This is a genomic window from Yersinia hibernica, assembly GCF_004124235.1.
In the GTDB taxonomy this organism is placed as follows: domain Bacteria; phylum Pseudomonadota; class Gammaproteobacteria; order Enterobacterales; family Enterobacteriaceae; genus Yersinia; species Yersinia hibernica.
The window spans coordinates 2,476,255-2,533,925 of the sequence record NZ_CP032487.1; the positions used below are offsets into that span (position 1 = coordinate 2,476,255).

Genomic DNA, 57,671 nt, shown 5'->3' on the forward strand with positions numbered 1-57,671 from the left:
CAGTCGATATTATTTTATTCTTTTTCTCTGCTATTCTAGGTAAATCATCATTAATATCTGTAGCAACATAGTATATGTCTAAAAGAGATATTTTATCGCTAATTATCTCAGGTCCAGCGATAATAAACTCGATGGGTAATCGATTAGTATTAGCTTCACATATACTTAATATAAGATTAACTACAGTATCATTCTTTTTTCCATTAGAAAGAATTCCAATGGACCAACTTTTTTCACTATATAGATGGTTTTTCTCTTTTATCACATCAAATATACTAATAGTGAAACCATCATCCAATTTAATTTGTTTTAATAATTTTATTGAGATATTTTTTTTCCTAAATAGCTGTGATTTTAGTTCAAAAAGAGTACCACTGCTACTATCCTTACTTCGTATAATTAATTGACCGTGAATTTTTAGTGTTCTAATAGACTCATCTAAAATAATTTTCCAAGAGTCAAAATATTCAAATATACTACGCGAATATATAAACACTCTCCCATATCTATTATGATGAATCGGATCTGCTCTCATATTAGTTGCGAGATTGAGAATTAACTGGTTGCTATTAATTGGTGAAAGTGACTCACCTATCCATGCAGTCTCACCCGTATTTTTTTCATCAAGATATTCTTTAATGACGTCAAAAGTTATTGATTTATTTACTGCCATGAAATAGTTCCATATCTAAATTAAGATGGTTGTTTTGATAGAGTTATATCAGGTTATTCATATGGTTTTTCAAAAAAAATTACTTTACACTATTTTTATCTCTGGGTTGATATTAGCTATACCAGCCCATTTGTGTAAATTTGGGTTTTCAATTACCTGAAATACCATTACTCTTTCTGTTAATGCAATTACCTGTTCGAATAGTCCATCACCATAACCTCCAGCCTCTACACCTATTCCTAATGTATATTCTCCAGGTGCGAGTATATTATCAAAACTTAATATAACTTTTGAGTAGTTTTTATTTTCTACATCTGTGTGTTGGCAATGAGTATTTGTCTCATATATAACTTGCCCTAGCCTATCCTGAATGCGAAACCCAATATGTGGTTTGTTATATTGTTCAAGCCCTGTTAATTCGAATTCGAAAATGTACTTATTACCACTCTCTAGACAATTAACCGGTTTTCTATTGTTATTAAGAATAAGATAGCTTTTAACAAACTTATCAATTTTTATAAATCTGTCACTAATTTCTTTCTCTTCTTGTATGATAGCTTTATTAACATTGAGATATCCAAAATATCTTTCAACGGCCTCAATTGTTTTCCCAATATATTGGCAACGCCCATTTGCCAATAAAATAGCCCGATCACACACAGTATGTAAAGTTGAGAAATCATGAGTCACAAAAAGGATACTAGTACCTGCATTCTTGAATTCTTCAATTCGCGCAATACACTTCTGTTGGAAATATATATCACCTACAGACATAGCTTCATCAACAATTAATAAATCAGGGCGAACAGCTGTTGCTACGCTAAAAGCTAATCTAACTTGCATTCCACTAGAATAAACACGTACAGGTTGATCGATGTAATCCCCTATTTCAGCAAACTCTTCTATCCTAGGCATCAGCCTTGATATGTCATTAACATTCATCCCTAATAACTGCCCAGCCATAAATACATTTTGACGACCTGTGAATTCTGGATGAAACCCCATTCCTAGCTCAAGTAAGGCAGCAACTCGGCCATTTACTTCAATGCTGCCAGTAGTCGGTTGTGTCGTCCCCGTAACCATTTTCAGTAAAGTGCTTTTTCCTGCACCATTAACACCTATTATGCCTACTGATTCTCCAGCCCTAACTGAAAAGTTAATATCTTGTAAAACCCAGTTTGTTTTATGTCTATTTCTGGAGAAAGGGATAAACCATTCAGCTAACCGTCCCCATTGGCTATTATATTGCTTATACGCCTTACCTAGACCTGTAACTTTGATACGTTCAATCATAACTCATCTACCATTTCACCTGAATATTTTCTGAAAAACCTAATACTTATTAAGCAGAGGATTGATCCAATAATAAGTCCCGGTAATAATCCTTGCCATGACGGAACCATCTTATTTACTAAAATAGTTTGACATGCAGTTATTATTCCATAAAGCGGGTTAAGTGATATGATTCTCTGAATACGTTCCGGCAATGTATGGATAGAGTAGACTATTGGTGTAAACCAGAACCAAAATTGTAAAAAGATCCCAAAAAAATGACCTACATCACGAAAGAACACATTCATTATGCCAAGAAGAACTCCAAGACCAATAGCAAAAATGATTAAGACTAGTAAAACAGGAATAATACAAAAATAAACCATCCCAGGAAATTCATTGCTCACTATCAGAAAGATAGTAAATAATGAAAATACGATTGCAAAATTAACTAACGCATTAGAAATAATAATTACTGGTAGGCACATTCTTGGAAAATTTATTTTCTTTATGACATTAGCTTGCTCAATAAATATCCCCTGGCCTCTAGAAACTATCTCAGAAAAAAGCCCCCAGGTGAGAATACCAGCACATAGATAGATACTGTAGGAAAATGTATCATTTACACCGGGTAAGCGCGCCTTCATTAATTGTGAGAATATGACGGTGTAAACTACTATCATAGCTAGTGGGTTTAATATATTCCATATAGCCCCTAGCGCTGAGTTTCTATATTTAGCTTGGAATTCTCTTTTTACATTTCCTATAATGAATCCACGATAACTCCATAATGTTTTACTTAACATCACAACCATAAGATATAGTCTCACTTTTCTTTTCGGCTTAAGTCATTCAAGAAAAAACGTTATTGCATATTGATATGCGTATTCCGCAATACATGAGTAAAAACTCGTTCGAAATAAATCTGAATCCACGATTAAATTTATATTATTACCATCTGGTATACTCTGTATTTTCATTATCTCTGCCAATTCATTGTAAAATTTAATCAATCGCTGTTTACCAGCCCTACTTGATATTTATATTATCAGCCTAAATAATTATTTATAAATCATAGATATAGCTAAGGAGCTCTTTTGTTTTACTATTCATTAAGGCTTGGTCTCCTTTCGACTCAACGTTCAAACGAACAACGGGTTCTGTATTTGATGTTCTGAGATTAAACCGCCAGTCACTGTATTCAATACTGATACCATCAGTTAAATCAACATTAACTGCGTCAGGTTCATAAATAGCACGAATCTTAGCAATGCAAGTCTTAGCATTTTTTAACTTACGGTTAATTTCACCAGAAGCCGGGAATGCCCGCATACGGGCACCAACCAATTGACTTAATGACATATTCTTGACACATAATAACTCAGCCACCAGCAGCCACGGGATCATGCCACTATCACAATAGGCAAACTCGCGGAAATAGTGATGAGCACTCATTTCACCGCCATATACTGCATCTTCTTTACGCATTCTTTCTTTAATAAAAGCATGCCCTGTTTTAGACATCACAGGAATACCACCTGCTTTAGAAATGATGTCAATTGTGTTCCAAGTTAACCGTGGGTCATGAATGATTTTAGCGCCTTTCTCTTTTTGCAAGAAAGCTTCACCTAAAAGACCGACAATATAATATCCTTCGATAAACTGGGCATTCTCATCAAATAGGAAGCAACGATCAAAATCTCCATCAAATGCAATTCCCATATCTGCACCAGACTCAGTGACAGATCTTGCGGTATCTGCACGACATTCAGGCAGTAACGGATTAGGAATACCATTGGGGAAATTACCATCAGGCTGATGGTGAACTTTTATAAACTCGACAGGAATATGTGCAGCAGTAAAACGTTTTTCTATTTCGTCTATAACATGACCGGCAGCACCATTGCCAGAATTAATAACCAGTTTTAGTGGTCGGGTGAAGTTTTTGAAATCAATATAGCCCATTAAATGGTCAACGTACTCTTTGAGCACTGAAATCTTTTTGTAGCGGCCTCTATTATTCTTATCAACTACTTTAAAATCATTCTGCTCAGCAAGTCTTTGGATATCACGTAGGCCAGTATCACCACTAATAGGCTTAGCATCTTCACGTACCAGTTTCATACCATTATAATCCATTGGATTATGGCTGGCTGTCACTTCAATCCCACCATCGACACCTAAGTGGAAAGTTGCGAAATAAACTTCCTCTGTCCCACTTAAGCCAATATCTAAAACATCACTACCAGCATCCATCAGCCCTTCGGCCAGCGCCATTTTTAATGCTTCACTGGTTAAACGGACATCACCGCCGATAACAATAGTTTTGGGCTTCAAATATTCACCAAAAGCTCGGCCAATACGGTAAGCGATATCCTCATTCAATTCTGTACCTAATTGACCACGGATATCATACGCTTTAAAGCACGTTAAGGTATTCATTGTTTCCTCTAAATCAGCAGCGGCCATAATGGTCTTTAATTCTGATAATATCGTCATCACCCAGATAAGAACCTGACTGAACTTCTATAAGCTCAAGTGGTATTTTCCCGGGATTTTCTAACATATGAAGTGAACCAATAGGAATAAAAGTAGACTGATTTTCAGTGATTAAGAATGTTTTTTCCCCAATCGTGACTTTGGCTGTTCCGGATAACACAATCCAATGCTCTGCCCGGTGATGATGCATTTGCATAGAAAACGAACCGCCCGGTTTAACCGTAATACGGTTGACGTTAAAACGTTGTTCATTTACAACAATATCACACCGGCCCCACGGGCGATAAGTTTCCCGATGGCGACGATATTCACTTCGTTTCGTTAGTTTAAGATGCTCAACAATCTTTTTAACATCTTGCACCTTAGATTTATCAACAACCAACACAGCATCTTTGGTACTAACAATAACTAAATTATCCACCCCAACTGCCGCGACTAATTTTTCATCGGTGTTGATATAACAATTCTGGGTGTCATGTAAGAACGTATCCCCGGTAATAGCATTACCTGATTTATCTTTGTTACTCACATCCCACAGTGCAGACCATGAACCAACATCGCTCCACCCCGCATCCAGCGGTACAACTACCGCGTTACTGGTTTGCTCCATCACCGCATAATCGATAGATTCATCCGGGCAAGCACTGAATTTATCTTTATCGATAGTAATAAAGTCTTTGTCGGAGTCAGAGTCTTTCATTGCGGCTTTACATGCGTCAAGAATATCTGGCCTGAACTTTTCTAACTCTTGAATATATCGTTTGGCGCGGAACATAAACATGCCACTATTCCAATAATACTCACCTGAACGAATATATTGTTCTGCTGTTTCTAGGCTAGGTTTCTCAACAAAGCGCCCAACTTTAAAAGCTTCTGAAATATCATTAACGATCGCGTCGCCACGTTGTATATAACCATAGCCTGTTTCCGGGCCAGTAGGCACAATCCCGAATGTAACTAGGCTGTCTTTTTTCGCAAATGGAATAGCACTGGTGATTGCCTGATGGAAAGCATCGCGATTATTAATGATATGGTCGGCAGCTAACACCAACATAACTGGATCATCGCCTTGGGATACGGCGTTTAAGGCAGCCAATGCAATGGCTGGCGCGGTGTTACGACCTACGGGTTCTAATATTATATTGTGTGACAACTTATTGATCTGCCGCAACTGTTCGGCAACTAAGAACCGGTGCTCTTCATTACAAATAACCACCGGTTCTCTAACAGAAATTCCCTCTAAACGATTTACAGTCTCCTGCAGCATCGAATTTACCCCATGTAACCGCAAGAACTGCTTAGGGTAAAGCTCTCTTGACATCGGCCACAGACGACTACCTGTTCCGCCAGCCATAATCACCGGAAGTAACATCATATATCCTTAAACATTATAAAGTTGCGGACTAAAAGTGCCACACTAAAAATGAGAACAATAATCATTTCTATTGAAATAATAACCAGCATAATTAATAGATTTAACAACGCTACCGCCCTTGGCTTTACAGCTACCAATAGCTATTTGGTCATATTTCCAGCATTTGTGTGTGTTGCTAAATTATAGACGCATGATTCTGCTGAGCAAATTATACCCATATAATGATTTCTACTGATTATGCATTATATAACATTAATTTTAACTAGGAAATGTCTGTTAGTTTTCGTGACCTATCTCTAGGGCCTTTTTTTACATTATAGAATAGTTTCAATAATTTACATTTTTTCTTTCTTTTTTTTCCCCATATTCTTTATGATGAATATCATCTATTTCTTATATTTAAATTTGAAAATTTGATGCTATAGGCTCATTATTCGCTTCAGTGGCATTGGCCGTAGAAATAAAAGGTGAAGTTAGCTATATGGAATGGATCGCGGATCCTACTATTTGGGCCGGGCTAGCAACGCTGGTGGTGCTCGAAATTGTGTTAGGTATCGACAACCTAATATTTATTGCCATTTTGGCCGAAAAACTACCCCGTCATTTACGAGATAAAGCCAGAGTAACAGGGTTGCTCTGCGCATTACTCATGCGTTTGCTGCTATTGGCGTGTATTTCATGGTTAGCAACATTAACTGCGCCATTCGTCACACTTTCTGGGCATCCGTTCAGTGCGCGCGACTTAATTATGTTGGTCGGGGGGATATTCCTGCTATTCAAAGCCACAATGGAGCTCAATGAGCGGCTTGAGGGCAAGGATCATCAACAAAATCAGCAACGTAAAGGGGCCCGTTTCTGGCCCGTCGTAGCACAAATTGTGGTGCTAGATGCTATTTTCTCCCTCGATTCCGTGATTACTGCCGTTGGTATGGTAGACCACCTCGCGGTAATGATGGCGGCAGTCTGTATTGCCATTGGGTTGATGTTATTGGCCAGTAAGCCATTGACTCGCTTTGTAAATGCACATCCGACTATCGTCATTTTATGCTTAAGTTTCTTGCTGATGATAGGCTTTAGCTTAGTGGCTGAGGGCTTTGGCTACCATATTCCGAAAGGCTACTTGTATGCTGCAATTGGTTTCTCCGTAATTATTGAGTCGCTGAATCAGTTTGCACAATTCAACCGCCGCCGCTTTCTGTCGACTGTCCGCCCATTACGCGAAAGGACTGCAGAAGCCGTGCTGCGAATGCTCAGTGGCAAACATGAAGAGGCTGAGTTAGATAACCATACCGCTAATCTGATTGCTGATAACACCAGCACCGGTCAAGAGGTGTTCAATGAGCAGGAACGCCGCATGATAGAACGGGTGTTGGGGCTAGCACAGCGGACAGTCAGCAGCATCATGACCTCACGCCATGATGTTGAATATCTTGATTTAAATGATCCGCCTGAAAAACTAACTCAGTTGCTGACCAAAAATCTGCATACCCGAATTGTGGTCACGGAAGATAGCTCAACAGATGAACCGCTGGGTGTGATTCATGTGATTGATTTGTTGAAGCAGCAATTAGCCAATGAAAAACTCGACTTGCGGGCGCTGATTCGCCAGCCTTTAATTTTCCCCGAACAAGTTTCTTTGCTAATGGCCCTTGAGCAATTCCGTCAGGCACAAACGCACTTTGCCTTTGTGGTCGATGAGTTTGGCTCTATCGAAGGGGTGGTGACCCTGACGGATGTCATGGAGACTATCGCGGGTAATCTGCCCGTCGCAGGTGAAGAATTAGATGCCCGTCATGATATTCAGCAAACCGATGATGGCTGCTGGATAGCCAACGGCTATATGCCGTTGGAGGATTTGGTGCTTTATCTACCACTGCCAATAGATGATAAACGTGAATACCATACATTGGCTGGATTATTGATGGAGTACACCCAGCGAATACCTAAAGTGGGTGAGCAACTGAAAATTGGCGACTATCTCTTTGAGCCCATTGAAGTTAGCAGCCACCGTATCTTAAAAGTGAAGATAACCCCGCTGAAGGCCCCTGACCCTGATTATGAAGTGTGACCGGCGACAGAATAAAATGCTGAGCCGCAGCAATTTATTGAGAAAATAGTGAAGGATAAAGCCGGGCAGCTTCTTGTCGCCCGGCTTTTTTATTGCACTTTGCCACCGCTACAAATGCACCGGAACCAGAATTTCTGTCGCCACAATCACCACCACCAGCCCAACCAAGACCGGAACTGAGGTGCGTTTCACCACTTCAAAAGGTGAGATTTTCGCCATCCCCGCGACAGCCACCACCACCCCTGAAACCGGGGATAGTGTGCGGCCTAGATTGGAAGCTTGCAGCATTGGAATAACCAGATAAGCCGGATTAATCCCCATTTGCGCGGCAAGTTTTGGAATCAATTCAACAAAGGCATAAAACGGCGCATTACCAGAGCCGGTCGTCATCGCCGCCAACATGGTGATGGTGACCAATACCAGCATCATGATGATGCCGCCAGTACCGAAAGATTGTGCTAACCCAATCAGCCCGCTGATAAAGCCAACAGTGCTTAATCCCTGGGCAAATATCCCAGCGGCCACTAACAGCATCACCACCGTGGCGAATGCATCCGCCATCCCCCGATAAGCGACCTCCAAGCCAGCGAAAACAGTTTTAGCATTAAAACAGCGCAGGAACTCAATCACCGCGGCAATCAACATGCAGATGACCAATACTGAGATGATATGCAGTTCTGGGCCCCATTTGCCATCAAATATCAGCACACCAATGATGGGGGTGAAGGGTAAAATGGCATAAAAACCAGGAGCATGGGTTGTAATATCATTGACATCCATCATCTCATGCTTTTCCTGGCTTTTATTGTCCAGATAACGTTGCCAAAAAAAGTGGGCGATAGCCATACAGACAATCGCGGCAATGGAGATAGGTAATGTGGTTTTAAACGCAAAATCGACCAGCGGCATTTCAGAAGCTTTCGCCGCCAGCACCACATCGCCGGACGTGGGGGCCAAAATAATAGCCGCCGGCGACGCGCAAATGGCAGCAGCTGCGCCGCGGCTGATGCCAACATTGACCATCACCGGGAACAGTGTTGCCATCAGTAATACCCCTAGGCCGGTGGCGGATGACACAGCCAAAGACATTAAGCAGGCTACAATATAGGCCGCCACCATCAATAAATACGGTGAATTGATCATTTGTAGTGGTTTGGATGCTAGCTTCACCACCACATCATTGGCACCAATGTGCGTCATATAGGCGGCAAATCCGCATAACATCATGATCATCATGCCGAGGTCGCCACCACGGCTCATCAGCAAAATTTTGACATACTCGACAATATCTGTCGCCCGCCAACCGGTTGGCGTTGCACTGGCGGGTAATATGTTTTTCCCCATCAAGGCGCTGATAATTAATAACAATAAACCGCCGACCATCAGTACGCCGGTGGCTGAGTAGCCTTTAATAATGTACCGGCCGACACCGATGGCAACCACAATCCCAATCAAAAGATCTAACATACACCCTCTCTCACCGAATACTCGCCTGTGGCTAAATACCCCTCGCTTTCGACACCACAACGCGGCTCGTGGTGTGCAAATTACATGGGTATAAATCATTATTGTTGTTAAAACGCAGAAATCGCTCTGCACTCTGCCCAAAGTCTGGCGGTGAGTTTATGACATCTATCAATGATTCACAGAGATTTTAGAAACAAATATTAGTTTGTGAGTAAGAGAGAGGATTTTATATTTAGAAAAGCGAGATTGGCGATCAATGCAGCAACAAAAAGACAACAAATAAAGTCATAACCCAATATCGATAAGTTAATCGCCCTACCGATATTGGGGGATACGTAAGTTAAAGTTTATCAATCAGTTTTTTAAGATCCTGACGTGCGCGGCTCTCTGGATTACGTTCAACCCAGTCATTAAGGGATTGTTTAGCCCGCTGTTGTAATTCATTACGCAAGAGTTGCTCAACATTCAGTTGATAACTCAGTTGGGCCCATGGGCCATAAATGCGCAATGGGATATCGGTGTTTTGCAAAAACTTAACCAGCCTATCCTCACCACTCCAGCCCTGCATTACCCGCACGGACAAATTCATGTCACACTGCTGTAGAGGTAAATTGAGCTCGCCATCGCCTTTAATGGCAATAAATGCCGAATCAGCACTGAGGCTTTTCACACTCATGCGCCCTTTGTTCAAGGCCAGATTAGCGTGTAACTGTTTAACCTCAGTGTAGCGCTCATAGTGCTCCTGGCCTTTAACATCATTGGAGCTGCGGCTGACGGCCTGCTGAATAAGCTGCTGAATATTCAGCCCCTGCAACTGCGCGCCATTCATACTAAACTGCGCATCACCTTTCCAGCGGTGACTGAATGCATCAACATTGAGGCCATCGCCAGTTAACTGTGCGGTCATGGAGAATTTACCGGTCATCATCTGCGGTAAACCTGCGGCCAATAACACCGGCCCCAGTTCCATATTATTGACCACGGGTTTTACCGCGGTAAGCACCTTTTTGCCAGTAACATCCAGTGAGCCTGGCAGTGAAAAATCCCCGCCCAGTGCCTTGCCGGTTAAACGGCTAATCTGCACATCACCTTGTTGATTAGATGCTTGTAAACTCAGCTGCGTTACGTTTATTGCGCGATAAACCAAATTATTCGCCGTGAGGGTCATTTGCGCCGTAAAGTCACGTAATGGCTGTAGGTCCTGCCCGACATCATCATCCGCCTGAATAGCAATGACCGGCGCGGTCACGGTCGGCTGTTTGGCCTGATTTTCAGTATTGGCGGTATTTTTCGGCTCCCAACCAAAAATCGCATCCAGGTTGAGATTATCAGCAGCCAGATTAATAACATACTCAGGAACAGGGCCGAGCGTCGCTTTAGCACTCCCCGTAAGCTGGTTATTATTGGCCGTAAAGCTCAGTTGATTAAGCAGCAACTGCTGAAGGTCGCGTTGATAACTAGCCTGTAATGTCCCCTCGCCGCTCACCCCGCCCACAGGAATATCCGCCCCTTCCAATTTATAGGTAAATTGGCTGATATTGGCGCTGAACTGCTGTGGGTAATGGCTCATATCGGCGTCGGCAACCATCGAAAAAGTGACATCCCGCTGATTACGATTAACACGGCTGGCAAGGGTAATGTGAACTTGGCGCTGGGCATCTTGGCTAAGCTCAAGATTAATATCGCGGACATTGACTTGATCATTATCTGTCCGTTGCCAAATTAGCAAGCTATCTGCTACCTGCACTCTATTGATATCAAGCTTCCAAGCACGATGTTCATCCAGCGGCGCATTACCTGCCGGGGCCACCGGCCCCCCTGGTTGTTGCTGAGCTTCACTGTCAGGTGTTAGGCGGATAACCGCCCCTTTTAGCATCACTTGCTTGACATCAAGCTGGTGCGACAGCAGTGGCCAAAGTTTGACATCAAGACGCATATTTTCGGCACTGACCACTGGAGTTGCGGCTCCGGGGGCTGTTAGCGCCGTCCTGCCGGCGATAATGCTAAGTTGCGGCCAAACATGCCAACGCAAATCCCCTTCCAGTTGCAGATGATAGCCACTTTTTCTTTCGACCTGTTTGACCATATAAGCACGAAAGTCATTAGGATTTACTAGCAATACCAATGCGCTCATTCCTGCAACCAATACCACTAGCAGAATAATTAACGTTGTTAGTAATCGTCTCATGACATCCTCTTGTCTCATCGGGCTAAAAAGTCCAAACAGGCTAAAATCTCAGTGCGAGAAGTGGCTAGTCTTTATCAATTCGACTGGCTACAGCGCCTTGTTGGCCACGATATTTGGCATCCTGACGGCTATTATAAGGGCGGGCCGCCGGGCCGGAGAGTGGCTCAAAACTGAGCGCACCAATTAACATTCCAGGGCGCAGTGCCAATGGCAGCTTACCTGAATTATAGAACTCCAGCACAATCCTGCCTTGCCAACCGGGATCTATCCGGTGGGCGGTCACATGCACCATCAAGCCCAGGCGAGCCAGTGAAGAGCGGCCATCAAGCCAGCCGACCAAATCATTCGGAATAGTCACTGATTCCAGTGTGACCGCCAGCGCCAACTCACCAGGATGCAGGAAGAATGCCTCCCCTTCCGGCAGAATGATTTCATCACTCATCACCCGTTCCAGCGCCGCGCTAACTTCATCTTTCGGGCCGCTTAAGTCAATAAATGCGGCGGTGTGCCCACGGAAAACACGAAATTGATTCCCTAAACGGACATCGACTGTGGCACCATTGATACGTTCTACTGGCGGGCGAGGGTCAATCCCCAGTTTACCGCTGTCCAGCCAAGCTTCTATGTCACGATCGCACAGTCTCATTGCTAAAATCCCCATCAAAATTCGCATGTTACAGCTTACATACTATGAAAGCTGCCATATTAAGAAGCAAAGATCCAGACGAACATTACTCAAAGAACTGACTGATTTTTGCTTTTAGAATATCGATCGCAATTCGGTTTTTGCCGCCGCGTGGAACGATAATGTCAGCATATTGCTTGGAAGGCTCGATAAATTGCAGGAACATTGGACGCACCGTTTTCTGGTATTGAGCCATCACGGAGTCCATTGAACGGCCGCGTTCATTGACATCGCGCTTCATACGGCGCATTAAACAGATATCCAGCGGGGTATCGACAAAGATAGAGAAGTTCATCTCTTGGCGCAGGCGGATATCAGTCAACAGCAAGATACCCTCTAGAATAATGACTTTTTTCGGCTCTAAATGGACCGTTTCTTTTTTGCGCGTATGCTCAGTGTAACTATAAAGCGGCAGCTCAATCGACTTACCCGCCTTCAGCGCTTGCAAATGCTCCAGCAGTAAATTGTGGTCCATGGCGCTGGGATGGTCATAGTTAGTTTTGACCCGCTCTTCCATGGACAGGTGACTCTGGTCTTTGTAATAACCATCCTCAGGAATGACACCAATATGTTGGTCACCAACTTGTTCACGTAATTCACGATACAGCGTACTGGCGATAAGACTTTTTCCGGAAGCAGAGGCACCCGCTATCCCGATAATGACGCACTGGTGTGCTTTGTCAGTCATAAAATTAAAGACCTGATTACTAAGTGTGAAGGGAGACAAAGCACACAAGGTGCTTCGAGCGCGCTAATTATAAGGAGTTAACGAGTTTGATGCCAGCACTAACCCCCGGCATCTGCACGACACGCGGGGGTTACAGATGATTATACCGCGCGGAATGAGATTTCCGTCGGAATGGCTTCACCCTGCCAATACATCTCAGCTGCCACATTGGATGCCAGTTGGCGATAGATATCAGCAAATTCGCTATCCGGATGGCTGACAACGGTTGGTTCGCCGCGGTCGAGGTCTTCACGCAGTGAGATATGCAGCGGAATTTGCCCCAGTAGCTTGCAATGGTATTTCTGTGCCAGTTTTTCTGCGCCACCAGTACCAAAAATAGGCTCCAGATGGCCGCAATTACTGCAAATATGCATGCTCATATTTTCAATAATACCCAGCACCGGCACATGAACTTTCTCGAACATCACAATGCCTTTCATGGCATCAATCAGAGCAATGTCCTGCGGCGTAGTGACCACCAGCGCGCCCGTGACCGGGATATTCTGTGACAGTGTCAGTTGGATATCGCCCGTTCCCGGCGGCATATCAATGACTAAATAATCCAAATCCGGCCATAAGGTATCTTGCAGCATCTGCATCAAAGCCTTGCTGGCCATAGGCCCGCGCCACACCATGGCGTTTTCATCGGTGACCAAATACCCAATCGAGTTAGTGGCAATTCCATGGGCCATAATGGGTGCCATATGCTTGCCATCCGGGGAAGTTGGCCGCTGATTCATCGTCCCCAGCATATTGGGGATCGAAGGGCCATAAATATCAGCATCCAGAATGCCGACTTTGGCCCCCTCCTCCGCCAATGCTAGGGCGAGATTCACGGCGGTACTGGATTTCCCCACCCCACCTTTACCGGAGCTAACGGCCACAATATTGCGCACGCCTTTAACCCCGGGCTGATCATTGGCACGTTTTAGTGTGGTGATATTATGAGAAAGCTTCCAGTCAATAGCCTTGGCACCGGTCAGCGCCAGCAACTCTGCGCTGACTGACTCTTTTAAGATGTCAAAACCAAATTGCCAGGCAAAAGGCATCACCAGTTCGATATGCAGCACATTGTCCAATAAAGCACAGTGATGAACAGCGCGCAGCTCAGTGAGGCTCTTTTGCAGGGTTGGGTGTTTAAAGGCCGCAAGAACCTTGGAAATTTGTGATTGCAGCAGGTCAGGTTTGGTCTGCTCGGGGGATTTTTGGCTCATCCCGGCTCCTTGAATTTATCGTTATTAACCAACAATAGTGTACCAGAACTCCACCATACCTGTGTGGGCCTAATAGAGAGAAAACGGAATTAGCCCACATAACCTGCAGTGTTAATAACCAAATATGCTGAAAATAGGCTAAAACAGCATTGTTATGACTTAAGGCAAGGTGTGGGTTGCCTTACCCTAGCGACAAACCAGCATATCGGTTAACATCAAAGACCCTTTAATCGACATAAAGAAAGCAATTTCCCACTATGGCTCAAGTCGCGAAAAAAATATTGGTGACGTGCGCGCTACCATACGCTAACGGTTCTATTCATCTCGGCCACATGCTCGAGCACATCCAGGCAGACATCTGGGTCCGTTTCCAGCGAATGCGCGGCAACCAGGTTCATTTTATCTGTGCAGATGATGCCCACGGCACCGCTATCATGCTGAAAGCTCAGCAACTGGGTATCGAACCGGAGCAGATGATTGCCGAAATGAGCCAGGAGCACCAACAGGATTTCGCCGGTTTCGCTATCAGTTATGATAACTATCACTCAACTCACAGTGATGAAAACCGTGAACTGTCGAGCCTAATATACCGCCGCCTGAAAGCAAACGGTTATATCAAGAACCGCACTATTTCTCAGCTTTATGATCCTGAGAAAGGTATGTTCCTGCCCGATCGCTTTGTAAAAGGCACCTGTCCGAAGTGTAAATCAGCGGATCAATATGGCGATAACTGTGAAGTCTGTGGCGCGACCTACAGCCCGACTGAACTTATTGACCCCAAATCTGCGGTTTCCGGCGCGACACCAGTAATGCGCGAATCTGAGCATTTCTTCTTCGACCTGCCGGCTTTCAGCGATATGTTGCAAGCTTGGACACGTTCTGGCGCGCTGCAAGAACAAGTTGCGAACAAAATTCAGGAATGGTTTGAATCTGGTCTGCAGCAGTGGGATATCTCCCGCGATGCCCCCTATTTTGGTTTTGAAATACCTGATGCGCCCGGTAAATATTTCTATGTCTGGCTTGATGCGCCAATCGGCTATATGGGCGCATTCAAAAACCTGTGCGATAAGCGCAGTGATTTGGATTTTGATGAGTTCTGGCGTAAAGATTCCACAACCGACCTGTATCATTTTATCGGTAAAGACATTGTTTATTTCCATAGCCTATTCTGGCCCGCCATGCTGGAAGGCAGTCATTTCCGCAAGCCGACTAACTTGTTCGTCCACGGCTATGTCACGGTAAATGGCGCAAAAATGTCAAAATCCCGTGGTACATTTATTAAAGCGGGCACTTACCTAAAACACCTGGATGCCGATTGCCTGCGCTATTACTATGCGGCGAAACTTTCCTCGCGCATTGATGATATCGACTTGAACCTCGAGGATTTTGTCCAGCGCGTGAATGCCGATATCGTCAATAAAGTGGTGAACTTGGCCTCACGAAATGCCGGTTTTATCAACAAACGTTTTGCTGGCAAGTTAGCTGACCAACTTGCTGATCCGGCGTTGTATAAAACCTTTACCGATGCAGCCGCCAGTATTGCAGAGGCCTATAGCAACCGCGAGTCAAGCAAAGCGATTCGTGAAATTATGGCGCTGGCTGATGTGGCCAACCGCTATGTTGATGAACAAGCCCCGTGGGTTGTGGCAAAAGAGGAAGGCCGTGATGCCGACTTACAAGCCATTTGCTCCATGGGTATCAACTTGTTCCGGGTGCTGATGACTTATCTCAAGCCGGTATTGCCTGCACTGACTGAACGTACTGAAGCTTTCCTCAATACTGAATTAACATGGGATAGCATCGAACAACCGCTGCTGGGTCATCAGATTAATGCCTTTAAGGCACTGTTTAACCGCATTGATATGGATAAGGTGAATGAAATGGTCGCCTCTTCTAAAGAAGATATGGCAGCAGCAACGGCCACCATCACTGGCCCGCTAGCCGATGATCCGATTCAGGAAACTATCAGTTTTGATGATTTTGCTAAAGTGGATATGCGTATCGCGTTGATTCAACAAGCAGATTTCGTCGAAGGCTCAGATAAGCTATTGCAACTGAAATTGGATCTCGGTGGCGAAACTCGTCAGGTCTTCTCGGGTATCCGTTCAGCTTACCCAGATCCCAAAGTATTAGAGGGGCGACTCACGGTGATGGTTGCAAATTTAGCACCACGCAAAATGCGCTTCGGTATTTCTGAGGGAATGGTGATGGCAGCAGGCCCTGGGGGCAACGACATCTTCTTGCTCAGCCCAGACCATGGTGCTCAACCCGGCATGCAAGTGAAGTAAAGTCGAACTGAGAAACGAAAGTGCCGGTCATGGGAAACCTGACCGGCATTTTTATTGTCACTTATTGATTAAAAAAATCAGCACTCTGTTTTGACTATTGGTGACCTATCTCGCTGCCATGCCTCTAACCAAAACAGCATATTAGTGAATAAACTTAACGAGAAGATCAGGAATAAAATATTATCCAGTAAAGAAACCTTAACCAGCGCATCAATAATTATATTCTGATGGTGTTTTACTTCTACAAATCCTGATGAGAAAAACCAAAACACCCCGGCGGCACCCAATAAATTTAATGCCACAACTGGCCAATGCCATTTGGTCAGTAAAAAGAAAATCCACGACAACATCATCAGCGAGATGATGGAATCATCCAATTCAAATAGTAGAAAAAAGCTGATGTATAATAAGGAAAAACAGACCAATGCCAATCCAAATGGATACTCATTAGGTAAGGCCGAAGCCAACTGTGTTCTGCGCTCACATCTAAGTGGTTTAATATCACAAATATTTATAGCGATAAAATAGAGTAAAAATAAACCTAATAACGATATGGTCAATAAGCCGTGCGAAAAATAATAGCCGAACGGAAGAAGATGAAACATTAATAAATAGGGACTTAACTTTTGGCTAGCCAAACGGTTTGAGCAAGGCAACAGTAACACCAATGAAAGCATGGCGGGGAAAGACGAAACTGACAGAGCCAGGATATCATCAATCAAGTCAGGGAATATGATGGTTACCAGAAATACAATGGTCATCAATGCTAATAAATAGCGTACAAATAAAAACAGACATTCGCTGCGAGACATATAACGATAAGTTGGGCTATCCATCATGCTGTTATTGATAAAATAATCCAAATTCAGCTGCGCCATATCAGCGCTATCCCTTCTGAATTTGTATAGGCTGCTAATTTTACCCATGGTGATTTTAATCCTTTAAATATCATTAAACTTAAAATAGTGAAAATTCACTTATATTATAGTAAGTAAGCTCTATTATTTATTGTTATTCCCATACTCTATTTAGAAAATCATTGCTGGTTAGGCAGTGAAATAAAATATTAACACGGATATTTGTTGTAGTAAAAATAACACCGCATCACCATCAGATAAATCCACCAAAATAGAAAGGTCATTGCGGCTAGTAGCCTTCATTATACTTATCTCTTTCTGCATTTTGTTGTTTATTTAAGCTATCCAAACTAAAAGATATAACGCGATCCAAAAATTCATAACAAAGTTAATTCCTTATCAAAATAGTTATGGTTATGATGCTGCATAGAGACAGATAGACGTCTAGACATAAAGACAGCCATAACAATGATAGCAACCTATACCTTGCATCACTTACCAACACCATGACGGAGTTCCGGATGAAAAGAATTGCTTCCCCATTACTGGCCCTCAGCCTACTGACGGCCCTGCCAGTCTTCGCCGCGAGCACCGCCACACTCGCCCCTATCCCTGATGCAATCGCCAAACATCAAGGGCCGATTAAAATTGCCGTCATCCGCAATTTAGGTTCTGACGACAACACCACACAGTTCCTGTCTGGTGTATTGAAAGAGGGCAAAAAGCTCGGCTTCAAAGTCGATACTTTCCTGAGTAACGGCGATGATGCACGTTTTCAGGACTTTGTTAATCAGGCTATTAGCCAAAAATATGATGGGATAATTCTTTCCCAGGGCCGTGATCCTTATTCAACTGAACTGGTTAAGCGTATTGCCGCCAACGGTATTGCGGTGTCGGTATTTGATACTGCCATTCAGGGTGATATCCCCGGCCTGACGGTCACCCAGCAGGATGACGCCTCGCTGACCAATGAATCTTTCGGTCAGTTAGTCAAAGACTTCAACGGCAAAGCCAATATTATCAAACTCTGGGTTGCCGGTTTCCCACCAATGGAACGTCGTCAAGCAGCTTATCAGGCTCTACTGAAACAGAATCCGGGTATTACTGAACTGGAATCTATCGGTGCCGTTTCATCCGATGTGCAAGGGGATACCGCGAACAAAGTCGGTGCGGTTTTGGCAAAATACCCGAAAGGCAAAATCGATGCCATCTGGGGAACGTGGGATGCTTTTACACAAGGGGCTTATAAAGCCTTGCAGGAAAATGGCCGTACTGAGATCAAATTGTACAGCATTGATATCTCAAATCAGGATCTGCAACTGATGCGCGAAGCTAATAGCCCATGGAAAGTCAGTGTTGCTGTTGACCCTAAGCTGATTGGCGCGGTTAACTTACGCCTGGTTGCCAAGAAAATTGCCGGTGAAGAGACCCCTGCCAGTTATGAATTCCGTGCCGCCTCTATCCCGCAAGCATTGCTGGCAAGCCAACCTGGCCCAGTTAACGTCGCGGGTTTGAGTAAAATTATTCCTGGCTGGGGCCAGTCAGATGATTTCAATTCCCCGTGGTTTGCTACCCTCGCGGCTAAAAACGGCCAGTAGTCAGCCCTTAAAGCCCCATATAGCCCATTGATTTGGAGAGCAATAGATGGCAGCGCAAGGATACTTGCCGACACCGGAATACAGCCGCAATATGCGGCTGATTGGTCATAGCGACCAGGGCGGTAAACCCGATGGCGTACAGGTTATGGTGCATCGGGGTTACGCCTATGTCGGCCATATGGTGTCGCAGGGTGTATCAATTATTGATGTACGAGATGCAAAAAACCCCCGTCCAGCTGGCTTTATCGCCGCCCCGCCCAATACATGGAATGTGCACTTACAGGCCCATGATGACCTGCTATTGGTCATTAATGCCCGCGATCTCTTCGCTGATGCCAGCTTTGCCCAAGAGAAAGTGTATTACACCCGCTCGGTCGCCCAAACGGTCAATACCCGGCAGGAGGGCCGCAGTTGGAGTGCTGGATTACGTATTTTTGATATTTCGACGCCAGATAAGCCCCGTGAGATAAGTTTTCTACCACTGGATGGCATTGGCATCCACCGCATCTGGTATGTCGGCGGGCGCTGGGCCTATGTTTCCGCCCTATTGGATGGCTACAGTGATTATATCTTCCTAACCATTGATTTGGCCGACCCACAAAAGCCGCAAGTTGCCGGGCGCTATGCTTTACCCGGCATGCATACGGCGGCGGGTGAAGTAGCAAATTGGCCCGAAGGTAAGCGCTATGCACTACATCACGCCATTGTTAGCGGCGACACCGCATATGGCAGTTGGCGCGATGGCGGTTTGACTCTGCTGGATGTCAGTAACCGCGCGGCACCCAAATTAATCAGCCACCGCAACTGGAGCCCCCCCTTTGGCGGCGGCACTCATACCGCGCTGCCGCTGCCCGACCGCAACTTATTGGTGGTGCTGGATGAGGCGGTATTGGATAATCAGGAAGATGGTGAAAAACACATTTGGCTGTTCGATATTCGCGAGCCAACTAATCCGGTAAGCATCTCGACCTTCCCAGTGCCTGATGAGCAAAATTATGTGAACAAAGGCGCGCATTTTGGCCCCCATAATCTACATGAAAATCGGCCGGGCAGTTTTATCAGCTCGACACTGATTTTCGCCACCTACCAGAATGCCGGAGTACGTGCTTATGATATCAGCAACCCCTACCAGCCGAAGGAGACCGGGGCTTTGGTGCCAGCTGCGCCGGAAAAAATGATCGATAAGCGGCCAGGTCGCCCGCAAGTTATTCAGTCATGTGATGTGTTTGTCGATGCGCAAGGGATTATCTACAGCACCGATTATAATGCTGGGCTATCTATCATCGAATATTTAGGTTAATTATCTATTAAAAGCAGGTCGATTTAGGTCGATCTGCTGTTTGTAAAAAATTTTCTTCCTCCCCCCTCTTTTTCTCATCGTAATAGTCTACTGTAATGGTCTGAGCCGCCATGTCGTTAACTATGCGAATAACTCTGTTGAGTGAAAAATCGCCTAGAAACAAGCCACTGCCCAAATAATAAAAAATAAGAAAGAAAATACCATGAAAGGATTTCCATCGCGTGTAACCAACCTGCTGATTGCCTCACTGGTCTTAACTATTGGCCGAGCCGTGACCCTGCCCTTTATTACTATCTATCTGGCGGAGCACTTTCAGTTAGCACCTGATAGGGTGGGGCTGGTATTGGGCGCGAGTTTGACCTTGGGCATTTTCACCAGCCTCTATGGCGGCTATCTGGTGGATAAATTCAATAAAAAGCAGTTGATTCTGCTGGCAATCACCTTATTCTCAGCGACTTTTTTTTCCCTGCCGTGGGTTGCGCACCCGGCGTGGATCATCCTGATTTTGGCCCTGTTACATTCGGCGTATTCCGTCTACAGCATCGCCATTAAAGCCTGCTTTGCTGACTGGCTACCGGTCAATGAGCGCATCAAAGCATTTTCCGCCAATTATACTCTGGTCAATGTGGGCTGGGCGGTCGGGCCGGGATTGGGGGTTTTAGTCATCAGTTTAGGGCCGCAAGTGCCTTTTATTATTTCGGGCATACTGGCGCTGTTGGTTGCCATCACCTTGAAATTCAGAATAGACAGCACCGATATGTCAGCCACTGAACATCCACAGACTGAATCCGTACCCGATTTTCGCCAAACATTCCGTATTTTGCGCAGTGACAAGCGGCTGATTTACTTCACTATTGGCAGCATGCTCAGTGCCATTGTCTTTGGCCAATTCTCCGGTTATCTCTCCCAATATCTGATAACCGTCTCTGATGCCAAATTTGCCTACCAAGTCATTGGCGCGGTGATGACGGTCAATGCGGTCATTGTGATTACCTTACAATACTTATTAAGCCGCCGAATGAATCAGCAGAACTTAATGCGCTGGCTGATGCTCGGGACGCTATTCTTTATTATTGGCTTGTTCGGGTTTATGGCGGCTCAGCAGTCAATCCCCCTATGGATGCTAGCAATGGCAATTTTCTCATTGGGCGAGATTATTGTTATCCCGGTCGAATACCTGTTTATCGATTTTATTGCTCCGGCAAATCTTAAAGGCAGCTATTATGGAGTTCAGAATCTTGGCCAATTAGGCGGCGCTGCCAACCCGGTGCTGTGTGGTTTCTTGCTAGCCTATACCGCACCACAAATGATGTTCTATATGCTAATAATCGCGGCAATTTTAGGGCTGGCATTTTTCTATCGCGGTTACCGGCTGGCAAAAACACAGGCAGAACAATCAGCTAACACCGCGACAATTTGAAAGTGACAGGGAAATTATTTATTCATAGTGTGATGACTAGCACAGTGCCAAAGTTAATTGTATGATGAATACATTCTGTCACTCAGGACTCCGTTTATGCGCAATGTGACTTCACTTTGCTGGCAGTATCTGCGAGCTTTCGCCATTATCTATCTGTGTTTATGGGCGGGTAAGGCGGTGGCCTTGCTGCTGCCCATCACTATTCCTGGCAGTATTATCGGCATGCTGATTTTGTTTGCCCTGCTTGCCTCGCAAATTTTACCCTCAACCTGGGTAAAACCCGGCTGCCACCTGCTCATCCGCTATATGGCACTGCTGTTCGTGCCTATCGGTGTCGGTGTTATGCAATATTATGACCAACTGACCAAGCAATTCGGCCCGATTGTGGTTTCCTGTTTTGTCAGCACGCTAATAGTGATGTTGGTGGTGGCTTACAGCTCACATTACGTCCACCGTGAGCGCAAAGTGATAGGTTCTCCGACCCACACCGAGGAGGACAAATGATCAATAATTTATGGTGGTCACTGCCACTGACACTTATTGTCTTCTTCAGCGCACGCCGCTTGGCGCGCTGGCTGAAAATGCCGCTGCTAAACCCATTACTAATATCAATGGTTGTTATTATTCCATTGTTGCTAGTGACCCATATGCCTTATGCCCACTATTTTGCCGGTAGTAAAATTCTCAACGACCTGCTGCAACCTGCCGTAGTGGCACTGGCCTTCCCACTGTATGAGCAATTACACCAAATTCGAGCTCGCTGGAAATCAATCATTAGCATCTGTTTTATTGGCAGTATTACCGCCATGGTCAGCGGCACCGCAGTGGCCTTATGGATGGGAGCAACGCCCGAAATTGCCGCTTCAGTCTTGCCCAAGTCCGTCACTACGCCGATCGCCATGGCCGTGGCCGAATCCATTCATGGGTTGCCCGCCATCAGCGCGGTATGTGTGATTTTTGTGGGGATTTTAGGGGCGGTATTTGGTCACAGCTTGTTGAATCTATTAAAAATCACCACTAAAGCTTCACGCGGTTTGGCCATGGGCACGGCTTCACACGCCCTCGGGACTGCCCGTTGTGCCGAGATGGATTTTCAAGAAGGCGCTTTCAGTTCGCTGGCATTGGTCATCTGTGGGATTATTACCTCACTCTTGGCGCCATTCCTGTTTCCGGTGCTGCTACACTTGTTTGGCTAATATCAGTAATATTGCGGCATAAATTTGAGATACATCTCCCATTTAAGATTTTACTTGCATGAATTTCACATACAACGGGATCCATATCACACCAGGGAAGCACCAAGCTGCCTAGAATAGTTTGCCGTAACTATTGGAGAAAACTCTATGCAAGCACGTTTTCATGAAGCTTGGGCTAAGTTGCCCACGTCACTGCAATCTGCACTTGAACCCATCTTGAGCGCAAACGATTTCCCTGCCATGCTAACAGCTGAGCAAGTGAAAACGGTGAAAGGTATCAGTGGGTTGGATGACGATGAGCTGGCATTTGCATTACTACCGCTCGCCGCCGCTTGTGCATTAACACCTATCTCCCATTTTAAGGTGGGGGCCATTGCTCGCGGTATCAGCGGTAATCTCTACTTTGGTGCCAATATGGAGTTCAGCGGCGCGCCATTGCAACAAACCATTCATGCCGAACAGTGCGCGGTCACTCATGCTTGGTTACGGGGCGAGGCCAGTTTGGTCTCTATTACTGTCAATTACACCCCGTGTGGCCATTGCCGCCAATTTATGAATGAACTGAACAGCGGAACAGGCCTGCATATCCATCTACCGGGCCGCCCTGCTTCAACATTGGGACAATATTTACCAGACTCTTTCGGCCCAAAAGATTTGGCTATCACTACCTTGCTGATGGACCCTGTAGATCACGGTTATCAAGTCACAGAGACTGACGCCCTGACTCAGGCGGCACTTGACGGCGCCAATCACAGCCATGCGCCTTATAGCCTTGCCCACAGCGGTGTGGCGCTAGAAACCAGCGATGGCAACATTTATGCTGGCCGTTATGCGGAAAATGCGGCGTTTAACCCAAGCTTGCCCCCCCTGCAAGCGGCATTGATTCTGACCAACCTTTCCGGCACCGACTGTAGCGCCATCCGCCGTGCCGTGCTGGTTGAAGCCAGCCGCCCAATCTTAACGCAGTGGGATGCCACTCAAGCCACACTGGCAGCCCTTGGCTGCACTGATGTAAAACGCGTGACATTTTAATCAGATAGCACCAAACCGGGGTTATCTGACTAACCCCGATGATTGCTTTTATCTGCGCGCTCACTGATTTGCTTACATAGCCTACTAAGCCACAGTGAGATGGCTGGTGCGGTGAAAACGGCCATTTCCCTTGTTCAGGAATTCATCATCCAATCAATCGCGTCAGCGGCTCAATGCAGGGCTAACTGAGCGGCAAAATTTGCAACTTAATTCGCACTTTTGCCGATAATTGACATATTTAACTAACAAAAGCTGTACATATTTCTCTTATCTTTTAGGATCAACGCAACCATTACTGTCTAGACCCAAAGTCAGTGGAGTTACAGGTTGCCAGCCAGCGAACACACTCAGATGAGCTTATTCCAGTAAGTCATTCAGGTGAGTGAGCACAGCGAGATCCCCTGCGACTTCAAGGATGAAAGGTATAATAACGTTTAAGAGTAAAACTCATGGAACTGGAATACGAAAGTAAACGCCCCCTGTACATCCCTTACGCTGGCCCCATATTATTGGAATTCCCTTTATTGAATAAAGGCAGCGCTTTCAGCAATGATGAGCGCAGCCACTTCAATTTACACGGTTTATTACCGGAAGCGGTTGAAACCATTGAAGAGCAGGCTGAGCGAGCTTACCGCCAGTATCAAGATTTCAAAAACGATGATGATAAACATATTTATCTGCGTAATATTCAAGATACCAATGAGACTCTGTTTTACCGCCTGCTAGAAGCCCATCTCAGTGAGATGATGCCGATTATTTATACCCCGACCGTCGGCGAGGCTTGCGAGCATTTCTCCGATATCTATCGTCGCGCGCGCGGGCTGTTTATCTCTTATCCGAATCGCGAACACATCGACGACATGCTGCAAAACGCCACCAAACAGAATGTTAAAGTTATCGTGGTCACCGATGGCGAGCGTATTCTTGGCCTGGGTGACCAAGGCATCGGCGGCATGGGCATTCCCATTGGTAAATTGTCCCTTTATACCGCATGCGGTGGTATCAGCCCGGCGTATACATTGCCCGTGGTATTAGATGTGGGAACCAACAACCCGCAGCGGCTGAATGACCCGCTATATATGGGTTGGCGTCATCCGCGTATTTCTGGTGATGAATATCATGCATTTGTTGATGAATTCATTCAGGCAGTAAAACGTCGTTGGCCCAATGTCTTGTTGCAGTTTGAAGATTTTGCTCAGAACAATGCCACCCCACTGCTCAACCGCTATCGTGATGAACTGTGCTGTTTCAATGATGATATTCAGGGGACTGCGGCGGTCACGCTGGGCAGCCTGATTGCCGCCAGTCATGCTGCAGGCAGCCAGTTGCGCGACCAAACGGTCACTTTCCTCGGCGCGGGTTCTGCGGGTTGCGGTATTGCTGAACAAATCATTGCCCAGATGATTTCAGAGGGGCTCAGTGAAGAACAAGCCCGAGCTCGCGTGTTTATGGTCGACCGGTTTGGCTTATTGACTGACAAACTGCCTAATTTGTTGGATTTCCAAAGCAAATTGGTGCAAAAAAGTGATTCGCTACAAAACTGGAATCTGACCAGTGACTTAATCTCATTGCAAGATGTGGTTCGCAATGCCAAACCTACTGTATTAATTGGGGTTTCTGGTCAGCCAGGGCTGTTTACTGAAGAGTTAATTCGCGAAATGCACAAGCATTGCGCCCGCCCTATCGTGATGCCGCTGTCTAACCCGACATCACGGGTGGAAGCACGGCCAGAAGATATCATTAACTGGACGGATGGTGCAGCGCTGGTCGCGACCGGCAGTCCTTTCGCCCCGGTCAGCTATAAAGAGAAACTGTACCCCATTGCGCAGTGCAATAACTCTTATATCTTCCCCGGCATCGGCTTGGGTGTACTGGCATCCGGCGCCAAACGGGTTACCGACGGCATGCTAATGGCCGCCAGCCGCGCATTAGCAGGTTGTTCACCACTCGCGCTTAATGGTGATGGCGCATTGCTACCTAATATCGATGATATTCAGGCGGTATCAAAGACCATTGCGATGCAGGTGGGTAAAGCTGCACAGTTGCAGGGCGTCGCTATTGTGACCTCGGAAGAAGCTTTAGCAAAAGCCATTGAACACAATTATTGGCAGCCGCAATACCGCAGTTATAAGCGCACATCGTTCTAAATATTATCGGCCAGTGAAATAATCCCGATGAGCTGACTCCAGTCAGTGATTCGGGTTATTGAGTGCTGCCAACACAGCTGTAGCTTGAAAGATAACAAAGGACATCCCCAATAGATTTCAAGTGACGGCAAGGCGGCCAGTGAAATAATCCCGATGAGCTGACTCCAGTCAGTGATTCGGGTTATTGAGTGCTGCCAACACAGCTGTAGCTTGAAAGATAACAAAGGACATCCCCAATAGACTTCAAGTGACGGCAAGGCGGCCAGTGAAATAATCCCGATGAGCTGACTCCAGTCAGTGATTCGGGTTATTGAGTGCTGCCAACACAGCTGTAGCTTGAAAGATGATGGGGATAGGTATTGCGCAACATCGGCGGGTACAGTAGCCTTGCAATATCACCAGTGAATTGAATGCATTAAAGGCCAGAGAATGTGGAAACGCCTGATTATTAGCTTAATTATCATCGCTGGTTTGTTGATGGTGACAGCTATTGCGCTCGACCGCTGGATCAGCTGGAAAACTGCGCCTTTTATCTACGATGAGTTGCAAGACTTGCCGCATCGGCAGGTTGGAGTCGTTTTGGGGACAGCAAAATATTATCGTACGGGCGGAATTAATCAGTTTTATCAATACCGCATCCAAGGGGCATTAAACGCTTATAACAGTGGCAAAGTCAGCTACTTACTGCTCAGTGGTGACAATGCATTGCACAGTTATAATGAGCCGATGACTATGCGCCGCGACTTGATTGCGGCGGGTGTTGCTCCCGCTGATATTGTGTTGGATTATGCCGGTTTCCGCACCCTGGATTCGATTGTGCGTACGCGTAAAGTATTTGATACCAATGATTTTATTATCATTACCCAGCGGTTTCATTGTGAGCGCGCGTTGTTTATCGCCATGCATATGGGGATTCAAGCGCAGTGCTTTGCGGTGCCATCCCCCAAGGACATGCTCAATGTTCGAGTTCGTGAGATTTTTGCCCGTCTTGGGGCGCTGTCTGACCTCTATATTCTGAAACGCGAGCCCCGTTTCCTTGGGCCATTAATCCCTATTCCGGCGGTGCATGTCATACCGGATGATGCACAAGGTTATCCGGCGGTCTCGCCAGAGCAATTAGTTGAATTAGAACACCGACTGACAGAAGAAAAGCAGAAAAACACACCACCAACACCCTAATTTTGAATGAATTTTTGCTTTCTTATTTGACGCTAAACACCATCAAAAATGTTGCCGACCAAGGCTGTAGGCCGCATGAACACGGCGAAAGGGGCTGCCGAGCTGAGTGCGTCTGGCCCCGGTTCAGTTAGCCGGCAAACTGCCGGGGCGGCGGAATATTTCGTGCCGTGCGGGATTGCAGGGGTGCAGCTAGCTTGGGTGGTGGATTCGTCGCAGGTCAAGTCAGCGATAACCCACTAATCACCAAATCACGTCCCCCCATCAGTGCAGCCATAAAACTATCCCCGCTGCCCTAAAAATGCCGCGACATCACTTTCAACCTCCCCCATTTCTTGTAATAACTGTAATGTTTCCAATGCCTCATCTTCATCTAACCGGCTCATGGCAAAGCCCACATGCACCAAAACCCAATGGCCGATGAGTGCATAACTTGCCGGTGCATCCGCAGCCACCAGCATAATATTCACCGCACGGCGCACACCACAAACATCCACCCAAGCCGTACCCGGCTGAGTCTCATCCAGCGCGACAATTTGCCCCGGGATCCCTATGCACATAATCTGGCTCCCACGCTATCAGGGCATAAAAAAAGTAAATTCATTCCACCTCCAACCGCTTAAGTATCACGCCATCATCAGCCGCACCCAGGTGTAAATGGCTCCCGGCACACCATGGGCAGCGAGTGACTTTATTGCTAAGCAAATTAACGTGTCGCTGACAGTCATGACACCATACTTGCGATGCTTGCTGGCTAAGATGCAAAACACAACCTTCAGCCAAAGTGCCACGGCACACCAATTCAAAACAAAATTCCAGTGCCTGCGGCTCGACACAAGAAAATGCGCCAGTTTCCAGCCATACCCCGGTAATTCTCTGCGCACCATGCAACCGTGCCTGCTGTTCCATCATGGCAATCGCGTTTTGGCACAAGGTTATCTCATGCATCACCCTTCTCCCAATAGCGGCTCTCTGGCAAAAACATGCAAGGACAATGCCAGTAATATAATATCGCCCGCCGGCTCGCCACTTACCCTAACAAGCTAATAAATAAGCTTATTTACCACTAGCCATGGGTGATGAATTCGTAACAGAGATAAACACTGTCGAAGTGTCATCGGCAAACTCCAGTTTCGTCACTAATGTCGACATTTAACCCCGCCAAATACACTGTTTTTGCTGCCGTTTAAATCCCCTGGCTTTTATCTGCCCCCCCTAATGCACAGCTGACGGGCTCTCACCGCTCTTTTGCTGCTGCGGCTAACGTACTGGCACAGAATATGCTTTGGTGCTGGCAAATGATTTCTATCAGCCTGATTGTCACCAAATTTTGTCCCGGAGGGTATGGCTATGAACCGCTTTGTGATTGCGGAGCCGAGGCTTTGTATTGGATGCAATACCTGCATGGCTGCTTGCAGCCAGGTACATAAAGCCGAGGGATTACAAGAGCATCCCAGATTGACTGTTATGCGCAATGCCACCGTGACGGCACCGATTCTTTGTCGTCACTGCGAAGATGCTTGGTGCGCACGGGTGTGCCCGGTCAATGCCATCACCCTGACCAATAACTCCGTCGAATTAAATGAAACCACCTGCATCGGCTGTAAGCTGTGCGGTATCGCCTGCCCGTTTGGCGCAATCACCCCCGCGGGCAGTAAGCCATTAGCGGTGCCCGCAAATTTCCCTGAATACATCCCGCTGACTGAGTTATCCGATGTGCCATTTAGCCCAGCCACCATGAATCCGTTTCTCGCCTGGCATGCGGGGCTTCGCACTGTTGCCGTGAAATGCGACTTATGCAGCTTCCAATCACAGGGGCCGGAATGTGTGCGGGTCTGCCCGACGAACGCCTTGATACTGGTGGATGAACACAGCATTGCGCGGGCGAACCACGCTAAACGCCTGGCCGCCGCTGGTGGGTTTGCCAACGAACTGCCCTTTATGGCCGTGAACATTTCGTCCGCCATCTCTCACGAGGAGCAGAAAAGATGATGAATTCACTTGAGTTATTGTGGCTCTCCTTGCTGCTGTATCTGGCTGGCGCAGTGCTTTCTCTGCTGCTGGCACGGCGCGAAACCCTGGCAATTTATGCTGCCGGATTAGCATCATTATTGGGCGGGGTTGCCGGGCTGTTCGCCGCCGCCCCGACACTGCTTGGCGGCGGAATTATCACTTTCATCACGGCCGGGCCTTTCCCATTCGCAGCATTTAGTTTACGGCTTGATCCATTGGCGGCATTTATGCTGATGGTTATCTCACTCTTGGTCATCATAACTTCAATGTATTCACTGGCTTATGTGCAAGAGTACAAGGGCCGTGGTGCATGGGGGATGGGGGTGTTTATGAATTTATTCATCGCCTCAATGGTGGCATTGGTGGTGGTGGATAACGCTTTCTACTTTATTATTTTCTTCGAAATGATGTCGTTGGCCTCCTACTTCTTGGTGATTTCCGACCAAGACGACGATGCTATCAGCGCCGGTTTGCTCTATTTTCTCATTGCCCATGCCGGCTCCGTGCTGATTATGATTGCGTTTTTCCTGCTGTATCGCCAAAGCGGCAGCCTGGAATTTGCCGCCTTCCGGCAGGCCACCCCACAGCCAGTGATGGCCTCGGTTATCTTCTTGTTGGCTTTCTTCGGTTTCGGTGCCAAAGCCGGGATGCTGCCACTTCACGGCTGGCTCCCGCGCGCGCACCCGGCGGCCCCATCTCATGCTTCCGCGCTGATGTCCGGTGTGATGGTTAAAATTGGTATTTTCGGCATCATCAAAGTGGGCATTGATTTGCTCGGTGCCAGCCAATTGTGGTGGGGGGTGGTGGTGCTGGGCTTTGGCGCGGTGTCTTCGGTGCTGGGGGTGCTGTATGCATTGGCAGAGCATGACATCAAACGCCTGCTGGCTTATCACACCGTCGAGAACATTGGCATTATTCTGATGGGGGTCGGGGTTGGCATGATAGGGATTGCCAGCCACCAGCCGGTATTAGCGGCTCTTGGGCTGCTCGGCGCGCTTTACCATCTGCTCAACCATGCTGTTTTTAAAGGGTTGCTGTTCCTCGGTGCCGGTGCCGTCATCTATCGCGTACACACCAAAGACATGGAAAAAATGGGCGGGCTGGCCAGAAAAATGCCATACACCGCACTGGCTTTTCTGGTTGGATGTATGGCGATTTCAGCCCTGCCGCCATTCAATGGTTTTGTCAGTGAATGGTTTACCTACCAATCGCTGTTTACCATGACCAAAGACGGCGGCTTCATTATTCGCCTCGCCGGGCCAATGGCTATCGTGATGTTGGCAATAACTGGGGCATTGGCCGCGATGTGTTTTGTCAAAGTTTACGGCATCAGTTTTTGCGGTTTACCGCACACAGAAAAAGCCGCCGTGGCGCGCGAAGTGCCGTGGCCGATGACCAGCGCCATGTTGCTGCTGGCATTACTCTGTTTAGCTCTCGGGATAGGTGCTACCCATGTCGCCCCGGTGATTGGCCGGATTGCTTCCAGCCTGATAACCACCACGCCAGCGCCGTCCTTGCAAGTGGCTCAAGGTGCTGTTTTGTTCCCGCAGCACAGCTCTCAGGCCATGCTATCCACCCTGTATATCTTCTGCGGCTTACTCATCTTGCCACTGGTGATTTTACTGGTCGCCCGTCTCTACAAAGGCCGCCGACTGGCATTTCGCCATGGGGGTGACCCCTGGGCTTGCGGCTATGCCTATGAACAGGCGATGACAGTCTCAGCCGGCGGTTTTACCCAGCCACTGCGGGCTATGTTTGCCCCACTCTACCGGCTACGCAAAACTCTGGATCCCACCGCAGTAATGCAGCGCGCACTGGAGAGTTCAGTCACTGGCGCGGGCCGGGTAGAACCGGTGTGGGATGACAAAGTGGTAATGCCGCTAATCCGCTTTATTCAATGGCTCAGCCAGCGTATTCAATGGCTGCAACAAGGTGATTTCCGCCTCTATTGTCTGTATGTGGTCGCCGCACTGGTCACCCTGCTCATCATTGCGGCTATTTAAGGAGACAAGCAATGCCAACTACTGATATGCCTGCGGTCTCTATGATTATTTTCGCCATTGGGCAGGCGCTGGTCATGCTAGCGCTAGCACCGCTGATGTCAGGTATTTCGCGCATGGTGAAAGCCAGAATGCACTCCCGCCGTGGGCCGGGCATCCTGCAAGAGTATCGTGATTTAGCCAAATTACTGAAACGCCAGGATGTCGCTCCGGCCAATGCCGGCATTATCTTTCGCCTGATGCCCTATGTGCTACTGGGCAGTATGTTATTGATTGCCATGGCGTTACCTATTTTCACGTTGGCCTCCCCCTTCGGCGTGGCGGGGGACTTAATAACCCTGCTCTATCTGTTTGCCCTGTTTCGCTTTTTCTTCTCACTGGCGGGCCTGGACAGCGGCAGTATCTTCGCCGGCCTTGGTGCCAGTCGCGAGCTGACACTCGGGGTGTTGGTCGAGCCCACCTTGATTCTCTCACTTTTGGTTGTTGGGCTGATTGCCGGTTCCACCAATATCGGCACCATCAGTACTGCACTGTCCCAAGGGCACTGGCAATCACCGACCGCCACGGGGCTGGCACTGCTGGCTTGTGGTTTCGCGGTGTTTATCGAGATGGGCAAAATTCCGTTTGATGTCGCCGAAGCTGAGCAAGAACTCCAAGAAGGGCCTCTGACCGAATATTCCGGTGCCTCATTAGGGCTGGTCAAATGGGGGATTAGCCTAAAACAAGTGGTGGTGGCCCAGCTTTTCCTCGCGGTATTTATCCCCTTTGGCAAGTTGGCGGTACTGAGTGGCCCTGGCCTGCTATGGGCATTAGTGGCCGCTGTTATCAAGCTCGTGGTGGTGTTTGTGCTGGCCTCCATCGTAGAAAACAGTATCGCCCGTGGGCGCTTCCTGTTGACCTCTCGAGTGACCTGGCTGGGGTTTGCCGTCGCCGCCCTGGCTCTGGTTTTCTATCTCACCGGTCTTTAAGGAGCGAAGAAACCCATCATGGAGAATATGGCTCTTATGAATACAGCCCTTATAAACATAGCCTTGGCAACTATTCTGCTGCCGTTTGTCGGCGCTATCCTCACGGCGTGTTTGCCGCAGAACATGGCAAAATGGTGTTGTACTTTATTTGCCCTACTGGCCACCCTCGGCACTGTGCTGCTGGCATATACCTACCTGAGTGGCGGCAAGGTGGATATGACTTTCGACCTGATTCATTACGGTGATATGGCGCTATTCGGCCTGACCATCGACCGCATCAGTACCTTGATTGCTTTCGCCGTGGTGTTCCTGGGGTTGTTGGTCAGTATCTATTCCACCGGTTATCTGACCTTGGGTAACCGCGAACATCCGCACGAAGGCACCAACCGCTACTATGCGCTGCTGCTGGTATTTATCGGTGCAATGGCCGGGCTGGTATTATCATCCACCCTGCTGGGTCAGTTATTCTTCTTTGAAATCACCGGCGGCTGCTCGTGGGGATTGATTGGCTACTATCAGAGCCAGAAGTCACTGCGCTCGGCGCTAAAAGCCTTGCTGGTCACCCATGTGGCGGCCATCGGCCTGTATCTGGCGGCGGCGGTGTTACTGGTCAATACCGGCACCTTTGCCCTGACCGCCTTGGCGCAACTGGATAACACCACCAAAATCATCGTCTTCGGTGGCATTTTGTTTACCGCCTGGGGCAAGTCGGCCCAGTTGCCACTGCATATCTGGCTGCCAGATGCCATGGAAGCGCCAACCCCGGTCAGTTCCTATCTGCATGCCGCCTCGATGGTGAAAGTGGGCGTGTATATCTTTGCCCGCGCCATCTATTCGGCCGGTGATGTGCCCCAGATTATCGGCACGGTGGGCATGGTGATGGCCGTTATCACCCTGATTTATGGTTTCTTTATGTATCTGCCGCAAAAAGATATGAAGCGGCTGCTGGCCTACTCCACCATCACGCAGTTGTCTTATATTTTCTTTGCCCTGTCTCTGGCTATTTATGGGTCAAAATTGGCCTTTGATGGCGGTATTGCCTACATCTTCAACCACGCGTTTGCCAAGAGCCTGTTCTTCCTGGTCGCCGGTGCGCTGAGCTACAGCTGCGGGACCCGCATGCTGCCCAAACTCAAAGGCATCATGGGCAAAATGCCGCTGCTGGGGGGGGGATTTTGTGTCGCTGCCCTGGCCATTACGGGGGTGCCGCCATTTAACGGCTTCTTCAGCAAATTCCCCATTTTTGCCGCCGGCTTCTCACTTTCTCACCAACATTGGCAGCTTCTCCCCCTGCTGGTGCTGGCGCTGATTGAATCGGTGGCAAGCTTCGGCTGGTTTCTGTACTGGTTCGGACAAACCGTACCCGGTAAGCCATCGGAGGACGTTGCCAGTGCTAAGCCGCTGCCATTAGCCATGCAGGGGGTGCTAGTGGTGCTGGTGATTATGTCAGTGTGCTCAAGCTTTATTGCCGTCGCCTGGCTCGAATAAGGGAGTAAAAAATGACCGGAACATTACTCATTAACAATCTTGCCGGGCTGCTGATTATTACCTCGCTGCTGGTAATCATCGTGAAGAAACCCGCGACCTCGGCACTGTTTTATGCTGTGCAATCTCTGGTGTTGGTGCTGATTTTTCTGGCATTAGCCGAAACATTACACGCCCACGAACTTTACATGTGGTCATTGACCGCCTTTATCACCAAGGTGGTGTTAGTGCCATGGATTATGTATCGCGCGTTTCGCCAGATGGATGACCCCAAGGCCAATGGCGGCGTTATCGGCACTGCGACACTCATTTTTATCGCCGCCATCATCATTTTACTGAGCTATTTCGTGGTCGAGCCGGTGCAGTTGCCGATGGTCAGCGCCCTGAAACCGGCACTGGCGGTGTCACTGGGGCACTTCCTGATTGGCCTGCTGTGCATTGTCACCCAACGCAATATTCTAAAAAACATCTTTGGCTACTGTTTGATGGAAAACGGGGCACACCTGATGTTAGCGCTGCTGGCCTTCCGCGCACCGGAGTTGGTGGAGATTGGCATCGCCACCGATGCCATCTTCGCTGTGCTGGTGATGACACTAATGGCGTGCAAGATTTACCGTACGTTGCATACGCTGGATGTTAAACAACTGACGGCGCTAAAGGGGTAATGAAATGAGTAATACTGACCTGCTGTTGTTACTGCTGGCGATACCTCTGATAGCCTCGCTGCTGGCATTTGCTTGCCGGGCATTGGGCGGAGCGGCACGGATGGCTTCCACTTGGGTGCATTTTATCGGTATCACCTTGCTGCTCATAGTGGCATTGGCCGCCGTAAGCCGCGTCGCGGTTGGTGGCGAAATTCTGGTCGTTCACAACTGGCTGCATATCGATAGCCTCAGCGCGCTGTTCCTGGCTATTTTGGCTATTATCGGCTTTATCACCGGCCTCTACTCTCTTGGCTATATGCGCCATGAAGTCAATAATGGCGAAATAACAGTTAGCACGCTGTGTCACTATTATGGATTTTTCCATCTGTTCTTATTCACCATGCTGCTGGTGGTCACCAGCAATAACCTGATTCTGATGTGGGTCGGGATTGAAGCCACGACCCTGAGTTCCGCCTTTTTGGTGGGGTTATATGGTCAGCGCTCATCCCTGGAAGCTGCCTGGAAGTACATCATTATTTGTACCGTCGGGGTCGCATTCGGGCTGTATGGCACTGTGCTGGTGTATGCCAATGCCGCCAATGTGTTAGCGGATCCGGGCAGTGCCATTTTCTGGACGGTGGTCGCCGAGCATGCCAAAGAGCTGGACCCAAGCCTAATGCATTTGGCATTTGTCTTTATCTTGATTGGCTTTGGCACCAAAACCGGCCTATTCCCGATGCACTCTTGGCTGCCCGATGCCCACAGTGAAGCCCCCAGCCCCACCAGCGCCTTATTATCCGCCGTGCTACTCAACTGCGCGCTGCTGGTCATTATTCGCTATTACATCATTATCAGTGCCGCTATTGGCCCGCATTTCCCACAAATGCTGCTGTTGGTGTTCGGTATGATGTCGGTTGCCGTCGCCGCATTCTTTATTCTGGCGCAGCGCGATATGAAGCGCCTGCTGGCCTACTCCAGTGTGGAAAATATGGGATTAATTGCCGTGGCGCTGGGGATTGGCGGGCCACTGGGCGTCTTGGCCGCGCTGTTCCATACCCTCAATCATAGCTTGGCAAAAACCTTATTGTTCTGTGGCTCCGGGAATGTGCTGCTGAAATATGGCACGCGGGATATGGGGGCGATTAAAGGCATTATCCGCGTGGCACCGCTCACCGCAGTGATGCTGGCCGGTGGCGCACTGGCTCTGGCCGGGATGCCGCCTTTCAATGTGTTTATCAGTGAGTTTATGGTGGTCGCCGCCGGGGTTAAGGCCGGTCATATCACACTGGTGATTGTGCTGCTGTTGCTGTTAACACTGGTGCTGGCAGGGCTGGTGCGCATGATAGCCAGCACGGTGCTGGGTACGCCACCGCCGGCAGTGAGCAAAGGTGAACTGGGGATTTTGACCACCGCGCCGATGGCCATTCTGTTGCTGTTGATGCTGCTTCTCGGGGTACATATCCCCGCCCCGGTCACTCGTTTACTGACTGATGCTGCGCAGATTGTCCTCAATAGTGATGACCCTACGCCAGTTCAACAACACTTTATGCTGCCGTGGCCAGTTATTTCTGCGGCGCAATCCGCCCCACCTCTCGCAGATACGCATGCTGCTGTGCCATTCACCCCGACTCGTCAGGAGATGTAACGTGACCCACGAAACGCCTATTTCAGCTATTTCTAATAAGCCACACGGCGGTGAAAAACGGGGGGCAGGCTATGTCGCCCGCCTGCGCGAACAATTCCCGACAGTGATTCTCGACGAAGAGTGGCAAACCGATGATCAACTGACCATTACCATTAAACTCAATAGTTTGCCGGAGGTAGTTGAGTCTCTTTATTATCAACAAGGCGGCTGGTTGTCGGTGTTATTTGGCAATGATGAGCGCAGTTTGAATGGCTATTTTGCTATTTACTATGTGTTGTCAATGGAGGGGCGCGAGCAATACGGCATTGATACTGGCAGGCACTATGGCGACAAATGCTGGGTGATTGTCAAAGCCCTGATTAGCCCAGAACGGCCGGAGTTCCCATCAGTCACTCCCAGAGTCCCGGCGGCGGTTTGGGGTGAGCGCGAAGTGCGCGACATGTATGGCTTACAACCCATTGGCTTACCTGATGAACGCCGTTTAGTCTTGCCCGATGATTGGCCGGATGACCTTTATCCGCTGCGCAAAGACACCATGGATTACCGCCAGCGCCCGACACCGACCAACAACACTGAAACGTATCAATTTGAAAACCAAGCGGGCAGCAGTAGCCGGGTGGTGCCCATCGGCCCGATGCATATTACTTCCGATGAACCGGGCCACTTTCGGCTGTTTGTTGATGGCGAAGATATTATCGATGCCGATTATCGCCTGTTTTATGTCCACCGCGGCATGGAGAAACTGGCGGAAACCCGCATGGGCTACAATGACGTCACTTTCCTGTCCGACCGCATCTGCGGCATTTGTGGTTTCACCCACAGCGTGGCCTACACCTCTTCCATTGAAAATGCCCTCGGCATTATCGTGCCACCACGGGCGCAGATGATCCGCACTATTTTGCTGGAAGTGGAGCGGCTACATAGCCATCTACTCAATATCGGTTTGTCGTGCCATTTTGTCGGGTTTGATACCGGCTTTATGCAATTTTTCCGCGTGCGCGAAAAAGCCATGACTATTGCCGAGATGCTCACCGGCGCGCGCAAAACATACGGCCTAAATCTGATTGGCGGGGTGCGCCGTGACATTCTGCAAGCCGACCGCATTAAAACCCTGCAATTGGTGGCCGAGATGCGCGCCGATATTAGCGAGTTAGTAGACATGCTGATGAGCACCGCCAATATTGAGCAACGCACCGTGGGGGTTGGCATGTTAGAGCGCAAAATTGCGCGCGATTTCAGCCCGGTAGGCCCGATGATCCGCGCCAGTGGTTATGCCCGCGATATGCGCCACGACCACCTTTATGCCAACTATGCCAATGTCCCTAAAGAGCTATTTAGTCTCGATGGCTGTGATGTGCACTCACGCCTGCTGGTGCGGGTGCGCGAATTTTTCGACTCCCTGGTCATGATTGAATATGGGCTAAACCACATGCCGGGCGGCCCACTGCTGGAGGAGAAAGTTCACTATCAGCCATACAAATTTGCCCTCGGCTTTTCAGAAGCGCCGCGCGGTGAAGATGTGCATTGGAGTATGACCGGCGACAATCAAAAACTGTTCCGCTGGCGCTGCCGGGCTGCCACATACGCCAATTGGCCGGTGCTGCGCTATATGCTGCGCGGCAATACGGTTTCCGACGCGCCATTGATTATCGGCAGCCTCGACCCTTGTTACTCCTGCACTGACCGGGTGACCTTGGTGGACGTGCGCAAGCAAAAATCCGTCACTGTGCCTTACAAAGAGATTGAACGCTATGGTATTGAGCGCACTCATTCGCCGCTCAAATAGAGGGATGAAGAATGTTAAAACTGGTTAAAACCATCCTGAAAGTCGGCGATACCACGGTAAAATATCCGTTTAAGCCGCTCGAGGTCAGCCACGGATTTCGTGGCAAACCCCAATATGATGCCGAGCAGTGCATTGCCTGTGGGGCCTGCACCATGGCCTGCCCGGCCAATGCATTGACCATGGCAACCGACCTCACCAGCGGGACTCGTCAATGGCAATTGTTCCTTGGGCGCTGCATTTTTTGTGGCCGCTGTGAGGAAGTCTGTCCGACCCGCGCCATTGTGTTGTCGCAAGAGTTTGAATTGGCGGTGTTCAATAAAGCTGATTTATATCAACGCGCTAGCTTCACCCTCGCCCATTGCCAACAGTGCCAGAAACCTTTCGCCCCCAAGAAAGAAGTGGATTATGTCATGGCTCTGCTGATTCACTCCGGGATGAGCGCTGAGGATGTCGAGCAACAGCGGCCTCATTTTGAAACTTGCCCTGAGTGTAAGCGCAAACAGAATGTGGTCGGCAATGACAATGTTTCTATGAATAACAGCAGGATACCGAATCACCACCATGAGGGGGGAGGCCATCTATGAGCCAGCCACATTTGTTAAAACCGGGCTGGGGGCACCATGTTAGTCAGCCGGTCACTGTTGACCCTGCCATCGCCCAGTTAAAAAGTAAATTACTGAAAGATATCAAACGCTCAGCTTATGTCTATCGGGTGGACTGTGGCGGTTGCAATGGGTGTGAAATTGAAATTTTCTCATCGATTACCCCGCTGTTTGACACCGAACGGTTTGGCATCAAAGTGGTCGCCTCGCCACGCCATGCCGACATTTTACTGTTCACCGGTGCAGTGACCCGCGCCATGCGCACCCCGGCATTGCGGGCCTATGAATCCGCTCCGGACCCCAAAATTTGTATCTCTTATGGGGCCTGTGGCTGTGGCGGCGGGATCTTCCACGACCTGTATTGTGTCTGGGGCGGTAGCGACACCATTGTGCCCATTGATGTTTATATTCCCGGCTGCCCCCCTACTCCGGCGGCCACGATTTATGGCTTTGCGGTGGCGCTGGGTTTACTGGAGCAAAAACTCACCGCCGAGGATCATCAGGAGGCGGCTGACGAACGTGTCGCGCTGATTCACCCGGATGCCCCTCTGGCGCTGCGGGTATTGCTAGAGCGCGAGGCCCGCCGCATGGCCGGTTATCGTCATGGCCGAGAAATCACTGACAGTTTCTTATCATTGCTGGTTAACCAACCGCTGCAACAGCTAGAACAGCGTTGCCAGAGTTACCTCCACCAGCAAGACGACCCGCGCCTCAGCGAGATATTTGCCAGCTTGCAACAGATAGCCCACAAGCAACTGGCGGGGGGGCATATTGATGGCTGCTAAGGTTATTTTTTATGCCCTGAACCAGAAATTCCTCGACAGTGATGAAGACTTGCCCGAGCAAGCACAGCAAGTCATGTATTACTCACTGGCTATCGGCCACCATGTCGGCGTGATTGATTGTTTGAAAGCGATTATGGAGTGCCCACTGGCGGAATATGAGCAATGGTTCAACCAGCTACCCGAGGGAGCAGCACGGCGCAAAATGGCGGGCTTGCTAAAATTTGGCGAAATCACCATCGACAGCACCCATAGCCAATTACTGGCCCACGCTTTTGCGCCACTGGCTGAGGATCTAAATTCATTGCACCAGCCCTGGAGCCAACAACTGCTGCAAACGCTCTATGATATTGAGCAGGAGCCGGCTATTTACTTAATGGTGAAACGCCGCCAATGAATCCTCTCAAGACAGTGACGAATGTTGTCTTAACCGTCGGCAATAGCATGATGGGGGATGACGGCGCAGGGCCATTACTGGCCGAGCGCATGGCCCAGCACCCCGTAGCTGGCTGGCAAGTTATCGATGGTGGCTCGGCGCCGGAAAATGTGGTGCATCGGGTGCGCGCGCTGCATCCAACCCGGCTGATTATCGTTGATGCCGCCGATATGGAGCTGCCCCCAGGGGAGATTCGCATTATTGACCCGGAGCGGATTGCCGAGATGTTCATCATGAGCACCCATAACTTACCGCTCAATTTTCTTATCGACCAACTGAAAGAAGATATTCCAGACGTTATCTTCGTCGGTATCCAACCCACATTAGTGGCGTTCTACTTCCCGATGACCGACATCGTCAAACATGCGGTTGAGATTTTGCACCAGCGATTATCAGATTGGCAGGGTGACGGCGGTTTTAGTCACCTGTAATGATGTGACGGTGTGGCGTCGTCAAATTTGCCGACGTCACCGCCGCCGACAGTTTTCCTCTTCATTGCTACTTTCATTAAAATCAATAATTTCATTATAAAACAATAATTTTACTCATTTCCTATGTCATTAACTCAACTTGGCATAAACCATGCAATCTTTAAGTGAATAGCGATGTCAGGCCATGGCCTATTTTTGCTCATCCGCGGGCGAATCTGCCAGAACTCTATTGAATATCCAAGAGAGTGCAGCCAACACCGCTGCAACTTGAAAGATGAAGGGTAAGGAGATTAAGCAATGAACCGGTTCATAATTGCAGACCCCAAAAAGTGTATTGGCTGCCGCACCTGTGAGGTGGCCTGCGTGCTGGCACACAATGGGGGGGCGTTGGATACTCTGACAAAGGCCAATTTTGCTCCACGGTTGAAGGTGGTTAAGGGGTTGAATGTCAGCACCACTATTATGTGTCGCCACTGTGAAGATGCGCCTTGTGCCAATGTTTGCCCTAATGGCGCGATTGTGCGTGCAGCGGATAGCATCCAGGTATTGCAGGAAAAATGCATTGGCTGCAAAACCTGTGTTGTTGCCTGCCCTTATGGCGCCATGAATGTGGTGACGAGACAGATCGAAGTCATGTTTAACGGCCTATCGCAAGGTTTTTGCCTAAAAGCTGAAGCACAGAAATGTGATTTATGTGAGGGCCGCGCTGCTGGCCCAGCTTGTATTTCCGTTTGCCCCACTCAGGCCCTGCATTTAATTGGTCGTGACACCATGCAGGCCATGCTCCGCAAGAAACAAATGCGCGCGGCGCTGGATGAAGCCAACGAAATGAACTTCTAAGCCGATGCTGCCAAGTCAGTGATTCGGGTGAACACAAGCTGCTGCGGCTGACACCCCGTAGCTTCAAGAATAAAGGATAATTAACATGCACAAAGCACTCACTGTCTGTCCTTATTGCGGCTCTGGCTGCAAAATCAATTTACTGGTCGAAAATGGCAAAGTCGTTGGTGCTGAAGGCGCTAATGGCGTCACCAATCAGGGCGAGTTGTGTCTGAAAGGCTACTACGGCTGGGATTTTCTCAATGACACCAAGCTGTTAACGCCACGGTTAAAACAACCGATGATCCGGCGGCAAAAAGGCGGCAAACTGGAAGCGGTTTCTTGGGATGAAGCTATCGAATTCGCCAGTAGTAAACTACGCGAAATTAAAGAAAAATATGGCCCAGAAGCCATTATGCACACCGGTTCTTCCCGTGGGCCGGGCAATGAAACCAACTATGTGATGCAAAAGTTTGCCCGCGCAGTCACTGGCAGCAACAATATTGACTGCTGTGCTCGCGTCTGTCACGGCCCATCAGTGGCGGGTTTGCAAGTGACTCTGGGTAATGGTGCGATGAGCAATTCCATCTGCGAGATTGAAGATACCAAGTGCATTTTGGTATTTGGCTATAACGCAGCGGATTCACACCCCATTGTGGCCCGCCGCATTCTCAAAGCCAAAGAGAAAGGCGCGAAAGTGATTGTTTGCGACCCTCGACATATCGAAACCGCACGGATTGCTGATCTGTGGTTACCATTGAAAAATGGCTCCAATATGGCGCTGGTCAATGCCTTCGCCAATGTGCTCATTACCGAAGAATTATATGATAAAGACTATGTTTCACGCTATACCGAAGGTTTTGATGAATATCGTGAAATTGTCGCCAAATACACACCGGAGTATGTCGAGGGCATTACCGGCTTATCCGCACAAACTATCCGTGCAGCGATGCGCATCTATGCCGCAGCCCCTTCTGCCACCATTTTGTGGGGGATGGGGGTCACACAATGGGGGCAAGGCGTTGATGTCGTTAAAGGATTATCCGGATTGGCATTACTGACCGGCAACCTCGGCCGCCCGAATGTCGGTGTCAGCCCAGTGCGTGGGCAAAATAACGTGCAAGGTGCCTGCGATATGGGAGCCTTGCCCAATATGTATCCCGGTTATCAAGCCGTGACTGACCCGGCCACACTTGAGAAGTTTGCTAAAGCCTGGGGAGTTCCTGCTCTGTCCGGTAAAATTGGCTACTCGCTGACCGATGTCCCACATAAAGTGAAAGAAGGCAAAATCAAAGCTAACTACGTGATGGGCGAAGACCCCCTGCAAACAGAGCCAGATTTATCGATGATGCGCGCAGCTTTCAGCGAGCTGGAATTGCTCATTGTGCAAGACATCTTTATGACCAAAACTGCAGCCGAGGCGGATGTCATTTTTCCGGCGACCTCATGGGGCGAGCATGAAGGGGTCTATTCAGCTGCCGACCGGGGCTTCCAGCGTTTTGAAAAAGCGGTTGATCCGCAAGGCGATGTCAAACCGGATTGGGAAATTATCAGTCTGATGGCAACTGCCCTCGGCTACCCAATGAAATACCACAATACCCAAGAAATTTGGGATGAACTGCGCGAGTTATGCCCGCTGTATTACGGCGCAACCTACCAGAAAATGGCCGGTTTAGGTTATGTTCCATGGCCCTGCACCACGGAGGATAGCCCTGGTACACCCTGGTTATATGCCGGTAATAAGTTCGACCGCCCCGGTGGTAAAGGATTGTTATTTGCCAGCGAATGGCGCGCGCCCATGGAACAAGTGGATGAGGAATATCCCCTGGTGTTGTGTACCGTGCGGGAAGTTGGCCACTATTCATGCCGCTCAATGACCGGTAACTGTTCGGCATTACAAACACTCGCCGATGAGCCGGGCTATGTCCAAATCAGCCCGCAAGATGCAGATAAAATGCACTTACAGGACCAGCAATTAGTCTGGGTAGAATCGCGGCGCGGTAAAGTAATTACCCGCGTGTCGGTCAGCGAACGTATCAATGTCGGCGCGGTATATATGACCTATCAATGGTGGATTGGTGCTTGTAATGAATTAACACTTGACCATCTGGACCCTATTTCCAAAACACCGGAATATAAATATTGCGCGGTGAAACTGGAGGCGATTGCGGATCAGAGCTGGGCGGAGAATTATGTTCAGCAAGAGTACAGCCAGTTGAAGGCGCGCCTACGTAGAGAGGCCGAAGTGAGTTAATATCCTGCACCTTGCCATTCTGGGCATGCCCGGAATGGCTTGACTCACGCCGTTACAGTTTTATCGCTTTAGATTATCTCGTCTTCATCTTCAATGCTTTTTACTGATATTCCTAACCGCTGCATGCGGGATAACAGCGTCGTGCGTTTTAGTCCTAACTTAATGGCAGCCCCTTTCGGCCCAGCGACCACACCATTGGTTTCGCGTAATACTCGAATAATTCGTGCACGCTCCGATTCTGAAAACTCCGGCTCTTCACTTTCAGGTAATAAATGTGGGTGAACCGCCCTTTCCGCCACCGGCTTGGCCACATCCAGTGGCGATAAATGATATTCCAGCTCCTGCAACTGTAAATTCAGCGTAGTGCCACGACTGAGTATCACCGCTCGCTCAATCACATTTTCCAGCTCACGAATATTACCCGGCCAGGGTAAACGACTCAGTAAGCGCAATGTCTCGCCCGGAATAGTATCTATGGTACGATTCATGCGTTTGGCTATTTTCTGAGTAAAGAATTTCACCAATAAAGGGATATCTTCCGGACGCTCACGTAACGGTGGGATCACAATCGGAAATACATTAAGCCGGTAATACAGGTCACTACGATATTCCCGATTCACCATCATCAACTTTAAATCACGATTAGTCGCGGCAATCAACCTGACATCAACCGGAATAATTTTGCTGCCCCCCAGCCGCTCTATTTCGCGCTCTTGTAGTACCCGTAGGAGTTTCGGTTGTAGTTCGAGAGGAATATCACCGACCTCGTCGAGAAATAACGTCCCACCATCCGCCATTTCAAATCGGCCAATACGTTGTGATGCTGCTCCGGTATATGCCCCTTTCTCATGGCCAAACAGATCACTTTCCATTAGGCCGGAAGGAATGGCTGCACAGTTCATTTTCACCATACGTTTATTCTTACGGGCACTTAAATTATGAATAGCCCGCGCGATTAATTCTTTACCTGTGCCAGTTTCTCCGAGGATCAATACCGTACAATCACTGGAGGCAACCATTTCAACCTGTTCCAATACCGCTTGAATACCTGCGCTGTGGCCGATAATTTCACCAAACTCTTCATTATGAATAATCTGGTCAGTCAGATAGAGATTTTCATTAACCAACGAATCTTTCAGACGAGTAATTTCATTGTAGGCGAGAGCATTGTCGACTGCGATGGCGATACGAGCAGCTATCTGCCGTAATAGTTTGAGATTACTGTCAGTGAAAATATCACTTTGGCATTGTGCGAGTTTTAATACTCCCAGCATTTTATGCCCGAAGAAAAGTGGCAACAGGCAAACCACCTGTAAGCCGGTATCCAGCATATTTGCCAGTTGCTTATCATCGGGCGCCAACAAAGCAATATCGGCCAGGTTAACCTGCAATAATTTCCGACTGTGTAAAACCTGCCCAGCTAATGTACCAGTCATATCAACCCATGCCTGCTGATGCAGAACGGCTTTACCAGACTGGTAACGGGTAGAAAAAACATTCAGTTTGTTTTTGTCATTGTGATTGCCACATATTGCCAAACTGATGTAATCAATATTGAAAAAACGGTGTATCTCTTTGGAAACCTCCGCGGCCAATACATCTAACTCCAGTTTAGAAATAACAGTATTGGTGACATCCACTAATATCCTAAAGTGATCCCGTTCAAAGCGCAGCCGTTCACGCTCGGAAAACGCCCGATTTATTTCAGTAATATTGTCTACTGCAATGGCCACAATCTCTGCCAATAATCCTAGAAAGGCAACAGCTTGTTCATCAAACTCGCTGCTATCAGTTTTAATAAACTCAACACAACCCGACCAGTGATTATCATGACCAAGCGGAAAATGGCAGCCAGAGTGTAACTCCTGATAAGGAGGCAGGAAACAAACAGCAGAAAACTCCTTTTGCATACGGAGATTATCAGTTTGCAAAAGCACCTGTTGCTGCCATGCCCGCCCGCCAGGCCCCTCGGTAAATAAAATATTTTGCGATCCCACAACTGCGCCAGATACATCATCATGGCTGTAGAGGGTCATTTGGTTATACAGGGGATTAAGCAGTAATAAATTGACGCGCTGAAAGCGGACGACAGAAAAAGAGAGCTTCCTGAGTTCACTAACTAAATCGGTTATATCCCGCAGCAATAATAACTTTTTCGATACTTGGAACAATGTATCTTGCCAGACTTGAGCCAATGTGGGACGGGGTAGTTTTTTTGCGCTATCCATATATACCCAAAGTAATTAAGCCCAAAAAATGGATGATAACTACTTTAAGGTATTGAAATGAACAAATATATATTAACCCGCGATAAGCTTGATCTGGATTAACAAACTATTTTATCCAGTGACTTCCCTGATATCTTATTATTGAAATCACGTCTCATTCACACCAAAAACCAAATAAAACATGATTTTACATAAATTATGCCTAGGCGTTTTATACCTTTCTCTAGCGCCTCGATGTATAGATACATATATAACAATGTGGTTAATACTGATTAAAATTATCACCTTAAATATTTATTCTTGCCCCTACTCAAACAGTAAGACATAGAAAGTCGCCTATTTAATGATATGGAATATGCATGAAACTCTTGTCACTAAAATAAATATTTAAATTTTATCTTACCCTTTCCTTAACATTAAAATAAGCAACAAGGAGTTATCAATGAGCATTGAAAATCCCTTTGATCTGCGACTTCCGGTTGAAATGGCAAAGCTCGCCGAGCAAGTCGGTATATATAAAGCGACTAAAAACCCAGCAACAACCTTTTATTTAGCGATGACAGCAGGGGTATTTATTTCTATTGCTTTCGTCTTCTATATAACCGCAACCGCCGGTGTGGCATATGGCCTGGCAAAATTAGTCGGTGGGCTGTGCTTCTCCCTCGGATTGATTCTGGTCATAATATGCGGTGCAGATTTATTCACATCCACGGTCCTTATTGTGGTAGCAAAAGCAAGTGGAGAAATCAGTTGGAGGCAATTAGTTGCCAACTGGATTAACGTTTATTTTGGGAATTTGATTGGTGCATTATTCTTTGTTGCCCTGATCTGGTTTGCCGGTCAGCACACTGCGGCAAATGGTTTATGGGGCCTGAATGTACTGCAAACAGCCGATCACAAATTGCATCATACTTTCGTAGAAGCGGTGTGCTTGGGGATTTTGGCTAATTTGATGGTGTGTTTGGCCGTCTGGATGAGTTATTCCGGCCATACTTTGACGGATAAAATAGTGGTGATGCTACTCCCCATCGGCATGTTTGTTGCCAGTGGTTTTGAGCACAGTATTGCTAATATGTTTTTGATCCCTTTAGCTATTGTGATTCGTGATTTTGCCTCGCCCGAGTTCTGGCACGCAATTAATGCAGCACCGAGCCAATTTCCCTCGCTGACGATAGCCAATTTTATTATCGATAATTTAATCCCCGTAACCATCGGCAATATTATTGGCGGCGGATTATTAGTAGGGCTGACTTATTGGATTATTTATCTGCGCAATCCGGCCCACTGAATATTTTGCGTCGGATATGATGAGGTCTTCGACAATTTTGACGAATAACATGACGATTAAAAAAGCCAGCCGAGTTTCACTCTGACTGGCTTTATTTTACCACTATGAGCCGATTATTTTTTCTTGGCGTATTTCAGTGAATCCAGTGCTACTGCAAAGATAATGATCGCGCCTTTAATAATGTACTGCCAGTACGGGTTCACACCAATATAAGTTAACCCGTAGTTAATCACGGTAAAGATGATGACACCGGTCACAACACCGATAACCGTACCCACACCACCACTGAATGACACCCCGCCCACCACACAGGCAGCAATTGCATCTAACTCATACATAAAGCCCAAGTTATTAGTTGCACTACCGATACGGCCAGCTTCTAACATCCCACCAAATGCGTAGAATACACCAGACAGGGCATAAATCATGATTAAGTTTAGTGGCACATTCACACCAGAAACTTTTGCAGCTTCTGGATTACCCCCGATGGCAAATATATTCTTACCAAAGCGCGTTTTATTCCACAGTACCCAAACAAAGCCAATAGCAATTAAAGCGTAGAATGTAATATAGGACAGTTTGAAATCACCAAACCGCAAGAATCCTTGGGCAAAAGTTGAGAATGCGGGGTCAAAACCAGCAATCGGTGATGCACCGACGAAGTCGTAATACAGAGAGTTAATCCCGTAAACAATAATCATCGTTCCCAATGTGGTAATAAATGGTGTCACATTAAGATAAGCAATGATAATACCGTTGACCAACCCTATTATTGCACCAATCAAACACACGGTTAAGATAACAACTGGGATGGGCACAGTCTGCAAATCCGGGAAAACTTTATTAACGTTATCCATAGATTGCAGCATTGTTGCCGCTACTACCGCAGCTAACCCCACCTGACGACCGGCTGACAAGTCAGTCCCTTGCGTCACAATCAGGCCCGCCACACCGAGCGCTATAATAATGCGCACCGAAGATTGGGTCAGAATGTTACTTAAGTTCATTAGGCTTAAAAATGTCGGGTCCTTGACAATAATGATTGCCAGTAATACGAATAATACGACATAAATCCCGCCCTCTTTAAGGTAAGTGAGCATGCTTTTCTTATTTAACGCATTCATAATAAGAACCTTCGACTAGATTAGAGATGCAAGGATGCAAGGCGTAATATTTCATTTTGCGTGGTTTGTTTTGTTTCAACAATTCCAGCAACCTGACCATTACTCATTACTAAAATTCTGTCAGTGATCCCTAATAGCTCAGGCATTTCAGAGGAAATAATAATAATTCCTTTGTCTTTCTTCGCTAGTTCAGTCATTAACTGATAGATTTCAAACTTAGCACCGACATCAATCCCCCGAGTCGGCTCATCCAACATTAATATTTCTGGCTGAGTCAGTAGCCACCGGCCAATAATGACTTTCTGCTGATTACCACCTGACAATGAACCAATACTGGTGCGATGTCCGGGTGTTTTTACCCGCATGGCATCGATAACCCATTGGGTATCACTCTTCATGCGCGTATTATCCAGCAGCCCAAGTTTATTCTTATAGTTACGAATATTAGAAATCAGGGAATTAAAACCAACATCAAGATAAGCATAAATCCCGGTAGAGCGGCGCTCTTCAGTGACTAATGCAAAACCGTGATTAATAGCTTCATTGGCGCTATGGTTATTAATGTTCTTACCATGCAACTTGATCGTGCCAGCTACTTTTTCGCGGATACCAAATAACGTTTCAACAATATCAGTACGTTTGGCCCCGACTAATCCGGCAATTCCCAGAATCTCACCTTTATGCAGATCAAAGGACACATCGCGGATTGAGGGTTGGCGCAATGAAGTCAAATTTTTCACTTCTAGAATGACTTCACCTGGCTTGTTGAGGCGATCAGGGAATCGCTGGCTCAAAGATCGCCCGACCATCATGGAGATTATCTGATCCATGGTCAGCCCTTCCAGTGGTTGGGTCGCGATCCACTGACCATCGCGCAAAATAGTAATTTCATCGCACAGCTGGAATATCTCTTCCATCTTATGAGAGATATAAACGATTCCACAGCCCCGCTCTTTCAATTTGCGGATAATCGTAAATAAATGATTAACTTCTTTCTCAGTTAATGAAGAAGTTGGTTCATCCATAATCACGATTTTGGCATTGTAAGAAAAAGCTTTGGCAATTTCGATCATTTGCATTTGGGATACAGATAAAGTGGCAACTTTATCTCGTGGATCAATATCAATATCCAATTCATCGAAAATTGCTTTGGTGTCTTTGTACATTTTATCTTGATCGACAAAGAAACCTTTAGTTGGGTAACGCCCCAACCACATGTTATCCATTACGGTACGTTGTAATACCAGGTTTAATTCCTGATGCACCATAGAGACACCATGCTCTAATGCTTCTTTAGAACTTTTAAATTCTATTTCTTGCCCCTGAAAGATAATACTTCCGGAGTCTTTTTTATAGATACCAAACAGACATTTTAATAGCGTTGACTTACCTGCTCCATTTTCTCCCATCAAGGCATGGATAGAATTTGGCCGCACTTTAAGATTTACGTTATCTAACGCCTTTACACCCGGAAATGATTTATTAATACTACTCATTTCCAGCAACCACTCTCGCGGTTGTGCTGTATTAATATCGGCCATAGTTGTACCTGGCTAAGAATCGCTACTGAACTCTTGGATATATACCGCAACCGCATCCATTGTTCAGCGCATATTCAAAATAAGGATCAATGCAAAAAACCTTCCGCCCTACTGCTGGTCACCCAATAGCGGGGCCAGAAGGTTAATAATGACTTCTTTGCCCACCGCGTTTATGTTGCGGTGGGCACCACCTATTACTCTATGGGCTGTTATTTAGTAAATTCAGCCAGGTTATCTTTATCGACACCTACATATGGGATACGTACGATTTTATTCTCGATTTTCCATTTAGTGCCTTCAGCGGCAGGTTTACCATCCGCCAGGTTTTTCGCCAGATCAAAGGTTGCTTTGGCCTGATTATTCGCGTCATTCAGAACAGTACCGGCCATTTGACCTGATTTCACCAGAGCTAATGCTTCTGGTAAGGCATCAACACCAAAGACTGGAATACTGGTTTTGTTATGTGCTTTCAATGCTTCAACTGCGCCCATTGCCATGGCATCGTTATTCGCGATAACCACTTCAATTTTGTTGGCGTTAGGGCCAGATAACCAAGCATCCATCTTATCTTTAGCCTGCGCGGTATCCCACATTGCGGTATCTAACTGCAATTGTTGTGTCGGGATGCCTTTCTCATTCAGAGTTTTGATAACATAAGTAGTGCGTGCTTCCGCATCTGGGTGGCCAGGTTCGCCTTTCAACAGCACAAACTGGATTTTGCCATCTTTGTTCAGATCCCATGCTGGGTTTGCTTTCCAATGTTTGGCAATCAGTTCACCCTGAATCACGCCAGATTCTTTGGAATCAGTCCCTACATAATAAGCTTTGTCATAGCTATCCAGCGCTTTACGGGAAGGTTCTTTGTTATAAAACACAATCGGAATATCGTTAGCGCGGGCTTTATCAATGACCACTGGCGCTGCTGCTGGGTCAACTAAGTTAATTGCTAACGCTTTTACACCTTTCGCCAGCAGCACGTCAATTTGGTCGTTTTGCTTGGATTGGTCATTTTGCGAGTCATTCATCAGTAAGGTAACGTCAGGAGATGCTTTAGCATCTTTCTCGATAGCTTTACGGACCACGGACATAAAGTTGTCATCATATTTATAAATAGTGACACCAATACGGGTATCAGCTTGAGCCGCCGCACCGAACATCATGCTGGCAACCAGAGTCGCTAATGTGAAAACCTTCTTATTCATTTGTATCTCCGGGTTTATGTAGGGTAGTACAGGGTGATAACACCATCGCCTTAACGTGAGAAAGACCCATCGTTCAAAGCAGCTGACACTGAATATCTATCGTCCTTGAGCGCATTCCACTGTGAAAAACTGCCTGAGTCGTCAAAAACCATGTCATTTACAAACTCGCCGTTTGCGGAACTCGTGTTTGTAAATCGCTATTCTAAAACCCGCTACCGTGTGTTTTTTTATCCGGTAACTGATGACATATTGATACATTCAGGTAGAAAACCATTAGAGCATAGACGGGCCGTTGTTAAGAATCTGTGAATTTTCTCACAGATTGAAAACGGTTACACAAGAATAAATACGTAACTAGTGAGCGGCACCACAAATTGCGACAGAGTGCCGTGGCACCAAGGTAGGATTAAAACAATAAGTGGCAGCAGGGTCTAGCGCACGGCTAGCACCTTGAAGCGCCAACTCCGTGGCTAAAGTTGCCATAGAAACAATGGGATAGCGCACAGTCGTTAATTTGGGGCTGGTATAGCGCGCAATTGGGATGTCATCAAAGCCCACCAGCGAAAATTGTTCTGGAACACTGATACCGTTTTCTTTTAATACCGCCAGTGCTCCGGCGGCCATCAAGTCGTTATAGGCGAACACGGCACTGAGCTGTAAATTACGCCCCAGCAGGTCAACCATGGCCCGCTCCCCCCCGACCAAATCTGGAGTACCATAGGCGCGCCAAGTGTCAGGGACAGTAATACCGGCCCCCTCAAGCGCATTAAGGTAGCCGGTCTGGCGCTGTATAGCATCATCAATAGGGTGATTAGAACCGAGAAAACCGATGCGCTGGTGGCCCTGTTTGAGCAGCAAGCGACACACCATTTGCGCACCGCTAACATTGTCTAAACCTACACAGCGATGCTCAAATCCGGGAATTATCCTATTAATCAGAACCATACCGGGGATTTGGTCTAAAAAGGCAATTAATTCACCATCACTCAATGCCTTAGCATGCACAACTAGCGCATTACATCGCTGACGAAGTAGCACCTCAATGGCATGCCGCTCCTTATCTGCCTGATGATAGCTATTGCCAATTAGTAGATATTTTTGATGTTGCTGGGCGACAATGTCTACCGCTTTCACCAATGCACCAAAAAAGGGATCTGACACATCCATGACGACCACACCAATTGTATCACTGCTTTGATTGGCTAGAGCTTGGGCATTGGCATTTGGCCGGTAGCCCAATTCAGACACCGCTTTTAGCACCGCGGCTCGTGTTTCAGGGCGGATAGCGGCACTATTATTAAGCACTCGGGATACCGTAGCCAGCGAAACGCCAGCCCGTGAGGCCACATCGCGAATAGTAATACTGTTTCCAGCTGAATGCAGAGTGGCCATGAATTCATCCTGTGAATCTTATTTTATCAATAAGTCGCCATGCAGACAGTGAGTACAACCTATCATGGCCGGTGGCCTATCCTACCCAGTTTGTTGAAATTGCCACGTGAAATACGTCACAAGAAAGAAAACGTTTACATACAAATTTGCAACTGTTCAATCCTGCTGCAGTTATTGGCTTATTCAAGGCTTAGTGTTACGCGCTTGTAACGATTGACCGCAAGCATAGGCCGTTAACTTGCGCCAGAGCCATTCGACTGGCCCCTGTGGGAAATAATGTAGCCATAACAAGGAGAAAAGAATATTACCTAACCAAACAAATGGGACGACGGCTAATAATTGCAAACGATCCAATTGTTGATATAGGCCGAGGTGATAGAAGAGCAAAGTGCATATTAATGTCTGTAATAAATAATTGCTCAGTGCCATCCGGCCAACTTGAGACAGCCAATGACTGACTCGCCAGCCCGACAATGTCGGCCAAAAACCATACAATAAGGCCAGATATCCAATAGCTTGTAATGGCGCACCTAACTCACGGGGGACTTGTAGTAAAAAACCGGTCCATTGGAAATCCCATCCGACCATCCACTGTAATGCCACACCCGGGATTTGGATAATCAATGAAAACGGTATCAAAAAAGCAGCCAATAAACGGTAATGGCGCAAGCTGAATTCGCCACGTAGCCAACCACTGCGCATCAATCCAGCCCCTACTAGCATCGAACCGGCCAATTCCCAACCATATTGCGCGCCAATAGCAATCAAATTGGATGACAGCAGATCAAGCCGATTTTTCCAGGCCTCGACTCCGCCCTGTAATTTCCATAATTGCTCATATTGTAAATCTGCTAGCCCCGGTCGCCAGAAGCGGCCTGGCTCCCCGCTGGTGACAAAGCCCAGCAACAATAACACCGCCACTCCGAGCAAATAGAGCACCGCCCCCGTGCGCAGTAAACTGGCGGCATCTTTGGCATCACGAATCATTCTCCAGCACACTAGCCCAATCAAGCCATAGGCCAGGAGAATATCGCCATCCCAGAAAAAAATTCCGTGAATCAATCCCAATAACAATAAGAGAGAAAGCCGCGCCCGAATCCAACTTTTGCCGCGTTTCAGGAGCAGCTCAAGGCCGGCACCAAATAAAATGGCAAAAATAGAGAGAAACTTTGCTTGCGCGATAATATCCAGAATGGCCCATGTCCAGCTATCGGACTCGGAGGGCAAGCCAAGATAAGCGGGATTAAGATAAGCCGCTTTGGGTAGGCCGAAAGCACTAATATTGAGCAGAAGAATGCCAAGAATGGCCAGACCTCGCGCGCTGTCTAACGTGGCGATGCGTTGACGCATACCCGACATCCTGTATTTAGGGGCACCCATTGGTGCCCACGGGCAAAAGGCTAATTCGCCGTCGTGACGTTAGCTATTATGGCGAACAGCGCGCAGGAATTCCTGACGAGTATTCTGGCTGGATTTGAATAACCCGCCCAAAGATGTGGTGGTGGTGGCACTGGTCGCATCACGGATCCCCCGTGCTTTGACACAATAATGCACTGCATCGATCGAAACCGCGACATTATTTGTGCCTAATAAGGTCTGCAACGCCAACAAAATTTGCTGTGTCAACCGCTCTTGAACTTGGGGGCGCTGCGCAAAAAACTGCACGATACGGTTGATTTTGGATAAACCAATCACGCTATCTTTCGGAATATACGCCACGGTCGCTTTACCATCAATAGTCACAAAATGATGTTCGCAAGTGCTGGTCAGGGTGATATCCCGCACCGTAACCATTTCATCGACCTTCATTTTATTTTCGATCAGGGTAATTTTGGGGAAATTTTCGTAATCCAGTCCGGAGAAAATCTCATCAACATACATCTTGGCAATACGCCTTGGTGTATCAGCCAGGCTATCGTCAGATAAATCAAGGTTTAACAATTGCATGACTTGCGTCATATGTTCCTGAATCCGGATTTTGCGGGTTTCAGCATCTAATTCTTGTTTGCGCAATGGGGTTTCAAGGCCACGGGCCAGCAGTGCTTCATGAACCAGCTCAGCTTCTTTACTCAGCGATGACATTCTTTTCTCCAACAGGCGTACGTATCTGAGCCGGATAAACATGATGCAGATCACGCTCAGATTTTGCTCCCCACTTTAGTTGAGAGCAAAATGATTATCCAGTGATTGTTCTTGATAGCCAATGATTGTTCTTCATCTGCTATTGTTGTTTTTATCATGATGAAACTGTGGCATCGGCATTGGTGAGCATTTCACGCGCTCGCGCGGGGGTTTTAATCACTAAAGCACCGGCAATCATCAGTGCCACTATCGCCACATACAAAGCTGGCTCCAGCCGGTGGGCTAATGTGGTAGAAATCGCCGATAATATTGGCCCAACCAACTGCCCAATAGCATAGCCAGTGGTCAGCAAACCAGCCATATAGCGGGTATGTTCAGGTGCCAGTTCGCGGCCATGCTGCAGTGAAAGTTGCACCACACTGAGGAACCCGCCGCCGGTGAGTAATGCCCCTAACGCCAACCCACTGACTCCCGGCACCAGTTCGGCACACAATACCCCCAGCGCCTGAACCCACAATGTCAATGCCAGCCGCGTTTGCGCGGTGAGACAATGGCGCGTCAGAATCCCAATAATGATGCCAATCACCGCGGCCCCACCAAAAACCGGCCAGACAAATTGGGCAAATAAGCTATCCGGAAAGCGAGCAGTCGCCATCTGTGATAAAAAGGTCGCCGGCAAGATATAACCAAATCCGGCCAGGCTGTAGCTCCACACGAGCCGCTTCAGAGCCGGTGTTAAGATTAATGGCAGCGCAGCAATATGTGGGCGATGTAACTCGCCACTGCGCGGTAAATTAATACTAATGGCGGCAATGATAATCAACGCCAATGTGCCATACACCAGCCAGGCTTCACTAGCCGATAACCCATAGCTATGGATGAGAACTGCCAGCATGCCGCTGATGAATATACCGGCCCCCGGCCCAGCAAAGACCGCCGCACTCAGCGCCGGGCGGCCAAAATGCGCCAGCCGCTCATTTGTCCAGGCGGCAATCAGCACCATCGACCAACCGCTGGCCCAACCAATAGCAAACCGCACGATTCCATGCCACCACGCCCCATCGACGACCGCCGATAACAACGTTAAAGTTACCGCGCCCCATAGCCCTAGCCACAAACGGCGTTCGACATGGCGGCTAGCCCGCATGGCATCAAACGCGCCAAACAGATATCCCAGATAATTAAACGCCGCAACCAGCCCGGCCCCAGTCAGGGTGAATTGATGTTCGGCAATCATCAGCGGCACTTGGGGAGTGAAAGCAAAGCGGCCAATCCCCATGGCCACCACTAATGCCAGAAAACCACTTAATGCAATTCTTAATGCCATCTGCCCTGCCCGTGTATTGCTGTCAGCGTATTGCGCTGCCGGCCGATTAAAAGAAAGTTGCGAATATCATGCCCGAGCATTAGAATCACAAAAAATGAATAATACTCACCAAGTTCATCACGAAAAGAGAATATTATGGATCTGACTCAGCTGCGCATGTTTTGCTGCGTCGCAGAAACCGGCTCTGTTGCCCGAGCTGCGGAGCAAATGCACCGCGTTCCGTCAAATTTGACAACGCGCCTGCGCCAGCTTGAGATTGAGTTAGGCGCAGACCTGTTTATTCGTGAAAAACAGCGCCTACGCCTATCCCCCATGGGCCATAATTTCCTGTGCTATGCCAACCGCATTCTGGCGCTCAGCGAAGAGGCGCTGAGCATTACTCATGCCGGTGAACCCGCGGGCAATTTTCCACTCGGCTCAATGGAAAGCACGGCAGCGACGCGCCTGCCCAACTTGCTCGCGGCCTACCACCAGCGCTATCCCAAAGTCTCTTTATCACTGATAACCGGGACATCGGGTGAAATCATTGAACAAGTCCGGGCCGGAACACTGGCAACCGCACTGGTCGATGGCCCAGTACAACATGATGAACTGCACGGCTGCCGTTCTTTCGAAGAGCAGTTAGTTATCATTTCCTGTCTGGATCACCCGGCGATTGTGCAAGCCCGAGATGCCGTGGATGAAACCCTGTTTGCCTTTCGTCCGAGTTGTTCATACCGACTGCGACTGGAAAATTGGTTCCGCCAGGCGGGCTGTCTACCCGGGCAAATCATGGAAATTCAGTCCTACCACGCCATGCTAGCTTGTGTCGCGAGTGGTGCTGGCTTGGCGCTAATCCCACATTCAGTATTGGCCCTGTTGCCCGGTCACCAGCGAGTGCAAGTCCATCATCTGCCAGCAGAAATTGCCGAGACAGCAACCTGGCTCATTTGGCGTAAAGATGCTTTTAGCCCGAATGTTCGCGCGCTTAAGGAACTTATCATGGAACAGATTGAAACTCAGTGATGGAGCCGCTAGCAGCACCATAATTCAGACAATACTGTTTGCTGCCATCACGAAAGATCACCTGCAACATATATGATACATAAACAATATATTTATATAACACTCATCACGCAGAAGCTATAGGAGCAACACCATGGAGATGATTAAAACTCGCGCCGCAGTCGCATGGGGCCCGAACCAGCCGCTATCCGTTGAAGAAGTGGATTTGATGCCGCCGCAAAAAGGCGAAGTGTTGGTGCGCATTGTCGCCAGTGGGGTATGTCACACTGACGCCTATACTCTGTCAGGCAAAGATCCCGAGGGGGTATTCCCGGCGATTCTGGGCCATGAGGGCGGTGGAATTGTGGAAGCTATTGGTGAAGGGGTAACCAGTGTGGCGGTAGGTGACCATGTTATCCCGCTGTACACACCAGAATGTGGCGAATGTAAATTCTGCCGCTCGGGTAAGACCAATTTATGCCAGGCAATCCGCAGCACCCAAGGCAAAGGTTTAATGCCCGATGGCACCACCCGTTTTTCTAAAAATGGCCAGCCTATCTTCCATTACATGGGCACTTCAACTTTCTCTGAACTGACCGTCGTGCCAGAAATATCATTGGCAAAAATCAATAAAGAAGCGCCATTAGAAGAAGTGTGCTTGCTGGGTTGTGGCGTGACCACCGGCATGGGGGCGGTTATCAATACTGCTAAGGTAAAACCCGGTGACACCGTGGCTATCTTCGGGCTGGGTGGCATTGGTTTGTCTGCGGTCATCGGGGCACAAATGGCGGGTGCGAGTCGGATTATTGGCATCGACCTAAATACCAGCAAATTCGAGCTGGCCCGCAAACTGGGGGCGACTGACCTGATCAATCCAAAAGATTATGATAAACCTATTCAGGATGTCATTGTCGAGTTGACCGACGGCGGCGTGGATTTCTCATTTGAATGTATTGGTAACGTCAATGTTATGCGCTCAGCTTTAGAGTGCTGCCATAAAGGCTGGGGCGAATCCGTGATTATTGGTGTCGCGGGGGCTGGTGAAGAGATCTCAACACGGCCATTCCAACTGGTAACAGGCCGAGTCTGGCGCGGCTCTGCTTTTGGTGGGGTAAAAGGCCGCTCAGAATTGCCCGGAATTGTGCAGCAATATCTGGATGGAAAATTTGCCTTGAATGATTTCATTACACACACCATGGGGCTGGATCACATCAACGAAGCCTTTGATTTAATGCATGAAGGCAAATCTATTCGTACAGTGATTCATTTTGATAAGCCGTCACAAAACCATTCATCCCCCAACAAGTAAAGCAAGGAGGCAGACAAAGCATGAATACGTCACTTGAACTTCTCGAAGAGCACCGGATGTTTGGTGGATGGCAGCAGCGCTATCGCCACACCGCCAGCAGCCTGAATTGCAATATGACCTTCAGCATCTATCTGCCCCCACCGCGGG

Annotated in this window: 50 protein-coding genes (2 of these 50 only partly in view); 28 read left to right on the forward strand and 22 right to left on the reverse strand. The window is 47.8% G+C overall.

The features are described from left to right. The 5 genes from D5F51_RS11740 to D5F51_RS11760 form a co-directional block, all read right to left on the reverse strand. A protein-coding gene (locus D5F51_RS11740) for a hypothetical protein (RefSeq protein WP_129196904.1) crosses the window boundary here: on the reverse strand, window positions 1-673 show its 5' portion. Its footprint begins 584 nt before the window's first position; only the first 673 of its 1,257 coding nucleotides appear in the window; its start codon is at window positions 671-673; its stop codon lies beyond the left edge, outside the window. Between the two features lie 84 nt (window positions 674-757). Beyond that, window positions 758-1,966 carry an ABC transporter ATP-binding protein gene (locus D5F51_RS22880; protein ID WP_129196907.1) on the reverse strand — a complete coding sequence of 403 codons (1,209 nt, stop codon included), beginning with the start codon at window positions 1,964-1,966 and terminating at the stop codon, window positions 758-760. Next, window positions 1,963-2,760 carry an ABC transporter permease gene (locus D5F51_RS11750; RefSeq protein WP_129196910.1) on the reverse strand — a complete coding sequence of 266 codons (798 nt, stop codon included), beginning with the start codon at window positions 2,758-2,760 and terminating at the stop codon, window positions 1,963-1,965. The genes D5F51_RS22880 and D5F51_RS11750 overlap by 4 nt, the downstream gene beginning before the upstream one ends. Window positions 2,761-3,010: 250 nt before the next feature. Further along, window positions 3,011-4,387: a phosphomannomutase CpsG gene (gene cpsG / locus D5F51_RS11755; protein ID WP_129199331.1), complete on the reverse strand. Its 1,377-nt coding sequence runs from the start codon at window positions 4,385-4,387 to the stop codon at window positions 3,011-3,013. A gap of 13 nt (window positions 4,388-4,400) precedes the next feature. Further along, window positions 4,401-5,816: a mannose-1-phosphate guanylyltransferase/mannose-6-phosphate isomerase gene (locus D5F51_RS11760; RefSeq protein WP_025377782.1), complete on the reverse strand. Its 1,416-nt coding sequence runs from the start codon at window positions 5,814-5,816 to the stop codon at window positions 4,401-4,403. Window positions 5,817-6,300: 484 nt separating this feature from the next. Here D5F51_RS11760 and D5F51_RS11765 point away from each other — a divergent pair, with 484 nt between their 5' ends. Next, a complete protein-coding gene (locus D5F51_RS11765; RefSeq protein WP_129196913.1) occupies window positions 6,301-7,887 on the forward strand; it encodes a TerC family protein in 1,587 nt (528 codons plus the stop codon). A 108-nt stretch (window positions 7,888-7,995) separates the two neighbouring features. Here the strand turns inward: D5F51_RS11765 and dcuC are convergent, their stop codons facing one another. From dcuC to apbC, 5 genes are all read right to left on the reverse strand, one after another. Further along, complete coding sequence (gene dcuC / locus D5F51_RS11770) at window positions 7,996-9,354, reverse strand: anaerobic C4-dicarboxylate transporter DcuC (protein ID WP_087769140.1); 1,359 nt, start codon at window positions 9,352-9,354, stop codon at window positions 7,996-7,998. A gap of 340 nt (window positions 9,355-9,694) precedes the next feature. Then, window positions 9,695-11,542 carry an outer membrane assembly protein AsmA gene (gene asmA / locus D5F51_RS11775; RefSeq protein ID WP_129196916.1) on the reverse strand — a complete coding sequence of 616 codons (1,848 nt, stop codon included), beginning with the start codon at window positions 11,540-11,542 and terminating at the stop codon, window positions 9,695-9,697. Between the two features lie 64 nt (window positions 11,543-11,606). Further along, window positions 11,607-12,188 carry a dCTP deaminase gene (gene dcd, locus D5F51_RS11780; protein WP_025377778.1) on the reverse strand — a complete coding sequence of 194 codons (582 nt, stop codon included), beginning with the start codon at window positions 12,186-12,188 and terminating at the stop codon, window positions 11,607-11,609. An 85-nt stretch (window positions 12,189-12,273) separates the two neighbouring features. Further along, window positions 12,274-12,915, reverse strand: a complete 642-nt coding sequence (udk, locus tag D5F51_RS11785; RefSeq protein ID WP_025377777.1) for a uridine kinase — start codon at window positions 12,913-12,915, stop codon at window positions 12,274-12,276. Window positions 12,916-13,055: 140 nt separating this feature from the next. Continuing rightward, the gene (apbC, locus tag D5F51_RS11790) at window positions 13,056-14,168 is read right to left on the reverse strand and encodes an iron-sulfur cluster carrier protein ApbC (RefSeq protein WP_025377776.1); all 1,113 of its coding nucleotides are present in this window, start codon (window positions 14,166-14,168) and stop codon (window positions 13,056-13,058) included. A 257-nt stretch (window positions 14,169-14,425) separates the two neighbouring features. On the opposite strand from apbC, the gene metG reads away from it, so the two are divergent. Further along, on the forward strand, window positions 14,426-16,456 hold the full coding sequence (gene metG, locus D5F51_RS11795) for a methionine--tRNA ligase (protein WP_129196919.1): 2,031 nt from the start codon (window positions 14,426-14,428) through the stop codon (window positions 16,454-16,456). Window positions 16,457-16,533: 77 nt separating this feature from the next. On the opposite strand, the gene D5F51_RS11800 is transcribed toward metG, so the two are convergent. Next, window positions 16,534-17,382, reverse strand: coding sequence for a hypothetical protein (locus D5F51_RS11800; RefSeq protein ID WP_129196922.1), 849 nt, complete (start codon window positions 17,380-17,382; stop codon window positions 16,534-16,536). A gap of 452 nt (window positions 17,383-17,834) precedes the next feature. On the opposite strand from D5F51_RS11800, the gene D5F51_RS11805 reads away from it, so the two are divergent. From D5F51_RS11805 to D5F51_RS11835, 7 genes are all read left to right on the forward strand, one after another. Then, window positions 17,835-18,911, forward strand: a complete 1,077-nt coding sequence (locus D5F51_RS11805; protein ID WP_025377773.1) for a sugar ABC transporter substrate-binding protein — start codon at window positions 17,835-17,837, stop codon at window positions 18,909-18,911. A gap of 46 nt (window positions 18,912-18,957) precedes the next feature. Further along, entirely contained in the window at window positions 18,958-20,211 is a 1,254-nt protein-coding gene (locus tag D5F51_RS11810) for an LVIVD repeat-containing protein (protein WP_129196924.1), read from the forward strand. A gap of 202 nt (window positions 20,212-20,413) precedes the next feature. After that, window positions 20,414-21,631: an MFS transporter gene (locus D5F51_RS11815; RefSeq protein ID WP_129196926.1), complete on the forward strand. Its 1,218-nt coding sequence runs from the start codon at window positions 20,414-20,416 to the stop codon at window positions 21,629-21,631. A gap of 96 nt (window positions 21,632-21,727) precedes the next feature. Further along, window positions 21,728-22,135 carry a CidA/LrgA family protein gene (locus D5F51_RS11820; protein ID WP_025377771.1) on the forward strand — a complete coding sequence of 136 codons (408 nt, stop codon included), beginning with the start codon at window positions 21,728-21,730 and terminating at the stop codon, window positions 22,133-22,135. Then, window positions 22,132-22,827: a CidB/LrgB family autolysis modulator gene (locus D5F51_RS11825; protein WP_025377770.1), complete on the forward strand. Its 696-nt coding sequence runs from the start codon at window positions 22,132-22,134 to the stop codon at window positions 22,825-22,827. The genes D5F51_RS11820 and D5F51_RS11825 overlap by 4 nt, the downstream gene beginning before the upstream one ends. Window positions 22,828-22,974: 147 nt before the next feature. After that, window positions 22,975-23,859, forward strand: a complete 885-nt coding sequence (gene cdd / locus D5F51_RS11830) for a cytidine deaminase (protein ID WP_129196929.1) — start codon at window positions 22,975-22,977, stop codon at window positions 23,857-23,859. A 449-nt stretch (window positions 23,860-24,308) separates the two neighbouring features. After that, window positions 24,309-26,006 (forward strand): NAD-dependent malic enzyme, encoded by a 1,698-nt coding sequence (locus D5F51_RS11835; RefSeq protein ID WP_129196932.1) that lies wholly within the window; start codon window positions 24,309-24,311, stop codon window positions 26,004-26,006. On the opposite strand, the gene D5F51_RS11840 is transcribed toward D5F51_RS11835, so the two are convergent. Beyond that, window positions 26,003-26,230, reverse strand: coding sequence for a hypothetical protein (locus tag D5F51_RS11840; protein ID WP_129196935.1), 228 nt, complete (start codon window positions 26,228-26,230; stop codon window positions 26,003-26,005). The genes D5F51_RS11835 and D5F51_RS11840 overlap by 4 nt on opposite strands. Before the next feature lie 205 nt (window positions 26,231-26,435). Between D5F51_RS11840 and sanA the strand changes: the two genes are divergently transcribed. Together sanA and D5F51_RS22500 are read left to right on the forward strand one after the other, a co-directional pair. After that, on the forward strand, window positions 26,436-27,185 hold the full coding sequence (gene sanA, locus D5F51_RS11845) for an outer membrane permeability protein SanA (RefSeq protein ID WP_025377768.1): 750 nt from the start codon (window positions 26,436-26,438) through the stop codon (window positions 27,183-27,185). Between the two features lie 75 nt (window positions 27,186-27,260). Then, window positions 27,261-27,425 carry a hypothetical protein gene (locus tag D5F51_RS22500; protein WP_162301730.1) on the forward strand — a complete coding sequence of 55 codons (165 nt, stop codon included), beginning with the start codon at window positions 27,261-27,263 and terminating at the stop codon, window positions 27,423-27,425. A 38-nt stretch (window positions 27,426-27,463) separates the two neighbouring features. On the opposite strand, the gene D5F51_RS11850 is transcribed toward D5F51_RS22500, so the two are convergent. Continuing rightward, a complete protein-coding gene (locus tag D5F51_RS11850; RefSeq protein WP_129196938.1) occupies window positions 27,464-27,742 on the reverse strand; it encodes a HypC/HybG/HupF family hydrogenase formation chaperone in 279 nt (92 codons plus the stop codon). A 40-nt stretch (window positions 27,743-27,782) separates the two neighbouring features. After that, window positions 27,783-28,130 (reverse strand): hydrogenase maturation nickel metallochaperone HypA, encoded by a 348-nt coding sequence (gene hypA / locus D5F51_RS11855; protein WP_025377766.1) that lies wholly within the window; start codon window positions 28,128-28,130, stop codon window positions 27,783-27,785. Between the two features lie 402 nt (window positions 28,131-28,532). Between hypA and D5F51_RS11860 the strand changes: the two genes are divergently transcribed. From D5F51_RS11860 to fdhF, 13 genes are all read left to right on the forward strand, one after another. Further along, window positions 28,533-29,174 carry a 4Fe-4S dicluster domain-containing protein gene (locus D5F51_RS11860; RefSeq protein WP_129196941.1) on the forward strand — a complete coding sequence of 214 codons (642 nt, stop codon included), beginning with the start codon at window positions 28,533-28,535 and terminating at the stop codon, window positions 29,172-29,174. After that, window positions 29,171-31,198 (forward strand): hydrogenase 4 subunit B, encoded by a 2,028-nt coding sequence (hyfB, locus tag D5F51_RS11865; RefSeq protein ID WP_129196944.1) that lies wholly within the window; start codon window positions 29,171-29,173, stop codon window positions 31,196-31,198. Before D5F51_RS11860 ends, hyfB begins: the two co-directional genes overlap by 4 nt. 11 nt (window positions 31,199-31,209) lie before the next feature. Beyond that, entirely contained in the window at window positions 31,210-32,163 is a 954-nt protein-coding gene (locus tag D5F51_RS11870) for a respiratory chain complex I subunit 1 family protein (RefSeq protein WP_129196946.1), read from the forward strand. Window positions 32,164-32,199: 36 nt separating this feature from the next. Beyond that, window positions 32,200-33,651 carry a hydrogenase 4 subunit D gene (locus D5F51_RS11875; RefSeq protein WP_391592419.1) on the forward strand — a complete coding sequence of 484 codons (1,452 nt, stop codon included), beginning with the start codon at window positions 32,200-32,202 and terminating at the stop codon, window positions 33,649-33,651. 11 nt (window positions 33,652-33,662) lie between these two features. Beyond that, window positions 33,663-34,313 carry a hydrogenase 4 membrane subunit gene (gene hyfE, locus D5F51_RS11880; RefSeq protein WP_129196951.1) on the forward strand — a complete coding sequence of 217 codons (651 nt, stop codon included), beginning with the start codon at window positions 33,663-33,665 and terminating at the stop codon, window positions 34,311-34,313. A 4-nt stretch (window positions 34,314-34,317) separates the two neighbouring features. Beyond that, on the forward strand, window positions 34,318-35,937 hold the full coding sequence (locus D5F51_RS11885) for a hydrogenase 4 subunit F (RefSeq protein ID WP_129196954.1): 1,620 nt from the start codon (window positions 34,318-34,320) through the stop codon (window positions 35,935-35,937). A 1-nt stretch (window position 35,938) separates the two neighbouring features. Then, the gene (locus D5F51_RS11890) at window positions 35,939-37,723 is read left to right on the forward strand and encodes a hydrogenase large subunit (RefSeq protein WP_129196957.1); all 1,785 of its coding nucleotides are present in this window, start codon (window positions 35,939-35,941) and stop codon (window positions 37,721-37,723) included. An 11-nt stretch (window positions 37,724-37,734) separates the two neighbouring features. Next, window positions 37,735-38,307 carry a hydrogenase 4 subunit H gene (hyfH, locus tag D5F51_RS11895; RefSeq protein ID WP_025377758.1) on the forward strand — a complete coding sequence of 191 codons (573 nt, stop codon included), beginning with the start codon at window positions 37,735-37,737 and terminating at the stop codon, window positions 38,305-38,307. Next, entirely contained in the window at window positions 38,304-39,110 is an 807-nt protein-coding gene (locus tag D5F51_RS11900; RefSeq protein ID WP_129196960.1) for an NADH-quinone oxidoreductase subunit B family protein, read from the forward strand. The genes hyfH and D5F51_RS11900 overlap by 4 nt, the downstream gene beginning before the upstream one ends. After that, complete coding sequence (locus D5F51_RS11905; RefSeq protein WP_025377756.1) at window positions 39,100-39,504, forward strand: formate hydrogenlyase maturation HycH family protein; 405 nt, start codon at window positions 39,100-39,102, stop codon at window positions 39,502-39,504. The genes D5F51_RS11900 and D5F51_RS11905 overlap by 11 nt, the downstream gene beginning before the upstream one ends. Next, window positions 39,501-39,974: a hydrogenase maturation peptidase HycI gene (hycI, locus tag D5F51_RS11910; RefSeq protein ID WP_129196962.1), complete on the forward strand. Its 474-nt coding sequence runs from the start codon at window positions 39,501-39,503 to the stop codon at window positions 39,972-39,974. The genes D5F51_RS11905 and hycI overlap by 4 nt, the downstream gene beginning before the upstream one ends. 297 nt (window positions 39,975-40,271) lie before the next feature. Continuing rightward, on the forward strand, window positions 40,272-40,814 hold the full coding sequence (locus tag D5F51_RS11915) for a 4Fe-4S dicluster domain-containing protein (RefSeq protein ID WP_025377754.1): 543 nt from the start codon (window positions 40,272-40,274) through the stop codon (window positions 40,812-40,814). An 85-nt stretch (window positions 40,815-40,899) separates the two neighbouring features. Beyond that, a complete protein-coding gene (gene fdhF / locus D5F51_RS11920; RefSeq protein WP_129196965.1) occupies window positions 40,900-43,047 on the forward strand; it encodes a formate dehydrogenase subunit alpha in 2,148 nt (715 codons plus the stop codon). A 68-nt stretch (window positions 43,048-43,115) separates the two neighbouring features. On the opposite strand, the gene flhA is transcribed toward fdhF, so the two are convergent. Beyond that, window positions 43,116-45,275, reverse strand: a complete 2,160-nt coding sequence (flhA, locus tag D5F51_RS11925) for a formate hydrogenlyase transcriptional activator FlhA (protein WP_129196968.1) — start codon at window positions 45,273-45,275, stop codon at window positions 43,116-43,118. 442 nt (window positions 45,276-45,717) lie between these two features. Here flhA and focA point away from each other — a divergent pair, with 442 nt between their 5' ends. After that, window positions 45,718-46,563 carry a formate transporter FocA gene (gene focA, locus D5F51_RS11930; protein WP_129196972.1) on the forward strand — a complete coding sequence of 282 codons (846 nt, stop codon included), beginning with the start codon at window positions 45,718-45,720 and terminating at the stop codon, window positions 46,561-46,563. Window positions 46,564-46,676: 113 nt separating this feature from the next. Here focA and mglC read toward each other — a convergent pair whose 3' ends face one another. The 7 genes from mglC to D5F51_RS11965 form a co-directional block, all read right to left on the reverse strand. Further along, window positions 46,677-47,687: a galactose/methyl galactoside ABC transporter permease MglC gene (mglC, locus tag D5F51_RS11935; RefSeq protein WP_025377751.1), complete on the reverse strand. Its 1,011-nt coding sequence runs from the start codon at window positions 47,685-47,687 to the stop codon at window positions 46,677-46,679. 20 nt (window positions 47,688-47,707) lie between these two features. Further along, a complete protein-coding gene (gene mglA, locus D5F51_RS11940) occupies window positions 47,708-49,228 on the reverse strand; it encodes a galactose/methyl galactoside ABC transporter ATP-binding protein MglA (protein WP_129196975.1) in 1,521 nt (506 codons plus the stop codon). A 209-nt stretch (window positions 49,229-49,437) separates the two neighbouring features. Continuing rightward, complete coding sequence (gene mglB / locus D5F51_RS11945) at window positions 49,438-50,430, reverse strand: galactose/glucose ABC transporter substrate-binding protein MglB (protein WP_025377750.1); 993 nt, start codon at window positions 50,428-50,430, stop codon at window positions 49,438-49,440. Between the two features lie 354 nt (window positions 50,431-50,784). Next, window positions 50,785-51,822 carry an HTH-type transcriptional regulator GalS gene (gene galS, locus D5F51_RS11950; RefSeq protein ID WP_025377749.1) on the reverse strand — a complete coding sequence of 346 codons (1,038 nt, stop codon included), beginning with the start codon at window positions 51,820-51,822 and terminating at the stop codon, window positions 50,785-50,787. Between the two features lie 183 nt (window positions 51,823-52,005). Then, complete coding sequence (yeiB, locus tag D5F51_RS11955; protein ID WP_129196978.1) at window positions 52,006-53,172, reverse strand: DUF418 domain-containing protein YeiB; 1,167 nt, start codon at window positions 53,170-53,172, stop codon at window positions 52,006-52,008. Window positions 53,173-53,241: 69 nt separating this feature from the next. After that, complete coding sequence (folE, locus tag D5F51_RS11960) at window positions 53,242-53,904, reverse strand: GTP cyclohydrolase I FolE (RefSeq protein WP_050075194.1); 663 nt, start codon at window positions 53,902-53,904, stop codon at window positions 53,242-53,244. Window positions 53,905-54,058: 154 nt separating this feature from the next. Continuing rightward, a complete protein-coding gene (locus D5F51_RS11965; protein WP_129196981.1) occupies window positions 54,059-55,231 on the reverse strand; it encodes a YbfB/YjiJ family MFS transporter in 1,173 nt (390 codons plus the stop codon). Window positions 55,232-55,366: 135 nt separating this feature from the next. On the opposite strand from D5F51_RS11965, the gene ptrR reads away from it, so the two are divergent. From ptrR to fghA, 3 genes are all read left to right on the forward strand, one after another. Next, the gene (ptrR, locus tag D5F51_RS11970; protein ID WP_129196983.1) at window positions 55,367-56,236 is read left to right on the forward strand and encodes a putrescine utilization regulator PtrR; all 870 of its coding nucleotides are present in this window, start codon (window positions 55,367-55,369) and stop codon (window positions 56,234-56,236) included. A 133-nt stretch (window positions 56,237-56,369) separates the two neighbouring features. Continuing rightward, window positions 56,370-57,524, forward strand: coding sequence for an S-(hydroxymethyl)glutathione dehydrogenase/class III alcohol dehydrogenase (locus tag D5F51_RS11975; protein WP_162301731.1), 1,155 nt, complete (start codon window positions 56,370-56,372; stop codon window positions 57,522-57,524). A 20-nt stretch (window positions 57,525-57,544) separates the two neighbouring features. Further along, window positions 57,545-57,671 carry the 5' end (the start) of an S-formylglutathione hydrolase gene (gene fghA, locus D5F51_RS11980; RefSeq protein WP_129196986.1) on the forward strand. 716 nt of this gene lie beyond the right edge of the window, so 127 of the gene's 843 nt are visible here — the first part of the coding sequence; it begins with the start codon at window positions 57,545-57,547; its stop codon lies beyond the right edge, outside the window.

Coding starts and splice junctions, on each gene's coding strand:
- mglA (WP_129196975.1), bottom strand. CDS start 49,228: ATGGCCGATATTAATACAGCACAACCGCGAGAGTGGTTGCTGGAAATG.
- D5F51_RS11885 (WP_129196954.1), top strand. CDS start 34,318: ATGAGTAATACTGACCTGCTGTTGTTACTGCTGGCGATACCTCTGATA.
- sanA (WP_025377768.1), top strand. CDS start 26,436: ATGTGGAAACGCCTGATTATTAGCTTAATTATCATCGCTGGTTTGTTG.
- D5F51_RS11810 (WP_129196924.1), top strand. CDS start 18,958: ATGGCAGCGCAAGGATACTTGCCGACACCGGAATACAGCCGCAATATG.
- D5F51_RS11850 (WP_129196938.1), bottom strand. CDS start 27,742: ATGTGCATAGGGATCCCGGGGCAAATTGTCGCGCTGGATGAGACTCAG.
- D5F51_RS11760 (WP_025377782.1), bottom strand. CDS start 5,816: ATGTTACTTCCGGTGATTATGGCTGGCGGAACAGGTAGTCGTCTGTGG.
- asmA (WP_129196916.1), bottom strand. CDS start 11,542: ATGAGACGATTACTAACAACGTTAATTATTCTGCTAGTGGTATTGGTT.
- D5F51_RS11800 (WP_129196922.1), bottom strand. CDS start 17,382: ATGGGTAAAATTAGCAGCCTATACAAATTCAGAAGGGATAGCGCTGAT.
- D5F51_RS11765 (WP_129196913.1), top strand. CDS start 6,301: ATGGAATGGATCGCGGATCCTACTATTTGGGCCGGGCTAGCAACGCTG.
- D5F51_RS11860 (WP_129196941.1), top strand. CDS start 28,533: ATGAACCGCTTTGTGATTGCGGAGCCGAGGCTTTGTATTGGATGCAAT.
- galS (WP_025377749.1), bottom strand. CDS start 51,822: ATGGCCACTCTGCATTCAGCTGGAAACAGTATTACTATTCGCGATGTG.
- D5F51_RS11825 (WP_025377770.1), top strand. CDS start 22,132: ATGATCAATAATTTATGGTGGTCACTGCCACTGACACTTATTGTCTTC.
- focA (WP_129196972.1), top strand. CDS start 45,718: ATGAGCATTGAAAATCCCTTTGATCTGCGACTTCCGGTTGAAATGGCA.
- metG (WP_129196919.1), top strand. CDS start 14,426: ATGGCTCAAGTCGCGAAAAAAATATTGGTGACGTGCGCGCTACCATAC.
- D5F51_RS11975 (WP_162301731.1), top strand. CDS start 56,370: ATGGAGATGATTAAAACTCGCGCCGCAGTCGCATGGGGCCCGAACCAG.
- ptrR (WP_129196983.1), top strand. CDS start 55,367: ATGGATCTGACTCAGCTGCGCATGTTTTGCTGCGTCGCAGAAACCGGC.
- hyfB (WP_129196944.1), top strand. CDS start 29,171: ATGATGAATTCACTTGAGTTATTGTGGCTCTCCTTGCTGCTGTATCTG.
- folE (WP_050075194.1), bottom strand. CDS start 53,904: ATGTCATCGCTGAGTAAAGAAGCTGAGCTGGTTCATGAAGCACTGCTG.
- D5F51_RS11835 (WP_129196932.1), top strand. CDS start 24,309: ATGGAACTGGAATACGAAAGTAAACGCCCCCTGTACATCCCTTACGCT.
- cdd (WP_129196929.1), top strand. CDS start 22,975: ATGCAAGCACGTTTTCATGAAGCTTGGGCTAAGTTGCCCACGTCACTG.
- D5F51_RS22500 (WP_162301730.1), top strand. CDS start 27,261: ATGAACACGGCGAAAGGGGCTGCCGAGCTGAGTGCGTCTGGCCCCGGT.
- dcd (WP_025377778.1), bottom strand. CDS start 12,188: ATGAGACTGTGCGATCGTGACATAGAAGCTTGGCTGGACAGCGGTAAA.
- fdhF (WP_129196965.1), top strand. CDS start 40,900: ATGCACAAAGCACTCACTGTCTGTCCTTATTGCGGCTCTGGCTGCAAA.
- D5F51_RS11820 (WP_025377771.1), top strand. CDS start 21,728: ATGCGCAATGTGACTTCACTTTGCTGGCAGTATCTGCGAGCTTTCGCC.
- dcuC (WP_087769140.1), bottom strand. CDS start 9,354: ATGTTAGATCTTTTGATTGGGATTGTGGTTGCCATCGGTGTCGGCCGG.
- D5F51_RS11875 (WP_391592419.1), top strand. CDS start 32,200: ATGAATACAGCCCTTATAAACATAGCCTTGGCAACTATTCTGCTGCCG.
- D5F51_RS11915 (WP_025377754.1), top strand. CDS start 40,272: ATGAACCGGTTCATAATTGCAGACCCCAAAAAGTGTATTGGCTGCCGC.
- D5F51_RS11750 (WP_129196910.1), bottom strand. CDS start 2,760: ATGGTTGTGATGTTAAGTAAAACATTATGGAGTTATCGTGGATTCATT.
- mglB (WP_025377750.1), bottom strand. CDS start 50,430: ATGAATAAGAAGGTTTTCACATTAGCGACTCTGGTTGCCAGCATGATG.
- udk (WP_025377777.1), bottom strand. CDS start 12,915: ATGACTGACAAAGCACACCAGTGCGTCATTATCGGGATAGCGGGTGCC.
- hyfH (WP_025377758.1), top strand. CDS start 37,735: ATGTTAAAACTGGTTAAAACCATCCTGAAAGTCGGCGATACCACGGTA.
- D5F51_RS11870 (WP_129196946.1), top strand. CDS start 31,210: ATGCCAACTACTGATATGCCTGCGGTCTCTATGATTATTTTCGCCATT.
- hycI (WP_129196962.1), top strand. CDS start 39,501: ATGAATCCTCTCAAGACAGTGACGAATGTTGTCTTAACCGTCGGCAAT.
- D5F51_RS22880 (WP_129196907.1), bottom strand. CDS start 1,966: ATGATTGAACGTATCAAAGTTACAGGTCTAGGTAAGGCGTATAAGCAA.
- cpsG (WP_129199331.1), bottom strand. CDS start 4,387: ATGAATACCTTAACGTGCTTTAAAGCGTATGATATCCGTGGTCAATTA.
- flhA (WP_129196968.1), bottom strand. CDS start 45,275: ATGGATAGCGCAAAAAAACTACCCCGTCCCACATTGGCTCAAGTCTGG.
- apbC (WP_025377776.1), bottom strand. CDS start 14,168: ATGAGCCAAAAATCCCCCGAGCAGACCAAACCTGACCTGCTGCAATCA.
- D5F51_RS11965 (WP_129196981.1), bottom strand. CDS start 55,231: ATGGCATTAAGAATTGCATTAAGTGGTTTTCTGGCATTAGTGGTGGCC.
- hypA (WP_025377766.1), bottom strand. CDS start 28,130: ATGCATGAGATAACCTTGTGCCAAAACGCGATTGCCATGATGGAACAG.
- D5F51_RS11815 (WP_129196926.1), top strand. CDS start 20,414: ATGAAAGGATTTCCATCGCGTGTAACCAACCTGCTGATTGCCTCACTG.
- D5F51_RS11905 (WP_025377756.1), top strand. CDS start 39,100: ATGGCTGCTAAGGTTATTTTTTATGCCCTGAACCAGAAATTCCTCGAC.
- D5F51_RS11805 (WP_025377773.1), top strand. CDS start 17,835: ATGAAAAGAATTGCTTCCCCATTACTGGCCCTCAGCCTACTGACGGCC.
- hyfE (WP_129196951.1), top strand. CDS start 33,663: ATGACCGGAACATTACTCATTAACAATCTTGCCGGGCTGCTGATTATT.
- yeiB (WP_129196978.1), bottom strand. CDS start 53,172: ATGCGTCAACGCATCGCCACGTTAGACAGCGCGCGAGGTCTGGCCATT.
- mglC (WP_025377751.1), bottom strand. CDS start 47,687: ATGAATGCGTTAAATAAGAAAAGCATGCTCACTTACCTTAAAGAGGGC.
- D5F51_RS11900 (WP_129196960.1), top strand. CDS start 38,304: ATGAGCCAGCCACATTTGTTAAAACCGGGCTGGGGGCACCATGTTAGT.